45 protein-coding genes and 1 pseudogene (1 of these 46 only partly in view) are annotated in these 57,671 nt (G+C 73.1%); 23 read left to right on the top strand and 23 right to left on the bottom strand.

What is annotated here, in order from left to right; all coding sequences use genetic code 11:
- Window positions 1-115: 115 nt before the first annotated feature.
- The 7 genes from ilvD to ACIQIB_RS02165 form a co-directional block, all read right to left on the bottom strand.
- Window positions 116-1,960, bottom strand: a complete 1,845-nt coding sequence (gene ilvD, locus ACIQIB_RS02135; protein WP_363606007.1) for a dihydroxy-acid dehydratase — start codon at window positions 1,958-1,960, stop codon at window positions 116-118.
- Between the two features lie 116 nt (window positions 1,961-2,076).
- Window positions 2,077-2,856 carry a class I SAM-dependent methyltransferase gene (locus tag ACIQIB_RS02140; RefSeq protein ID WP_400654336.1) on the bottom strand — a complete coding sequence of 260 codons (780 nt, stop codon included), beginning with the start codon at window positions 2,854-2,856 and terminating at the stop codon, window positions 2,077-2,079.
- 30 nt (window positions 2,857-2,886) lie between these two features.
- The gene (locus tag ACIQIB_RS02145) at window positions 2,887-3,690 is read right to left on the bottom strand and encodes a sugar phosphate isomerase/epimerase (protein ID WP_363606063.1); all 804 of its coding nucleotides are present in this window, start codon (window positions 3,688-3,690) and stop codon (window positions 2,887-2,889) included.
- 566 nt (window positions 3,691-4,256) lie between these two features.
- Window positions 4,257-5,216 carry a Ppx/GppA phosphatase family protein gene (locus ACIQIB_RS02150; RefSeq protein WP_363606009.1) on the bottom strand — a complete coding sequence of 320 codons (960 nt, stop codon included), beginning with the start codon at window positions 5,214-5,216 and terminating at the stop codon, window positions 4,257-4,259.
- Window positions 5,217-5,380: 164 nt separating this feature from the next.
- Entirely contained in the window at window positions 5,381-6,688 is a 1,308-nt protein-coding gene (locus ACIQIB_RS02155) for an SUKH-4 family immunity protein (RefSeq protein WP_400756240.1), read from the bottom strand.
- Window positions 6,685-9,714 carry a toxin glutamine deamidase domain-containing protein gene (locus tag ACIQIB_RS02160; protein ID WP_400756242.1) on the bottom strand — a complete coding sequence of 1,010 codons (3,030 nt, stop codon included), beginning with the start codon at window positions 9,712-9,714 and terminating at the stop codon, window positions 6,685-6,687. The genes ACIQIB_RS02155 and ACIQIB_RS02160 overlap by 4 nt, the downstream gene beginning before the upstream one ends.
- A 120-nt stretch (window positions 9,715-9,834) precedes the next feature.
- On the bottom strand, window positions 9,835-10,206 hold the full coding sequence (locus ACIQIB_RS02165; protein WP_400756244.1) for a hypothetical protein: 372 nt from the start codon (window positions 10,204-10,206) through the stop codon (window positions 9,835-9,837).
- A 283-nt stretch (window positions 10,207-10,489) separates the two neighbouring features.
- Between ACIQIB_RS02165 and ACIQIB_RS02170 the strand changes: the two genes are divergently transcribed.
- Window positions 10,490-11,296: a hypothetical protein gene (locus ACIQIB_RS02170; RefSeq protein ID WP_400756314.1), complete on the top strand. Its 807-nt coding sequence runs from the start codon at window positions 10,490-10,492 to the stop codon at window positions 11,294-11,296.
- A 71-nt stretch (window positions 11,297-11,367) separates the two neighbouring features.
- On the opposite strand, the gene ACIQIB_RS02175 is transcribed toward ACIQIB_RS02170, so the two are convergent.
- Both ACIQIB_RS02175 and ACIQIB_RS02180 read right to left on the bottom strand, forming a co-directional pair.
- Window positions 11,368-12,537, bottom strand: coding sequence for an NADH-quinone oxidoreductase subunit D (locus ACIQIB_RS02175; RefSeq protein ID WP_363606014.1), 1,170 nt, complete (start codon window positions 12,535-12,537; stop codon window positions 11,368-11,370).
- Window positions 12,534-13,571, bottom strand: a complete 1,038-nt coding sequence (locus tag ACIQIB_RS02180) for an SAM-dependent methyltransferase (RefSeq protein WP_400756246.1) — start codon at window positions 13,569-13,571, stop codon at window positions 12,534-12,536. Before ACIQIB_RS02180 ends, ACIQIB_RS02175 begins: the two co-directional genes overlap by 4 nt.
- Before the next feature lie 129 nt (window positions 13,572-13,700).
- On the opposite strand from ACIQIB_RS02180, the gene ACIQIB_RS02185 reads away from it, so the two are divergent.
- The 16 genes and pseudogenes from ACIQIB_RS02185 to ACIQIB_RS02260 all read left to right on the top strand — a co-directional run bounded on the left by ACIQIB_RS02185 (window position 13,701) and on the right by ACIQIB_RS02260 (window position 31,730).
- Complete coding sequence (locus ACIQIB_RS02185) at window positions 13,701-14,927, top strand: sensor histidine kinase (protein WP_400756248.1); 1,227 nt, start codon at window positions 13,701-13,703, stop codon at window positions 14,925-14,927.
- A 29-nt stretch (window positions 14,928-14,956) separates the two neighbouring features.
- Window positions 14,957-15,646, top strand: coding sequence for a response regulator transcription factor (locus ACIQIB_RS02190; protein WP_363606019.1), 690 nt, complete (start codon window positions 14,957-14,959; stop codon window positions 15,644-15,646).
- Between the two features lie 96 nt (window positions 15,647-15,742).
- On the top strand, window positions 15,743-16,708 hold the full coding sequence (locus tag ACIQIB_RS02195) for a Rossmann-like and DUF2520 domain-containing protein (protein WP_400654324.1): 966 nt from the start codon (window positions 15,743-15,745) through the stop codon (window positions 16,706-16,708).
- Window positions 16,708-17,613, top strand: coding sequence for a pantoate--beta-alanine ligase (gene panC, locus ACIQIB_RS02200; protein WP_400756250.1), 906 nt, complete (start codon window positions 16,708-16,710; stop codon window positions 17,611-17,613). The genes ACIQIB_RS02195 and panC overlap by 1 nt, the downstream gene beginning before the upstream one ends.
- 45 nt (window positions 17,614-17,658) lie before the next feature.
- The gene (gene panD, locus ACIQIB_RS02205; RefSeq protein WP_363606021.1) at window positions 17,659-18,135 is read left to right on the top strand and encodes an aspartate 1-decarboxylase; all 477 of its coding nucleotides are present in this window, start codon (window positions 17,659-17,661) and stop codon (window positions 18,133-18,135) included.
- A 17-nt stretch (window positions 18,136-18,152) separates the two neighbouring features.
- The gene (locus ACIQIB_RS02210) at window positions 18,153-19,826 is read left to right on the top strand and encodes an L-aspartate oxidase (protein WP_363606022.1); all 1,674 of its coding nucleotides are present in this window, start codon (window positions 18,153-18,155) and stop codon (window positions 19,824-19,826) included.
- A 4-nt stretch (window positions 19,827-19,830) separates the two neighbouring features.
- Window positions 19,831-20,802, top strand: coding sequence for a carboxylating nicotinate-nucleotide diphosphorylase (gene nadC, locus ACIQIB_RS02215; protein WP_400756252.1), 972 nt, complete (start codon window positions 19,831-19,833; stop codon window positions 20,800-20,802).
- A 51-nt stretch (window positions 20,803-20,853) separates the two neighbouring features.
- Window positions 20,854-21,639 carry a type III pantothenate kinase gene (locus ACIQIB_RS02220; protein ID WP_363606025.1) on the top strand — a complete coding sequence of 262 codons (786 nt, stop codon included), beginning with the start codon at window positions 20,854-20,856 and terminating at the stop codon, window positions 21,637-21,639.
- Window positions 21,640-21,823: 184 nt separating this feature from the next.
- Window positions 21,824-22,552: a hypothetical protein gene (locus tag ACIQIB_RS02225; RefSeq protein WP_400756253.1), complete on the top strand. Its 729-nt coding sequence runs from the start codon at window positions 21,824-21,826 to the stop codon at window positions 22,550-22,552.
- Window positions 22,553-22,678: 126 nt separating this feature from the next.
- A pseudogene (gene lysX / locus ACIQIB_RS02230) lies at window positions 22,679-24,223 on the top strand (bifunctional lysylphosphatidylglycerol synthetase/lysine--tRNA ligase LysX); the annotation flags it as partial.
- A 4-nt stretch (window positions 24,224-24,227) separates the two neighbouring features.
- Window positions 24,228-24,350 (top strand): hypothetical protein, encoded by a 123-nt coding sequence (locus ACIQIB_RS02235; protein WP_030304873.1) that lies wholly within the window; start codon window positions 24,228-24,230, stop codon window positions 24,348-24,350.
- A 118-nt stretch (window positions 24,351-24,468) separates the two neighbouring features.
- Window positions 24,469-24,885: a BlaI/MecI/CopY family transcriptional regulator gene (locus ACIQIB_RS02240; protein ID WP_363606030.1), complete on the top strand. Its 417-nt coding sequence runs from the start codon at window positions 24,469-24,471 to the stop codon at window positions 24,883-24,885.
- A 9-nt stretch (window positions 24,886-24,894) separates the two neighbouring features.
- On the top strand, window positions 24,895-25,431 hold the full coding sequence (locus ACIQIB_RS02245) for an amino-acid N-acetyltransferase (protein WP_363606031.1): 537 nt from the start codon (window positions 24,895-24,897) through the stop codon (window positions 25,429-25,431).
- 92 nt (window positions 25,432-25,523) lie between these two features.
- Window positions 25,524-25,874 carry an Lsr2 family protein gene (locus tag ACIQIB_RS02250; RefSeq protein WP_363606033.1) on the top strand — a complete coding sequence of 117 codons (351 nt, stop codon included), beginning with the start codon at window positions 25,524-25,526 and terminating at the stop codon, window positions 25,872-25,874.
- Between the two features lie 635 nt (window positions 25,875-26,509).
- Window positions 26,510-29,029 carry an ATP-dependent Clp protease ATP-binding subunit gene (locus ACIQIB_RS02255; protein ID WP_363606034.1) on the top strand — a complete coding sequence of 840 codons (2,520 nt, stop codon included), beginning with the start codon at window positions 26,510-26,512 and terminating at the stop codon, window positions 29,027-29,029.
- Between the two features lie 352 nt (window positions 29,030-29,381).
- Window positions 29,382-31,730 carry an immune inhibitor A domain-containing protein gene (locus ACIQIB_RS02260; RefSeq protein ID WP_400756255.1) on the top strand — a complete coding sequence of 783 codons (2,349 nt, stop codon included), beginning with the start codon at window positions 29,382-29,384 and terminating at the stop codon, window positions 31,728-31,730.
- Between the two features lie 97 nt (window positions 31,731-31,827).
- Here the strand turns inward: ACIQIB_RS02260 and ACIQIB_RS02265 are convergent, their stop codons facing one another.
- Entirely contained in the window at window positions 31,828-32,997 is a 1,170-nt protein-coding gene (locus tag ACIQIB_RS02265) for a beta-eliminating lyase-related protein (protein WP_363606038.1), read from the bottom strand.
- A 348-nt stretch (window positions 32,998-33,345) separates the two neighbouring features.
- Between ACIQIB_RS02265 and ACIQIB_RS02270 the strand changes: the two genes are divergently transcribed.
- On the top strand, window positions 33,346-34,278 hold the full coding sequence (locus tag ACIQIB_RS02270; protein WP_400756256.1) for a M23 family metallopeptidase: 933 nt from the start codon (window positions 33,346-33,348) through the stop codon (window positions 34,276-34,278).
- 168 nt (window positions 34,279-34,446) lie between these two features.
- Here the strand turns inward: ACIQIB_RS02270 and ACIQIB_RS02275 are convergent, their stop codons facing one another.
- Entirely contained in the window at window positions 34,447-35,076 is a 630-nt protein-coding gene (locus ACIQIB_RS02275) for a helix-turn-helix domain-containing protein (protein ID WP_363606041.1), read from the bottom strand.
- 232 nt (window positions 35,077-35,308) lie between these two features.
- On the opposite strand from ACIQIB_RS02275, the gene ACIQIB_RS02280 reads away from it, so the two are divergent.
- Window positions 35,309-36,925, top strand: coding sequence for an MDR family MFS transporter (locus ACIQIB_RS02280; protein ID WP_400756257.1), 1,617 nt, complete (start codon window positions 35,309-35,311; stop codon window positions 36,923-36,925).
- 75 nt (window positions 36,926-37,000) lie between these two features.
- Here the strand turns inward: ACIQIB_RS02280 and ACIQIB_RS02285 are convergent, their stop codons facing one another.
- Entirely contained in the window at window positions 37,001-37,933 is a 933-nt protein-coding gene (locus ACIQIB_RS02285) for an A/G-specific adenine glycosylase (RefSeq protein ID WP_400756259.1), read from the bottom strand.
- 196 nt (window positions 37,934-38,129) lie between these two features.
- Between ACIQIB_RS02285 and ACIQIB_RS02290 the strand changes: the two genes are divergently transcribed.
- Together ACIQIB_RS02290 and ACIQIB_RS02295 are read left to right on the top strand one after the other, a co-directional pair.
- Window positions 38,130-39,002 (top strand): hypothetical protein, encoded by an 873-nt coding sequence (locus ACIQIB_RS02290; protein ID WP_363606044.1) that lies wholly within the window; start codon window positions 38,130-38,132, stop codon window positions 39,000-39,002.
- A 500-nt stretch (window positions 39,003-39,502) separates the two neighbouring features.
- The gene (locus ACIQIB_RS02295) at window positions 39,503-40,717 is read left to right on the top strand and encodes a S8 family serine peptidase (RefSeq protein ID WP_363606046.1); all 1,215 of its coding nucleotides are present in this window, start codon (window positions 39,503-39,505) and stop codon (window positions 40,715-40,717) included.
- Between the two features lie 96 nt (window positions 40,718-40,813).
- Here ACIQIB_RS02295 and disA read toward each other — a convergent pair whose 3' ends face one another.
- Both disA and radA read right to left on the bottom strand, forming a co-directional pair.
- Window positions 40,814-41,920: a DNA integrity scanning diadenylate cyclase DisA gene (gene disA, locus ACIQIB_RS02300; protein WP_363614417.1), complete on the bottom strand. Its 1,107-nt coding sequence runs from the start codon at window positions 41,918-41,920 to the stop codon at window positions 40,814-40,816.
- A 138-nt stretch (window positions 41,921-42,058) separates the two neighbouring features.
- Entirely contained in the window at window positions 42,059-43,603 is a 1,545-nt protein-coding gene (gene radA / locus ACIQIB_RS02305; protein ID WP_400756260.1) for a DNA repair protein RadA, read from the bottom strand.
- Between the two features lie 174 nt (window positions 43,604-43,777).
- Here radA and ACIQIB_RS02310 point away from each other — a divergent pair, with 174 nt between their 5' ends.
- Entirely contained in the window at window positions 43,778-45,640 is a 1,863-nt protein-coding gene (locus ACIQIB_RS02310) for a sigma-70 family RNA polymerase sigma factor (protein ID WP_400756261.1), read from the top strand.
- Window positions 45,641-45,757: 117 nt separating this feature from the next.
- On the opposite strand, the gene ACIQIB_RS02315 is transcribed toward ACIQIB_RS02310, so the two are convergent.
- The 5 genes from ACIQIB_RS02315 to ACIQIB_RS02335 form a co-directional block, all read right to left on the bottom strand.
- Complete coding sequence (locus ACIQIB_RS02315) at window positions 45,758-46,429, bottom strand: GAP family protein (protein WP_363614423.1); 672 nt, start codon at window positions 46,427-46,429, stop codon at window positions 45,758-45,760.
- Window positions 46,430-46,547: 118 nt separating this feature from the next.
- Window positions 46,548-47,882: a DUF1254 domain-containing protein gene (locus tag ACIQIB_RS02320; protein ID WP_363614425.1), complete on the bottom strand. Its 1,335-nt coding sequence runs from the start codon at window positions 47,880-47,882 to the stop codon at window positions 46,548-46,550.
- A gap of 103 nt (window positions 47,883-47,985) precedes the next feature.
- On the bottom strand, window positions 47,986-49,311 hold the full coding sequence (locus tag ACIQIB_RS02325) for a DUF1254 domain-containing protein (protein WP_400654294.1): 1,326 nt from the start codon (window positions 49,309-49,311) through the stop codon (window positions 47,986-47,988).
- A gap of 903 nt (window positions 49,312-50,214) precedes the next feature.
- Window positions 50,215-51,264 (bottom strand): family 2 encapsulin nanocompartment cargo protein polyprenyl transferase, encoded by a 1,050-nt coding sequence (locus ACIQIB_RS02330; protein ID WP_363614429.1) that lies wholly within the window; start codon window positions 51,262-51,264, stop codon window positions 50,215-50,217.
- Between the two features lie 83 nt (window positions 51,265-51,347).
- Complete coding sequence (locus ACIQIB_RS02335) at window positions 51,348-52,775, bottom strand: family 2B encapsulin nanocompartment shell protein (protein WP_400756263.1); 1,428 nt, start codon at window positions 52,773-52,775, stop codon at window positions 51,348-51,350.
- A 373-nt stretch (window positions 52,776-53,148) separates the two neighbouring features.
- Here ACIQIB_RS02335 and ACIQIB_RS02340 point away from each other — a divergent pair, with 373 nt between their 5' ends.
- Window positions 53,149-54,213: an ATP-grasp domain-containing protein gene (locus ACIQIB_RS02340; protein WP_363614433.1), complete on the top strand. Its 1,065-nt coding sequence runs from the start codon at window positions 53,149-53,151 to the stop codon at window positions 54,211-54,213.
- Between the two features lie 45 nt (window positions 54,214-54,258).
- Here the strand turns inward: ACIQIB_RS02340 and ACIQIB_RS02345 are convergent, their stop codons facing one another.
- The 4 genes from ACIQIB_RS02345 to ACIQIB_RS02360 all read right to left on the bottom strand — a co-directional run.
- Complete coding sequence (locus ACIQIB_RS02345; RefSeq protein ID WP_400659833.1) at window positions 54,259-54,804, bottom strand: methylated-DNA--[protein]-cysteine S-methyltransferase; 546 nt, start codon at window positions 54,802-54,804, stop codon at window positions 54,259-54,261.
- Window positions 54,805-54,926: 122 nt separating this feature from the next.
- Window positions 54,927-55,160 carry a hypothetical protein gene (locus ACIQIB_RS02350; RefSeq protein WP_363614437.1) on the bottom strand — a complete coding sequence of 78 codons (234 nt, stop codon included), beginning with the start codon at window positions 55,158-55,160 and terminating at the stop codon, window positions 54,927-54,929.
- Between the two features lie 139 nt (window positions 55,161-55,299).
- The gene (locus tag ACIQIB_RS02355) at window positions 55,300-56,895 is read right to left on the bottom strand and encodes an oleate hydratase (RefSeq protein ID WP_400756264.1); all 1,596 of its coding nucleotides are present in this window, start codon (window positions 56,893-56,895) and stop codon (window positions 55,300-55,302) included.
- A gap of 90 nt (window positions 56,896-56,985) precedes the next feature.
- Window positions 56,986-57,671, bottom strand: the 3' portion of a protein-coding gene (locus ACIQIB_RS02360; RefSeq protein WP_400756265.1) for an MFS transporter. The gene runs 649 nt beyond the window's last position; only the last 686 of its 1,335 coding nucleotides appear in the window; the start codon falls outside the window, past its right edge; it ends in the stop codon at window positions 56,986-56,988.

The raw sequence follows: 57,671 nt of genomic DNA on the forward strand, positions 1-57,671 counted from the left end.
GGGGGGGGGGGGGGGGGGGGGGCCGGGGGCGGGGGGTCGTGGGGCCCCCGGGGGGGGGGGCCGGGGGGGGGGGGCGCCCCGCGGGGGGGCCCCACCCCTCCTCCGTGCTGCGGGCTCAGCCGAGCCTGGTCACGTCGCGGACGGCGCCCTTGTCGGCGGAGGTGGCCATCGCGGCGTAGGCGCGCAGGGCCTGGCTGACCTGGCGGTCGCGGTTCTTCGGCCGGTAGCCGCCCTCGGCCTCCAGCTTCAGCCGGCGCTCGTGCAGTTCCTCGAAGGAGACCTCCAGGGAGATCTTCCGGCCGGGGATGTCGATGGCGATGAGGTCGCCGTCCTCGACCAGCGCGATCGCGCCGCCGGACGCGGCCTCCGGGGAGGCGTGGCCGATCGAGAGGCCCGAGGTGCCGCCGGAGAAACGGCCGTCGGTGACCAGGGCGCAGGCCTTGCCGAGGCCGCGGCCCTTCAGGAAGGACGTCGGGTAGAGCATCTCCTGCATGCCCGGGCCGCCCTTGGGGCCCTCGTAGCGGATGACGACGACGTCGCCCTCCTTGACCCGCTTGGCGAGGATCGCCTCGACGGCGTCCTCCTGGGACTCCACCACGACGGCCGGGCCGCTGAACGTCCAGATCGACTCGTCGACGCCGGCGGTCTTCACGATGCAGCCGTCCTCGGCGAGGTTGCCGTACAGCACGGCGAGGCCGCCCTCGACGGAGTAGGCGTGCTCGACGCCGCGGATGCAGCCCCTGGCGGCGTCGGTGTCCAGCGAGTCCCAGCGCTCGGACTGGGAGAAGGCCTCGGCGGAGCGGACGCAGCCGGGGGCCGCGTACCAGAGTTCGACGGCCTCGGCGGACGGGGAGCCGCCGCGGATGTCCCAGGTCTTGAGCCACTCGTCGAGCGAGCCGGAGTGGACGGTGTGCACGTCCTCGTTGAGCAGTCCGCCGCGGTACAGCTCGCCGAGCAGGGCGGGGATGCCGCCGGCCCGGTGGACGTCCTCCATGTAGTACGAGCCGTTGGGCGCGACCTTGGAGAGGCAGGGCACCTTGCGGGAGATCGCGTCGATGGCCCGCATGTCGAAGTCCAGCTCGGCCTCCTGGGCGGCGGCGAGCAGGTGCAGGATGGTGTTGGTCGAGCCGCCCATCGCGATGTCCAGCGCCATGGCGTTCTCGAACGCGGCGCGGGAGGCGACGGAGCGCGGCAGGACGGAGTGGTCGTCCTGCTGGTAGTGCCGGTTGGTGATCTCGACGACCGTCCGGCCGGCGTTCTCGTAGAGGGCCCTGCGGGCGGTGTGGGTGGCGAGGAGCGAGCCGTTGCCGGGCAGCGAGAGGCCGATCGCCTCGGTGAGGCAGTTCATCGAGTTGGCGGTGAACATGCCGGAGCACGAGCCGCAGGTGGGGCAGGCGTTCTCCTCGATGATCGCGATGTCCTCGTCGGAGACGTTCTCGTTGACCGCCTGGGCGATCGCGTCGACCAGGTCGAGCTTGCGCACGGTGCCGTCGACCAGGGTGGCCTTGCCGGCCTCCATCGGGCCGCCGGAGACGAAGACGGTCGGGATGTTGAGGCGCAGCGCGGCCATCAGCATGCCGGGGGTGATCTTGTCGCAGTTGGAGATGCAGATCAGCGCGTCGGCACAGTGGGCGTTGACCATGTACTCGACCGAGTCGGCGATCAGGTCGCGCGAGGGCAGCGAGTAGAGCATGCCGCTGTGGCCCATCGCGATGCCGTCGTCGACGGCGATGGTGTTGAACTCGCGCGGGATGCCGCCCGCCTGCTTGATCGCCTCGGAGACGATCCGGCCCACCGGCTGGAGGTGGGTGTGGCCGGGGACGAACTCGGTGAAGGAGTTGGCGACCGCGATGATCGGCTTGCCGAAGTCCTCGCGGGCTACGCCGGCGGCCCGGAGAAGCGCCCGGGCGCCTGCCATGTTGCGACCGTGGGTGACCGTACGGGACCTCAGCTCGGGCACTGTGCTCCACTCCTTCGGGGCTGCTGGCGGCCCCGCGGGTAGGAGGGTGCGGCGCCGCTGTGGCTATCGAGCCTACGCCCGCCGTCCGGGCGGTGGACGGCGCGTCCGCGATGCGGTCAGGCGTCGCCGCCCGGGGTGATCGCCACCGTGAGGTCCAGCAGGTACGACTCGGTCACCCAGCCGTCGGGGAATTCGGCGAGCAGCGCCTCGCGTTCGACGGCCAGCAGCGGCTCGCGCTCCTCGGGGGCGAGGGCGGCGATGTAGGAATGCGAGGTGAGGTCGGTGATGACGCCCTCGACGGTGATCCGGCGCTCCCAGCGCAGCACGGCGGTGCGGGTCCGCAGGCCGAAGGGGAGCAGCTGATCGGTGACCTCGTTGAGCCGGCCGTACCAGCGGTAGGGCCCGGGCAGCGCGACGGAGAGCCGCTCGCCCATCGCCCGCACCCAGCCGACGCCGCCGTCCCTGACATTCCACCAAGTGGCGAGGGCGCCGCCGGGGCGCAGCACCCGGATCGCCTCGGGGACGGAGCGCTCGGCCACCGTCCAGTGAAAGGCCTGGGCGTAGGTGATCAGGTCGGCGGAGCGGTCGTGGAAGGGCAGCTCGTCACCGGTGCCCTTGACCAGGGGGATCTCCGGGGAGACCGCGTGCAGTCGGGCGGCCATGCCCGGGCTGGGCTCGACGGCCACGACATCGGCACCGCGGGCGGCCAGCAGGCGGGTGGAGATGCCGGTACCGGCGCCGACGTCCAGCACCCGGGCACCCTTGAGGCTGCGGCCGGCCAGGCGCTCCAGCTCGTCGAAGAGCTCGTCGGGGTAGGAGGGCCGGGCGCGGTCGTACTCGGCGGCTACCGAGTCGAAGGACTTGGCGAGGCCCCGATAGTCCTGTTCGCCCGTCATATCCCCTCCAGGGAAACCTGGTTCGTTCGGTCAGCGTACGCGGGAGGGGGTCGCGAGGTGCAAGCGGGTGAAGGCGAGCGCCTCGGCGAGGTCGGCCTCGCGTTCGGCGGGGGAGGCGGAGCGCCGGGTGTTGACCTCCAGCACCACATGGCCGTCGAAGCCGGTCCTGGCCAGGTGTTCCAGCAGTTCGGCGCAGGGCTGCTTGCCGCGGCCGGGGATCAGGTGCTCGTCCTTGCCGGAGCCGCTGCCGTCGGCGAGGTGGATGTGGGCGAGGCGGTCACCCATCCGCTCGACCATGGTGAGGGCGTCGATCCGGGAGGTGGCGGCGTGCGAGAGGTCGATGGTGAAGTGCCGGTACTCCTCCTCGGTGACGTCCCAGCCGGGGGCGTAGGCCAGCATCTCGCGGTCGCGGTAGCGCCAGGGGTACATGTTCTCGACGGCGAAGCGGACGTCGGTCTCGCCCGCCATCCGGTCGATGCCCTCGACGAACTCGCGGGCGTACTGGCGCTGCCAGCGGAACGGCGGGTGGACGACGACGGCGTCGGCGCCGAGCTTCTCGGCCGCCGCCCGGGCCCGGACCAGTTTGGTCCACGGGTCGGTGGTCCAGACCCGCTGGGTGATCAGCAGACAGGGCGCGTGGACGGCCAGGATCGGCATCCGGTGGGCGTCGGAGAGCCGGCGCAGCGCCTCGATGTCCTGGCTGACCGGGTCGTTCCAGACCATCACCTCGACACCGTCGTAGCCCAGCTTCGCGGCCAGTTCGAAGGCGATGGCGGTGCCGGCCGGGTACACCGAGGCGGTGGAGAGGGCGATCCTGGTGTCGGGGATGTGCAGGGCGGGGTGTGGGGGCAGCACCAGGCGGTCGGTGGTGCGCAGCAGCGGGGCGGGGCGGGCCGCGGCCTGCCGGGCGGCCTTGACGGACTTCACCGACTGCACGGCGGCCTTGGCGGCGCCGGCGGCCCGGGCCGTCCGGGTGTCGCGGGGGCTCTTGGCGGCACGGGCGGCGGCCCGTCCGGTGCCGCGGCCGCGTTCCGGGCCGCGTTCGGCGCCGGGGGTCTTCTGGACGGCTTTCTTCGCCGCCGTCTTCGCCGCCGTCTTCACCGCCTGCACGGTCTTCGCGGTCTTGGCGGTCTTCGTCGCCCCGGCCGCCTTGGCGGCCTTGGCCGTCTTGACGCCCTTCACGGCCTTGCCGAGCTTGCGGGCACGGCCGGTGGTCCCGGGTTCGGCGCCGCCCTCGTCCGGGCGGGTGCGGCGCGGGCCGTCCGGCCGCGGCTGCCCGGTTCCGGCAGCGCGGCCCCCCTGCGTCCCGTCCTCGTCCGCTGGTTGCGCCACGGGAGACAGCGTAAGCGGACCGCGCCCGGAACGGAGCCAGGTCCCCCCGCCGGTGCGGGCCGAAGGCCTCAGCCGGCGAGGGCGGGGTGCCGGTCGGTCGGGCTGTCCATGGCGTCCAGGCGGCGCAGGATGATGCCCTCGCGCAGCGCCCACGGACAGATGTCGAGCTCGTCCAGGCCGAAGAGGTCCATCGCGGCGTCGGCGACCAGGGCGCCGGCCAGCAACTGCTTGGCCCGGCCCTCGGAGACGCCGGGGATCTGCGCCCGCTCGGCGACGGTCATCGCGGAGAGCCGGGGCACCCAGGCGGCCAGGCCGCTGCGGGTGAGCCGGCGGTCGGTGTACGGGCCGGCCTCGGCGGGGGCGGCGCCGCTCATCCGGGCGAGCTGCTTGAAGGTCTTGGAGGTGGCGACGGCGTGGTGGGGGGCGCCGAGCCGGGAGATCTCGCCGACCACGCTGGCGATCTCGGCCCGGATGTGGCGTCTGAGCTCGCGCAGGCCGTCCGGGTCGGCGACGTCGCCGGGCAGCCAGCGGGCGGTGAGCCGGCCGGCGCCGAGCGGCAGCGAGCAGGCGATGTCGGGCTGCTCGTCCTGACCGCAGGCGATCTCCAGCGAGCCGCCGCCGATGTCGAGGTTGAGCAGCCGGCCGGAGGACCAGCCGAACCAGCGGCGGACGGCGAGGAAGGTGAGCCGCGCCTCGTCCTGTCCGGAGAGCACCCGCAGTTCGACGCCGGTCTCCTCGGCGACCCGGCGCAGCACCTCCTCGCCGTTGGCCGCCTCGCGGACGGCGGAGGTGGCGAAGGGCAGGATGTCGACGACGCCCTTGTCCTCGGCGACCCGGATGGACGAGGCGACCATGCCGACCAGCCGCTCCACCCCGGCCTCGCTTATCGCCCCCTGCTCGTCGAGGAGTTCGGCGAGCCGCAGCTCGGCCTTGTGGGAGTACGCGGCCAGCGGGGCGGCACCGGGATGGGCGTCCACCACGAGGAAGTGGACCGTGTTGGAACCTACGTCGAGAACACCGAGTCGCATAACTCTCCACGCTACGCGATACGGTGCCGCGCCCACCCGGCCGCGGCGGTATTCGCGCTGGTCCGGGTGGGTCGGTACGGACCCGGCACGGACCCCGGCCGGTCACCGCGCGCGACGGGCCGACGCGGGCGCCGGTGCGGGCGCCGACGGGCCGGCGGCGGGGCTCACAACAGGCCGTCCCAGAGCTGCTCGACGATGACGGCCCACCAGTTCTCCGGATCGTCGAAGACCGTCGGGTCGATCGCCGCCAGGCCCCGCTGGAGGTCGGCGACGGCGGTCCCGGCGGCCCGTCGGTCCGGGCCGCGCAGGCCGGGGAGCCGCCCGGCGAACAGCTCCAGGCAGCGGACGAAGGCCGCCGGGCCGTCGTTGCAGTGCCGGGCGGTGGCGTAGTCGGGGTCGACCGCCCGGACGGCGCCGCGGGCGGTGTCCACGGTGATCAGCGCCCAGCCGTCGGTGCCGAGCAGCAGCTGCGGGGCCAGCGCCCGGCGCTCCCGATCGGCGATCCTGGTGCCGCGTCCGGCGTCCGCCAGGTGGGCGGCGAGCGGCGGCAGCACCGGGCCGGGCCGGGTGCCGTCCGCGATGGCCTCGGGCCGGGGGTGGTGCAGCGCGAAGAAGCCCTCGACGGCCACCGGCACGCCGACCGTGAGCAGCAGTCCGGCGCAGTCCTCCGGCAGATCGGCCCGGGCGACGTCGTCCGGGCCGAAGCGCTGGACGCCGCCCGCCCCGAACCGCCGCACCAGCCGGGCCGCCAGTGCCCCGGCCGGCTCGGCGGCGGCCCGCTCGACGGCGGCCGACGGCGCGGTGCGCGGGAACGGCACCCGGTTGGGGGCCGGTTCGCCGGGCACGGCCGGCAGCGCCCGGACGGCCGCCGCCCGGTGGTCGAAGCGCGGCCCGTACGGCAGGTCGAAGCCCACCCGGGCCCCGGGCAGCTCGGCGGCCAGCGCGTGCGCCCAGTAGCCGCCGGGCAGCGCGCCCAGCCGCAGGTCGGTGTGGACGGCCAGCACGTCCTCGGCCCGGACGCCCAGTTCGCGCAGCCGCCACCAGCCGCGCAGCGCCGGATGCGGCAGCCCGGGCGCCGAGCGCAGCGCCATGGTGCGGACCTCGCCGAAGCCGTTCCGGTAGGTGAGTTCGGCCCGGGTGCCCCGGCCGGTGGCCGGTGGCAGGGCCGGGTCGTACCCGCCCGCGCCGAGGAAGTCCCGGTACAGCGCGACCACCTCGTCCACCGGCACGGACGGCCAGACGGTGAACCGCCCGGTCTCCCGGTCCACCACGGCGCAGGCCGCGCCGATCTCCTCGGGGGCCCGCCGCTCGCCCGTCCTCGGGTCGACCCGGACCGGCGGTGGCTCGGCCCAGAGCACCCAGCCGAGGTCGAACTCGTGCGAGCGCACCGGGCGGCTCCCGGCCGAGGCCCCGGGCAGTTCGCCGTTGATCCAGCGGTGGGCGGCCTCGATCGCCTGCGCGCGAGTGGTCACGGGGTGGTGCTCCTTGCGGCGGCCCGGCCGGAACCGGAAGGGACGGACGGCACGGTCGTCGAGGCCGCACCCGGCGCGGGCGCGGCTTCGACGGCCTCGGCAGCTTCGACGGCCTCGACGGCCTCGAACCGGCGGACGGCGAGATCGAGCGGGCGACCCTCGGGGTCGAGGGCGATCGCCCAGAGGCCGTGGCGGCCGTCGTGCAGCGGGGCCGGGCCCTGGCGGCCGACCTGGTGGTCGAGATAGGTCACGGTGTCCCGGTGGTTGACGGCGTTCCAGGCGTGCGGGCGGCCGAAGCCGTCCAGGGTGAGCAGGAGCGCCTGGGAGCCGTGGCCGGCCCGGCGCAGTTCGCCGGCCAGCCGGCCGAAGGCCGGGCCGCCGTCGCCGAGGTCCCGGAACGGCGCGCCGAGTTCGCGCTCCGCGCGGTCGCGTCCGCCGCGCTCGCCCGCGTCGCCCTCGGTGGGGACGCGCGGTGCGGCGCAGGTCGGCCGGCCGGTGAAGGTGTCCACGGCCGAGAGCGCGATCTCCAGGCTGTTGTTGGCCCGGCCCGGTTCGCGGGGGCCGCCGTCGTTGACGGCCTCGGCCCAGCCGCCGGCCGCCGGGGCCGGGTGACGGACGGGCAGGCCGTCGCCGTCCCGGGGCGCGCGGCGTTCGACCTCGCGCTGGTGCTCGGGGTCGACCTGGGCGAGCCCGCCGGGCCGGCCGTACGGGCGGCTGTCGGCGATGGTCCGCAGGCGGACCACCGGACCGCCGGGGGCGGTGCCGGTGCGCGGGGCGCGCAGGGCGAGCTGGAGGGCCATCGCGTGGGCGGTGGCGACCGGGACGGCTCCCCAGCCGGTCCCCGGCTGGCCCTCGGCCGGTGATCCGTCCGGACGGCGGCGGGTGTCGCCCGGGTGGGGCTCGGGGCGTCCGCCGCCCGGCCCGGCCGGCGGCGGGACGGGCAGCGGTGGGGCGACCGGCGGCGGGGGGACGGGCAGCGGGCCGGGGGTGGTGACCGGGTGCGGGGCACCGGTGGCCGCGCGAGGTCCGCCCGGGCCCGCTCCGACGGCGCCCGGACGCGGTTCGGTGGGCGCGGGCTGTCCGGGGGCGGCCGGGCCTGATCCGGGCTGCCCGGGCACCGGGGCGCCCGCGCCGGGGAGGGCGACCGGTACGGCCGGGGCACCCGCGCCGATTCCGCTGCCGAACGGCGCCGGGCCGTGCCCGGCCGCACCGGGGCCTCCGCCGTAACCACCCGCGCCGCCCGCGCCGCCCGCACTGCCCGCACTGCTCGCACTGCTCGCGAGCGGGCCGGGGCCGACCGCTCCCGCGCCCACCGGCCCGCCGTAGCCGCCCCCGTACGAACCCCCGTACGCACCTGGGTAGGAGCCGCCGCCCGGGCCGCCGGTGGCCGCGTCCGGACCGGGGTGGTACGGCGCGGACCAGGAGGGTGGCGCCGCGGACGCGGGCGGCGCGAGCACCGAGTCCGTCCGCACGGTGACCGGCACTCCGCCGCCACCAGCTCCTCCTCCACCACCGCCGGAGTGCGAGGACGCGGGCGCCAGGGTGTAGTCGCCGCCGTCCGAGCCGCCGCCACTCTGGTGTGCCGGGGCCGCCGGGGCCCGGACCGGGCTCTCGGCCTGGGCGGGGGCCCGGTCGGCAGCGCCCACCGGCCCGGTCCGCACCTGTCGGCCGTCACCGGAGCCGCCCGCCGCAACGCCGGGGTCACCCGCCAGGCCGACGGACCCGCCGGAGCCGGACTCCTGGCCGGCCGCCCGCACCACGGCGTCCGGCCCGGCGCCCGGCACCACCGGACCGGGCTCCCCCGGCGGTGTGCCGTCCGGGGAGTCGCCGAGGACACCGTCCGGCCCGACACCCGCGCGGTGGGCCCGGCCCGGCCCGGCGTCGCCCGCCGCGAGGCCGGTCAGCGGCACGCCGAGGACCTCCGTGCCGTCCTTGTCGGTCAGCACCGGCCGGCCGTCCCTGCCGAGCAGCGGCCGCCCGTGCTCGTCCAGCCGCACGGTCAGGTCCTCGACCCCGACCACCGGTCTGCCGTCCGGGCCCTGGACGACGAGCAGCCCGCTCGCGTCCGCCACCGGTGTGCCGTCCGCCCGGACGATGACCGGGTTGCCCGCCTCGTCCAGCACCGGCCGGCCGGCCTCGTCGAGCCTGACGCTCAGACCGGGCACCCCGACCACCGGCTGCCCGTCCGCACCGGCCACCGGCTTTCCGTCCGCGCCGATCACCACCGCCAGGCCCGCACCGCCCGCGCCCAGCACGCCCGGCTCGGCGAGCGCGGCCGGCAGCCCGGCGGCCAGCGGGTCGAAGGCCCCGCCGGGGCCGGTGGCGCAGGAGGCCGTCCGCACCCCGGCCGCGCCGGGCGTGCTGGGCCCGAGGCGCAGCAGGGCGACCACCGCGGGCTCCTTGAGCGCCGTGGCCAGCCCGTCCTTCATGGCCCGGCCGAGTTCGTCCAGCAGCCCGCCGATCCTCAGCCGGGCGGCCTCGACGGCGACCGCCGCCATCGCCTCGGCGACCTGCCCGGTGGCCGTGTTCCGCACCCCGGCCGCCAGCCCGCCGAAGACCCCGCCGGGAGCGGCGCCGCTCCCGTTCCGGGCGGACTCGGCGGCCTCGGCGGCCTTGACGGCGGCCGCCCTGGCCCTGGCCGCCTGTTCCTCGGCCTGCTTCAGCTCGGCGGCCAGCTCGGTGAGGGCCGCGACGACATCGGCCTTGCAGCCGTCCACGGCCCGGGCGGCCCGGTCGAAGGCGCCGGCCACCAGCCCGGCGGCGGAGTGGGCGTCGTCCAGGTGGCCCTTGCCACCGCCGCTGAACGCCCGCCAGTACTCGCCGAAGGCCTCCACCGCCCGGCCGGAGTTCTCCCCGGTGACGCGCCTGGCGGAGTCGCCGCCGCGCCTGCCGAGGCGCTCCGCCTCGGCGCCGAGTTCGCGCCAGAGCCCGGCCGCCTTGCGCAGCCCGTCCTCGTCGGCCTGCGGCCACCGGTGGCCGGTCCTGGCCAGCAACGGTGCGAGCTCCTCGGGCAGCTTCCGGGACACGCGCGTTCCCCTTTCGGGAGGCGGATCACCGCCGGGCGGCGGCACGGGCGGGCGGGGAGGGCCGGTGTCAGGCCGGCCTGTCCTCGGGGACGGTCCCCACGGCCGCCGGGGTTGCGGACGTCACCGGGGCCGTCGAAGGTGCCGGGGCCGCCTGCCGTCCGGCCCGGTGCCGGCCGTCGCGCCGAAGCCCGCCGCGGCCGAGGTGTCGGCGTCCGTGGTCCGCTCGGCCATGGTGTGCAGCCCGGCCCCGACCTGGCCGAGCCGCCCGGCCAACCCGCGCAGGCCGCCGAGCAGTTCGCCGTGCGCCTCGCGGTAGACGGTGGCGAAGCCGCTGCCCGGCCGGTCCGGTCCCCAGGGGCTGCCGAGCGCGGCGAGGCCCTGTTCCAGGGCGGCCGCGGCCTTCCCGAGGTCCGCCGAGATCTTCTCGAACTCCCGCCCCTCGCCGTGCAGTTCCCAGGGCTTGATGACGAACTTGCCGCTGCCGCCGGCCATCCCCGTACCTCCCGTCGTGGACCGGCCGCCCATCCTAGAGCTGAAGTCCTGGAGCCGGATCCCGCCCCGGCCGCAGGACGCCGGTGACCTCTTCGCCCCGTCTCCACCTCCCCCCGAGGCCCCCGCCGCGGGCCCGCGGGCGGTGGACCGCCGGTGAAATCACCGCAAATGCCCCGGCCATGGGCGGTTCGCACCTCCGCGAAGGCTCTACCCTTGCCGGGTGGCAGCAGCAGACACGTCCAAGAAGAAGCCCAGGGCCGGAACGACCGCGATCGATCTCGCCATGCCGACCCTGCGCGCCGAGGTCCCGCTCGACTTCCCGCGCGCCTGGGTCGAGTTCACCGACCCCGACGACGAGGAGCAGGTCTTCCGCTGCGACCTCACCTGGCTGACCTCCCGCTGGACGTGCATCTTCGGCCGCGGCTGCCAGGGCATCCGCGAGGGCCGGGGCGAGTCGGACGGCTGCTGCACGCTCGGCGCCCACTACTCGGACGAGGACGACGAGCAGCGGGTGGCCGGTCACGCGGCCCGGCTGACGCCGGAGATCTGGGAGAACTTCGAGCACGGCACCGACGACAGGGGCCGGATCAGGCTCGACGGCGGCATCACCATGCTGGACGAGGACGGCGACCGGCAGACCCGCCGGGTCAACGGCGCCTGCCTCTTCCTCAACAGCCCGGGCTTCCCCGGCGGCGCCGGCTGCGCGCTGCACACCCTCGCCCTCAAGGAGGGCAAGGAGCCGCTGGAGACCAAGCCGGACGTCTGCTGGCAGCTCCCGGTGCGCCGCACCTACGACTGGATCGACCGCCCGGACGACACCCGCTACCTCCAGGTCACCATCGGCGAGTACGACCGCCGGGGCTGGGGCCCGGGCGGCCACGACCTGCACTGGTGGTGCACCGGCAGCCCGGACGCGCACACCGGCCCGGACCCGGTGTACGTCAGCTACCGCCCCGAGCTCACCGAGCTGATGGGCAAGGCCGCGTACCAGGAGCTGGCCGGCCTCTGCGAGCAGCGGATCGCCACCAAGGGCGACCGCAAGGTGGCCCCGCACCCGGCCGACCCGGCGAAGCCGAAGAAGAAGGCGTAGCCGCGGCGCGCGGTGGCCGCCGTACCCGGCCGGCCCGCCGCGCGCCGGGGTCGCGGACGGCTACCCGCCGGTCACTTGTCGATGTCCCCGACGACGAAGAACATCGAGCCCAGGATCGCCACCATGTCGGCGACCAGGGTGCCGGGCAGCAACTCGGTCAGCGCCTGGATGTTGTTGAAGGACGCCGAGCGGAGCTTGAGCCGCCACGGCGTCTTGTCACCGCGCGAGACCAGGTAGTAGCCGTTGACGCCGAGCGGGTTCTCCGTCCAGGCGTAGGTGCTGCCCTCGGGTGCCTTGAGCACCTTGGGCAGCCGCAGGTTGACCGGCCCGGGCGCCAGCGTGGCCAGCTTGTCCAGGCAGGCGTCCGCCAGGTCGAGGGAGTTGACCGTCTGCTCCAGCAGGCACTCGAAGCGGGCCAGGCAGTCGCCCTCCTCGCGGGTGACCACGGTCAGCACCCGGCGCAGCTCCTCGGAGCCGTACGCCAGGTAGGGCTCGTCCCGGCGCAGGTCGAAGTCGAGGCCGCTGGCCCGCGCGATCGGGCCGCTCACCCCGTACGCCTCGGCCTGTGCCCTGGTGAGCACGCCGACGCCGGCGGTGCGGACCCGGAAGATCTCGTTGCCGAGCACCAGCTCCTCGAAGACCGGCAGCTGGGAGCGGACGGTGGCGACCGCCGCCCGGACCCGGCCGAGCCAGCCGGCCGGCAGGTCCTCCTTGAGGCCGCCGACCCGGTTGAACATGTAGTGCATCCGCCCGCCGGAGGCCTCCTCCAGCACGTGCTGGAGGTCCTCACGGCCGGTGAAGGCGTGGAAGATCGGGGTGATGCCGCCCAGTTCCAGCGGGTAGGAGCCGAGGAACATCAGGTGGTTGAGCACCCGGTTCAGTTCGGCGAGCAGGGTGCGGATCCACACCGCGCGCTCGGGCACCTCCATGCCGAGCATCCGCTCGACGCCCAGCACCACGCCCAGTTCGTTGGCGAAGGCGGAGAGCCAGTCGTGCCGGTTGGCCAGCATGATGATCTGCCGGTAGTCGCGGGCCTCGAAGAGCTTCTCCGCGCCCCGGTGCATATAGCCGATCACCGGCTCGGCGGTGACGATCCGCTCGCCGTCCAGCACCAGCTTCAGCCGCAGGACGCCGTGCGTCGCGGGGTGCTGCGGGCCGATGTTGAGCACCATGTCGGTGCTGCCGGCCTCGCCCGTGAAGCTCTCGGCTCCCGCTCCGATGCCGACCGTGGTCTCCCTCATGGGGTCAGAGTCTGCCATCCCTCCGGCCGCTCCAGCCCCTGTGCCCCCTTCAGGATTTCGGGCAGCGGCATCCGGACGGCCTGCGCCAGCCAGCCGAAACCGCCGAGGCCGGCCGGGTCGGTCAGCTCCGCGCCCTCGCCCGCGCCACCGAGCGCGCGCAGGTAGGCCACCGGGTCGGAGGAGGCCAGCGCGAGCGGTGGCCTGGTCCCGCTCACCCCGAGCGCCCGCAGCGCCTCCCGCTGCGTCGTCCACAGGCTGTGGACGGCGGGCACGGCCACGGCGTCCAGCGCGACGTGCGCGGTGAGGTCGCAGGAGCCGTCCGGCACCGGGGGCACCTCGCGGCCGGCCCGGAAGCCGGTCAGGGTGGTCAGCGGCGGGCGGGCGGCGGCCGTGTGCCCGTAGTCCACCGCGACCGCCAGCCCGCGCTCCAGGGCGCCGACGGCCGAGGCCCAGGCGGCGTCCCGGGGGCCGCCCAGCTCCACCACGTCCCCCGGACGGCCGCCCGGCCACCAGCGGGCGGCCCAGGCGGCGTCCGCCTCGGTCACCGGCTCGCCCGGGCGCTCCGCGCCCGTCGCGGTGTCCACCTCGACATAGCGCAGCCGCCCGTCCTCGCCCACCTCGGCCAGGTCCAGCGGCACGTTGTCCAGCCACTCGTTGGCGAACAGCAGGCCGGTGACACCGCGCGGCACCACGGTCGTCCACAGGGCTGTGGACGGCAGTCCCGCCGGGCGCGGCGCCCCGATCTCCACGCCGTACGGCCGCAGCCGGGAGCGCACCGCGTCCGGCAGCTCGGCCAGCACCCCCGTCAGCAGTTCGCCGCGCCCCGCCCCGACGTCCACGAAGGCCAGCTCCGCCGGACGGCCGAGGGCCGCGTCGACCTCCAGCAGCAGCCGGGCCACCGCCCGGGCGAACAGCGGGGAGGCGTGCACCGAGGTGCGGAAGTGCCCGGCCGGGCCCTCCGGCCGGCGGTAGAAACCGCCCTCCGGGGCGTACAGGGCCTCTTCCATGGCGGGCCGCCACCGCATCCAGCTCATGCGGCGGGACGCTACCGGGACCGGCCACGACCCGCCCAACCGGAACCGGGGCTTCTCCGACCTAGGGAGTAGGCGGGATCGCCCTCCCGGTGGACCTGAACACGCCAGGTGGCTGCCTACCCTTGAGGCGTGCATCGACTCAACGCCTGGCTCCGCCGTCACCCCATGGTGGTCGACGCCGCCTGGGCGTCGATCGTGCTCTTCCTCGGCGTACTGCCGGACAACGGCAGCAACCACGGCTGGCGGTACGGCGTCCAGCTCGCCATCGCGGTGGTCCTCCCGCTGCTGATGGTCGTCCGGCGCCGGTGGCCCGACGCCACCGTGGCCACCGCCGCCGCGATCGGCGTCGGCCAGGTCGCGCTGGACGTCGATCCCGCCATCTCCAGCATCGCGTACCTGGTCTTCGCCTACACCGGTGCCGCGTTCGCCTCCACCTGGGTGTCCCGGCTGGCGCTGGCGGCCGGGCTGTCGGCCGGACCGCTGGTCTTCTGGCGGCTCCACCCGACCAAGACACAGCTCGACGGCGAGGGCAACATCCTGCAGCAGCCGTACCACCTGGGCGAGTCGGTCGTCATCACGCTCCTGATGAGCACCCCGTTCATCCTCTGCTGGGCGTGGGGCCGGCTCACCCGGGTCCGCCGGGCCTACCTGGTCGAGCTGGAGGACCGCGCCGCCCGGCTGGAGCGCGAGCGCGACGCCCAGTCCAAGGTGGCGGTCGCCGCCGAGCGCGCCCGGATCGCCCGCGAGCTGCACGACGTGGTCGCGCACAACGTCTCCGTCATGATCGTCCAGGCCGACGGCGCCGCGTACGTCCTGGACAACTCGCCCCAGCAGGCCAAGCAGGCGCTCAGCACGATCGCCTCCACCGGCCGCCAGGCCCTGGTCGAGATGCGCCGCCTGCTGGGCGTGCTGCGCACCGCCGACACCGCCGACGAGTACATGCCGCAGCCCGGCGTCGAGGAGCTGCCCGAGCTGCTGGACCAGGTCCGCACGGCCGGCCTCCAGGTGGACTTCGCCACCTCCGGCGACCCGCGCGAACTGCCGCGCGGCGTCGAGCTGACGGTCTACCGGATCGTCCAGGAGGCGCTGACCAACGTCCGCAAGCACGGCGGCCCCGACGTGCACGCCCGGGTCGCGGTCGACTTCGGCGAGCGCGAGCTGGCCGTCCTGATCGAGGACGACGGCCGCGGCACCACCGACGAGCAGCTGTCCTCCGGTGGCACCGACGGCCAGGGCCACGGCCTGATCGGCATGCGGGAGCGGGTCGGTATGGTCAGCGGCAGCCTGGACATCGGCCCCCGCCCCGGCGGCGGCTTCCGGATCCGCGCCGTACTGCCGCTCAAGGCAGCCCACTGACCCCGCCGCCGCGCCCCCTAGGAGCCACCTTGACCATCCGCGTGATGCTCGTCGACGACCAGGAGCTGCTGCGCACCGGGTTCCGGATGATCCTCCAGTCGCAGGGCGACATCGAGATCGTCGCCGAGGCCGGCGACGGCGCGCAGGCCGTGGAGAAGCTGCGGCACACGGAGGTGGACGTGATCCTGATGGACGTCCGGATGCCCCGCCTGGACGGGGTGCAGGCCACCCGCCGGATCTGCCTCGCCGAGGACGGCAGCCCGCTGCCGGACGCCCCGCACGTGCTCATCCTCACCACCTTCGACCTCGACGAGTACGCCTTCGCCGCGCTCAAGGCCGGCGCCAGCGGCTTCCTGCTCAAGGACGTGCCGCCGACCGAGCTGGTGGCCGCGATCCGGGCGGTGCACGGCGGGGACGCGGTGGTCGCCCCGACCACCACCCGCCGCATGATCGACCGCTTCGCCGAGGTGCTGCCCACCCCGCACAACGCGCCGGGCCCGAACACCCTCGGCCCGCTCACCGAGCGCGAGCGCGAGGTCTTCCTGCTGGTCGCCCAGGGCCTGTCGAACGGCGAGATCGCCGCCCGGCTGGTCCTCTCCGAGGCCACCGTGAAGACCCACGTCGGCCGGATCCTGGCCAAGCTCGGCCTGCGCGACCGGGTCCAGGCCGTGGTCCTCGCCTACGAGGCGGGCCTGATCCGGGCCGGGGCCTCGGACTGATCCCGGCCCGGGGCCGCCGGGCCCGGCCGTAGAATGGGCCGGTACGTCCGGTACCCGAGGAGGACCGGAACGGAGAGTGAGGACGAGGGCCTGGCCGTGAGCACGTCCGACAGTGCCGACTTCCCCGCGTTCGGCGACCCCGCCCCGTTCCCCGACGGCTTCGGCGACCCCACCGACCCCGGCAACCGCCCGGCCCGGCTCTCCGTCGGCGTGGTCGGCACCGGCCGGGTGGGCCCCGCCCTCGGCGCCGCCCTCCAGCTCGCCGGGCACCGCGTGGTCGCCGCCTCCGGGGTCTCCGCCACCTCCCGCCGCCGCGCCGAGGCGCTGCTGCCCGGCGTCCGGATCGTCACCCCGCCGCAGGTGCTCGCCGCCGCCGACCTGGTGCTGCTCACCGTCCCCGACGACGCCCTCGCCGACCTGGTCGCCGGCCTCGCCTCGACCGGCGCCGTCCGCCCCGGCCAGCTGGTGGTGCACACCTCCGGCGCGCACGGCGTCGCCGTCCTGGAGCCCGCCACCCGGGCCGGCGCGCTGCCGCTCGCGCTGCACCCCGCGATGACCTTCACCGGTACCTCCGTCGACCTCGCCCGGCTGGCCGGCTGCCCGTTCGGCGTGACCGCCCCCGAGGAGCTGCGCCCGGTCGCCGAGGCGCTGGTGGTCGAGATGGGCGGCGAGCCCGAGTGGGTGCCGGAGGGCGTCCGCCCGCTCTACCACACGGCCCTCGCGCACGGCGCCAACCACCTGGTCACGCTGGTCGCGCAGGCGCTGGAGCTGCTGCGCACGGCCGGCGTCGCCGAGCCCGGACGGCTGCTCGGCCCGCTGCTCGGCGCCGCCCTGGACAACAGCCTGCGCTCCGGCGACGCGGCCCTCACCGGCCCGGTCGCCCGGGGCGACGCGGGCACCGTACGGCGCCACCTGGCGCAGCTCAGTACGGTGTCCCCGGACATCCCGGCGGCCTACCGGGCGATGGCCAGGGCCACCGCCCAGCGGGCGCTCGCCAACGGGACGATCGACGAAGCGTCGGCGGCGGCGCTGCTGGACGTACTGAACGAGGAGAAGCACTGATGGCACGCGGCAAGCAGCCCGGCAAGGCGCAGCGGGCACCCAAGGTCCACCGGGCCGTCGTCACCCACACCGTCGCCGACTTCGAGGCCGCCTTCTGGCCGGACGAGCAGCCGGTCGACAACGCGGTCGTGATGACCATGGGCGCGCTGCACGAGGGCCACGCCGCGCTGATCCGGGCCGCCCGCAAGCAGGTCGGCCACGAGGGCCGGGTGGCCGTCACGGTCTTCGTCAACCCCCTGCAGTTCGGCGCCGGCGAGGACCTGGAGCGCTACCCGCGCAGCCTGGACGAGGACGTCCGGCTGGCCGAGGAGCACGGCGCCGACGTGGTCTTCGCGCCGTCCGTCGAGGAGGTCTACCCGAACGGCGAGCCGCAGGTGCGCCTGGCGGCCGGCCCGATGGGCGAGCGCTACGAGGGTGCCACCCGGCCCGGCCACTTCGACGGGGTGCTGACCGTGGTCGCCAAGCTGCTGCACATCACCGACCCCGACTACGCCTTCTTCGGCGAGAAGGACGCCCAGCAGCTGGCGATCGTCCAGCGGATGACCGCCGACCTGGACTTCGACGTCGAGATCGTCGGCGTGCCGACCGTCCGCGAGGAGGACGGGCTGGCGCGGTCCTCCCGCAACCGGTACCTCTCCGCCGAGGACCGCGAGCACGCGCTCGCCCTCTCCAAGGCGCTGTTCGCCGGCCGCGACGTGGCCGCGCAGGGCCCGAAGGCCGTGCGCGAGGCGGCCGCGACCGTCCTCGACGCCGCCGGGGGCGTCACCCTCGACTACCTCGCCCTGGTCGACCCGCACGACTTCACCGAGGCGGCGGACGGCTTCCAGGGCGAGGCGGTGCTGGCCGTGGCCGCGAAGGTGGGCACCACCCGCCTGATCGACAACGTCCGCATGATCGTCCGATAACGCAGCAGCACCCCTCAGGCATGCACTCACAGGAGGCGTGACCCCATGCTCCGCACCATGCTCAAGTCCAAGATCCACCGGGCCACGGTGACCCAGGCCGACCTGCACTACGTCGGCTCGGTCACGGTGGACGAGGACCTGCTCGACGCCGCCGACCTGCTCCCCGGCGAGCTGGTCCACATCGTCGACATCAACAACGGCGCCCGGCTGGAGACCTACACCATCGCCGGCCCGCGCGGCTCCGGCGTGATCGGCATCAACGGCGCCGCCGCCCGCCTGGTCCACCCCGGCGATCTGGTCATCCTGATCGCCTACGGGCAGATGGACACCGCCGAGGCCAAGGGCTACCTGCCCAGGGTCGTCTTCGTGGACGACCGCAACCGGATCACCGGCCTGGGCGGCGACCCGGCCGAGGCCGGGGAGGGCACCGGGCTGGTCCGCGGCGACCTGGGGGCACCCCCCGGCCGCCGGGCCGGGGGCGCGTACGGTGACCGCAACGGCGCGACCCCGACCGCGCGCTGAAGGAGCCACTGAACGCCATGTCCGTCACGCACCGCCTCACCGCCCCCGCCCCCGGCTGGACGGCCACCACCGACGTCGTGGTGGTCGGCTCCGGGGTGGCCGGCCTCACCGTCGCCCTCAACGTCCGCAAGGCCGGCCTGCGGGCCACGGTGGTCACCAAGGCGATGCTGGACGACGGGTCCACCCGGTGGGCCCAGGGCGGCATCGCCGCCGCCCTGGGCGAGGGCGACACCCCCGAGCAGCACCTGGACGACACCCTGGTGGCCGGCGCCGGTGTCTGCGACGAGGAGGCCGTCCGGGTCCTCGTCACCGAGGGCCCGGAGGCCGTCCGCCATCTGATCGCCACCGGCGCGGCGTTCGACCGCGACGCCGAGGGCGAGATCCTGCTCACCCGCGAGGGCGGTCACCACCGGAGCCGGATCGCGCACGCCGGCGGGGACGCCACCGGTGCCGAGATATCGCGTGCCCTGGTCTCCGCCGTGCGGTCCGACCCGGACCTCGAACTGATCGAGCACGCGCTCGTCCTCGACCTGCTGACCGACGCCGACGGCCACGCGGCCGGCCTCACCCTGCACGTGATGGGCGAGGGCCAGCGCGACGGCGTCGGCGCCATCCGGGCCCGCGCGGTGGTGCTCGCCACCGGCGGCATGGGCCAGGTCTTCTCCGCCACCACCAACCCGGCGGTCTCCACCGGCGACGGCGTGGCGCTCGCCCTGCGGGCCGGCGCCGCCGCCGCCGACCTGGAGTTCGTCCAGTTCCACCCGACCGTGCTCTGGCTCGGACCGGACGCCGAGGGCCAGCAGCCGCTGGTCTCCGAGGCGGTCCGCGGCGAGGGCGCCCACCTCGTCGACGCCGACGGGACGCGCTTCATGGTCGGGCAGCACGAGCTGGCCGAACTGGCCCCGCGCGACATCGTCGCCAAGGCCATCACCCGGCGGATACAGCTCCAGGGCACCGATCACATGTACCTGGACGGGCGGCACTTCGGCGCCGACATGTGGGAGCGGCGGTTCCCGACCATCCTCGCCTCCTGCCGCGCGCACGGCATCGACCCGGTCACCGAGCCGATCCCGGTCGCCCCGGCCGCCCACTACGCCTCCGGCGGCGTCCACACCGACCTGCGGGGCCGCACCACCGTGCCCGGCCTGTACGCCTGCGGCGAGGTGGCCTGCACCGGGGTGCACGGCGCCAACCGGCTGGCCTCCAACTCGCTGCTGGAGGGCCTGGTCTTCGCCGAGCGGATCGCCGCCGACCTGATCGCCCGCCACCGGGCCGGCGAGCTGCCCGAGCGGTCGGTGGACGTGGCCGCGGCGCGCGCCGCGCACCCGGTGCCGCTGCCCGCTCCCGAGGCACGCGCCGAGATCCAGCGGCTGATGTCGCGCGGCGCGGGCGTGCTGCGCTCGGCCACCTCGATGGCCGACTCCGCGGCCGGGCTGGCGCTGCTCGCCGAGCAGGCGTACGCGGACGCCGCCGAGGCGAAGCCGGCCGACCCCCGGGTGGAGACCTGGGAGGCCGCCAACCTGCTGCTGGTCGCCACCGCCCTGGTCACGGCCGCCGCGCAGCGCGCGGAGACCCGTGGCTGCCACTGGCGCGAGGACTTCCCCGAGCGGGACGACGCCCACTGGCGGCGCCACCTGATCACCACCCTCACCGCCTCCGGCGATCTTGTCAGCACCCCTGAGGAGCAGTAGAACCATGACCCACTCCCACGAGGAACTCCCCCTGGCCGACTCCCAGGGCGGTTGCGGCGACGGCTGCGCCTGCGGGGACGGCGAGGGCTACGAGACCGGCCTGGACCCGCAGCTCGCCGAGCTGCTGGAGGAGGCCGGGCTGGACCCGGTCGAGGTCGAGGACATCGCCACCCTGGCGCTGGCCGAGGACCTGGCCGGCGGCGAGGACGTCACCTCGGTCGCCACCGTGCCCGCCGACGCCGTCGCCACCGCCGACTTCACCGCCCGCGAGGCGGGCGTGGTGGCCGGCCTGCGGATCGCCGAGGCCGTCGTCTCGCTGGTCTGCGAGGAGGAGTTCGAGGTCGAGCGGCACGTCCGGGACGGCGACCGGGTCGAGGCCGGCCAGGTGCTGCTCTCGGTCCGCAGCCGTACCCGCGACCTGCTGACCGCCGAGCGCAGCGCGCTCAACCTGCTCTGCCACCTCTCCGGCATCGCCACCGCCACCCGCGCCTGGGCGGACGCCCTGGAGGGCACCGGCGCGGTGGTCCGCGACACCCGCAAGACCACCCCGGGCCTGCGCGCGCTGCAGAAGTACGCGGTGCGCTGCGGCGGCGGCGCCAACCACCGGATGGCGCTCTCCGACGCCGCCCTGGTCAAGGACAACCACGTGGTGGCGGCCGGCGGTGTGGCCGAGGCCTTCCGGGCCGTCCGGGCCGCCTACCCGGAGCTGCCGGTCGAGGTCGAGGTGGACACCCTGGAGCAGATCCCGCCGGTCCTGGAGGCCGGGGCCGACCTGATCCTGCTGGACAACTTCACCGTCCCGCGGCTGAAGGAGGCCGTCGACCTGGTGGCCGGCCGGGCCCGGCTGGAGGCGTCCGGCGGTCTGACCCTGGCCACCGCGCGCGAGGTCGCCCAGACTGGTGTCGACTACCTGGCCGTGGGCGCGCTCACGCACTCCTCGCCGATCCTGGACATCGGCCTGGACCTGCGCGCCTAGGGCTTGTCGGTCAGCTCGACCCCGCCCGCTCCGACCCGCAGAAAGCACCCCATGCTGCTCACGATCGACGTCGGCAACACCCAGACCACGCTCGGCCTGTTCGACGGCGAGGAGGTGGTCGAGCACTGGCGGATCTCCACCGATCCACGCCGTACGGCCGACGAGCTGGCGGTGCTTCTGCAGGGCCTGATGGGCGCCCACACCGCGGTCGCCGAGGCCGCGGTGGAGGGCCTGGCGATCTGCTCCTCGGTCCCCGCCGTGCTCCACGAGCTCCGTGAGATGGCCCGCCGCTACTACGGCGACGTCCCCACGGTGATCGTGGAGCCGGGGGTCAAGACCGGCGTGCACGTCCTGATGGACAACCCCAAGGAGGTCGGCGCCGACCGGATCGTCAACGCGCTGGCCGCCAACCACCTGTACGGCGGCCCGTGCATCGTGGTCGACTTCGGGACCGCCACCACCTTCGACGCGGTGAGCGCCCGCGGCGACTACGTCGGCGGGGCGATCGCCCCCGGCATCGAGATCTCGGTGGAGGCGCTCGGTGTCCGCGGCGCCCAGCTGCGCAAGATCGAGCTCGCCCGGCCGCGGAACGTGATCGGCAAGAACACCGTCGAGGGCATGCAGTCCGGCATCCTCTACGGCTTCGCCGGCCAGGTCGACGGCCTGGTCGACCGGATGGCCCGCGAGCTCGCCAAGGACCCGGACGACGTCCAGGTCATCGCCACCGGCGGGCTCGCCCCGCTGGTCCTCGGCGAGGCGACCACCATCGACGTCCACGAGCCCTGGCTGACCCTGATCGGCCTGCGCCTGGTGTACGAGCGCAACCGCCCCAGCTGAGGCCCTCCCGCCGCTTCACCCGATGGCGTGTCCCCCCGCGGACACGCCATCGGCGTGTGGCGGGCGCCACATCCCGGCGAACGGGGCACCTCACCCGCGGCCCGGACCCCCGGCACCGGGCCGAACGTGCGGATTCGGCGCGACGCTACCGACAAATCGGATATTCCTCACGTAGTGTCAGCCCATGCCTACGCCACACGGATCGCGCGGCGGCATGGCCTTCAGCGCCGACGAAGTCCGCGTGCTGCGCCGCGCCCTCGCCCAAGCCCTGCACCCCGCCGTACCCGTCCACCTCCAAGGACCGCTGCCGTTCGTCGGCGCGGGCGCCGAACTGTGGGCGGAGGACGTCCAGGACGCACTGCGCCTGACCGAGGCGATCGACGAAGCCGTCCAGGAAGGCGGCCGGCTCCGCGCCTTCCTCCTCGCCGACCTCGGCCGGTACCGGTCGGCGCTGCCCGGCAGCGCCAGCGGCTACCTGGAACGTCTGGAGGAGGCCGTGGCCGACGGCTACCTGCCCGGGCCCGAGGACCTCACCGCGCTGCGCGGCCTGACCCGTCAGCCGTGCGGCCACGGCGAGCGGGTCCGCCGTTCCCGGCTCGCCGGGCGCTGCCACGCGCTGGCCGAGGCCGCCGTCCGCGAGCGGCTCGCCCTCACCACCGGCCAGCGCCACCTCATGGCCGTACCGAGTCCTGCCGCACCCCTGCGCAGTCTCCCCACCCCTGTTGGAGGACGGATTCCGATGAGCAGCACCGACTCCCCCGCCGAGCAGCCCGCCGCTCCCCCGACCGAGCCCCGCCCCCACCGGATGCCCACCCCCGCCGAGCTCTTCGGCCGCCGCCCCAAGCCCCCGGTCCGCCCGGCTCCGCCGACCGACGGCCCGGAGGAACTGGAGCTCGCCACCGGCACCGGCTGACCGTCCGCCGCACCCGCCGAAGGGGGAGACCGCACCCGCGGTCTCCCCCTTCGGCGTGCGACGCGGATATCCCGTGGCGGAGCACCGGCGGGGGCTGGCTACCCTTGTGGGGTGAGCGATCAGAGCCCCATCCCCGCGACCGACGACCTTCCCGAGCAGATGCGCGTCCGGCGCGAGAAGCTCGACCGGCTCCGGGCGGCCGGCGTCGACCCGTACCCGGTCGGCTTCCCCCGCACCAGCACCATCGCGGATCTCCGCGCCAAGCACCCCGACCTGGCCCCGGACACCGCGACCGGCGAGCGGGTCGGCATCACCGGCCGGGTGATCCTCTCCCGCACCGGCGGCAAGCTCTGCTTCGCCACGCTGCGCGACGGGACCGGCGACCTCCAGGTGATGTTCTCCCTGGACAAGCTGGGCGAGGAGCGGCTGGCGGCCTGGAAGTCGGACATCGACCTGGGCGACCAGGTCGGCGTCGAGGGCGAGGTGATCACCTCCCGCCGCGGCGAGCTGTCGGTGATGGTGGACCGCTGGGCGCTCACCGCCAAGTGCCTGCGCCCGCTGCCGGACAAGCACAAGGGCCTGACCGACCCGGAGGCCCGGGTCCGCCAGCGGTACGTCGACCTGATCGTCAACCCCGAGGCCCGCGAGATCCTGCACCTGCGCAGCAAGGTGGTCCGCTCGATCCGCCGCACCTACGAGGAGCGCGGCTACATCGAGGTCGAGACCCCGATGCTGCAGCCGGTGCACGGCGGCGCCAACGCCCGCCCGTTCAAGACCCACATCAACGCGTACGACATCGACCTCTTCATGCGGATCGCCCCGGAGCTGTACCTCAAGCGGCTGGTGGTCGGCGGCGCGGAGAAGGTCTTCGAGATCAACCGCAACTTCCGCAACGAGGGCGCGGACTCCACCCACAACCCCGAGTTCACCTCGCTGGAGTCGTACGAGGCCTACGGCGACTACGACACCCAGGCCGAGCTGATCCGGGCGACGATCGTCAACGCCGCCCGGGACGCGCTGGGCACCACGGTGATCCGCGGCCTCGACCCGCACGGCGTCGAGCACGAGATCGACCTGGCCGAGCCGTGGGACGAGGTCGGCGTCTACCCGGGCATCTCCGCCCGCCTGGACACCGAGGTCACCCCGGAGACCTCGGTGGAGGAGCTGCGCGAGCTGGCCGCCGAGCACGGCATCCCGTTCGAGAAGGACTGGGGCCACGGTCAGATCGTGCTGGAGATGGTCGAGCGCCTGCTGGAGGAGAACGCCGTCCGGCCGACCTTCATCAAGGACTACCCGACCGAGGTCTCCCCGCTGACCCGCCAGCACCGCTCGGTCCCGGGCGTGGCCGAGAAGTGGGACCTGGTGATCTTCGGCACCGAGATCGGCACCGCCTACTCCGAGCTGGTCGACCCGGTCGAGCAGCGGGCCCGCCTCACCGCGCAGTCCCTGCTGGCGGCCGGCGGCGACGTCGAGGCGATGCAGGTCGACGAGGACTTCCTGCGGGCCCTGGAGTACGCGATGCCGCCCACCGGCGGCCTCGGCCTCGGGGTGGACCGCCTGATCATGCTGCTCACCGGCAAGAACATCCGGGAGACCGTGCTCTTCCCGCTGGTGAAGCCGGAACCCAAGGCGTCCGCCGCCACCGCGGCGGAGAAGACCGAGGAGGAGTGACCTGATGGACTACGTCAGCGCGATCGTCCCGCCGCTGGTCATGGCGATCGGCTTCGGCTTCCTGGTGCGGGCCATCATCCGCAGCCAGGGCGGAGCCCAGAAGGCCAAGGAGGATCTGGCCGACTGACCTGTCGGCCGTCCGCGAACACCACCGCGCCGCCATTCCCGATTCCGGGGGTGGCGGCGCGCCGGTTTGGCGGTACTTCACAAGATTTGCCCCATTCACTCCCTATCCTGGCCGCACTATGGTCCGGCAACTCGGCGAACTTGAGAACGCCATCATGACCCGGGTGTGGCAGTGGAACCGACCGGTGACGGTTCGCGAGGTTCTCGTGGATCTGCAGTCGGAACGCGATATCGCGTACACCACCGTGATGACCGTCCTCGACAAGCTCCACAGAAAGGGCTGGCTGCGCCGCGAGCGCGCCGGACGGGCCTATCGATATGAGCCGGTCTCGTCCCGCGAGGCCTACACGGCGGCCCTGATGAACGATGCCTGGGCCACCAGTGACAATCCCGCGGCGGCCCTGGTGCACTTCTTCGGCCTGATGTCCCCCGAGCAACGGGAGGCACTCCGCGACGCGTTGCGGGTGGCCGCTCTGTTCCCGCCCGATCCGGATAGCCCGGATACCGAGGAGACCGCGCCGGGCCCGACGCGATAGCGTCCCGCCATGGAGGTCACCATCCGCCGGGCGCGGACCACGGACGTGCGGGCCGTACGCGGGCTCATCGACGCCTACTCACGCGACGGCATTCTGCTCGACAAGCCCACCGTCACCCTGTTCGAATCCGTCCAGGAGTTCTGGGTCGCGGAACGCGACGACAACGGGGCCGTGGTGGCCTGCGGCGCGCTGCACGTGATGTGGGAAGACCTCGCCGAGGTGCGCACACTCGCGGTGGATCCGTCCTGCCGCGGACACGGGGTGGGACACCTCCTTCTGGAGAAGCTGCTGCAGACCGCGCGCTGGCTCGGCGTCCGTCGGATTTTCTGCTTGACGTTCGAGGTGCCCTTCTTCGCGAAACACGGTTTCGTCGAGATCGATGAGCTCCAGGAAACCGATGATGGTACGACAGACCCGGCGGCGGTCGCTACGGATGTCTATGAAGAACTTCTCCGCTCGTACGATGAAGGTGTCGCGGAGTTCCTGGACCTGGAGCGGGTGAAGCCCAACACACTGGGCAACTCACGCATGCTGCTGCACCTCTGAGCGGCTCCCGGCGCGGTCAGGGGTTTGTGTTTTCCGGGGAAAGGCGCTTTCCTTTCCTTAGGCAATGGGTCGTTTAACGGAAAGGGAAGCCCGTGGCACAGAGGGTGCAGGTCATTCTTGAAGACGATCTCGACGGTGGTTCGGCGGACGAGACGGTGACGTTCGCGCTCGACGGCGTTGCCTACGAGATCGACCTGAAGAGCGCCAACGCGGACAAGCTGCGCGGTCTGCTGGCGCCGTATGTGGAGAAGGGCCGCAAGCAGAGCGGCCGGCTGGCCGGCGCCCGGCGCCCCGGCCGCGGCACGGCACCGCGCCCGTCCGGCAGCGCTCCGGACACCGCCAAGATCCGCGCGTGGGCCAAGGAGCAGGGCCTGGAGGTCAACGACCGCGGCCGGGTGCCGAGCACCGTCCGCGAGGCCTACGACAAGGCCAACGCGTCCTGATTCCGGCGCCGTCCGACCGCCGGAGCGGATGCGGGGCTCCGGCGGCCGCGTGAGACGTCACACGGCACACGTGCGGGGCGCGGGGGGAATCTCCTCCGCGCCCCGCGGTGCGCCCCCGGTGCCCGCCGCCGGCCCGGGCGTCCGGGGCACCGGCTCGGGCGGCGGAACAATCACGAGCCGTGCAACGCTGTAAGGGCGAAGCGGTAACGCGGACACCACCGGGACGGTGCGACGGCCGCGGCTGAACCACCGTCACCGCCGGCCGACTTCTCGCCAGGCGAACACCATCGCCACGGAAACTGCGCGAGAACCACCCCGATACCGGGTATGAATGCCGGTGGACGGGGTCGTGTACCCCGCCCGGGGCAGTACGCGTGACCGGCCGGGGGCCGTCCGGCTGCGCCGAGGCAGGTGTTGTTCGCCGATGGCGTAGCGGTATCCGGTGCATCCGGCCCACCTGTGGGAACACCGTCTCCCAGCATCAGGTTGGGATTGGTGTCGGCTGGTCGCGCAGCATCTCGCTCCCGTAGCGGGGAGTGAATCCGTGGGCCGCGCCGCTGAGCGGGACTAGCATGCGGAAGGACAGGGCGGGGACCGACCCCGAACTGCCCGACCGCTCTGAGGAGCGATAAACGATGTTCGAGAGGTTCACCGACCGCGCGCGGCGGGTTGTCGTCCTGGCTCAGGAAGAAGCCCGGATGCTCAACCACAACTACATCGGCACCGAGCACATCCTCCTGGGTCTGATCCACGAGGGTGAGGGTGTCGCCGCTAAGGCCCTGGAGAGCCTCGGGATTTCTCTTGAGGCCGTTCGCCAGCAGGTCGAGGAGATCATCGGCCAGGGCCAGCAGGCCCCGTCCGGTCACATTCCCTTCACCCCCCGGGCGAAGAAGGTCCTGGAGCTGTCGCTCCGGGAGGCCCTGCAGCTCGGTCACAACTACATCGGCACCGAGCACATCCTGCTCGGCCTCATCCGCGAGGGCGAGGGCGTCGCCGCCCAGGTCCTGGTGAAGCTCGGCGCCGACCTCAACCGGGTGCGCCAGCAGGTCATCCAGCTGCTCTCCGGCTACCAGACCGGGGGCGGCAAGGAGTCGGCCACGGCCGGCGGGCCCGCCGAGGGCACCCCGTCGACCTCGCTGGTCCTGGACCAGTTCGGCCGCAACCTCACCCAGGCCGCCCGCGAGGCCAAGCTCGACCCGGTGATCGGGCGCGAGAAGGAAATCGAGCGGGTCATGCAGGTGCTGTCCCGCCGCACCAAGAACAACCCCGTGCTGATCGGTGAGCCCGGCGTCGGCAAGACGGCCGTGGTGGAGGGCCTGGCCCAGGCGATCGTCAAGGGCGAGGTCCCGGAGACGCTCAAGGACAAGCAGCTCTACACGCTGGACCTGGGCGCCCTGGTGGCCGGCTCCCGCTACCGCGGTGACTTCGAGGAGCGCCTGAAGAAGGTCCTCAAGGAGATCCGCACCCGCGGCGACATCATCCTGTTCATCGACGAGCTGCACACCCTGGTCGGCGCGGGCGCCGCCGAGGGCGCCATCGACGCCGCCAGCATCCTCAAGCCGATGCTGGCCCGCGGCGAGCTGCAGACCATCGGTGCCACCACCCTGGACGAGTACCGCAAGCACCTGGAGAAGGACGCCGCGCTGGAGCGCCGCTTCCAGCCGATCCAGGTCGCCGAGCCCTCGCTGCCGCACACCATCGAGATCCTCAAGGGTCTGCGCGACCGCTACGAGGCCCATCACCGGGTCTCCATCACGGACGCCGCCCTGGTCGCCGCCGCCACCCTGGCCGACCGGTACATCTCGGACCGCTTCCTGCCGGACAAGGCCATCGACCTGATCGACGAGGCCGGTTCGCGCATGCGCATCCGCCGGATGACCGCGCCGCCGGACCTGCGCGAGTTCGACGAGAAGATCGCCGACGTGCGCCGCGAGAAGGAGAGCGCGATCGACGCGCAGGACTTCGAGAAGGCCGCGTCCCTGCGCGACGACGAGAAGCAGCTCCTGCAGGCCAAGACCAAGCGCGAGAAGGAGTGGAAGGCCGGCGACATGGACGTCGTCGCGGAGGTGGACGAGGAGCTCATCGCCGAGGTCCTGGCCACCGCCACCGGCATCCCGGTCTTCAAGCTCACCGAGGAGGAGTCCTCGCGGCTGCTGCGCATGGAGGACGAGCTGCACAAGCGCGTCATCGGCCAGAAGGACGCCATCAAGGCGCTCTCCCAGGCCATCCGGCGCACCCGCGCGGGCCTCAAGGACCCGAAGCGCCCCGGCGGCTCGTTCATCTTCGCCGGCCCGTCCGGTGTCGGTAAGACCGAGCTGTCCAAGACGCTCGCCGAGTTCCTCTTCGGCGACGAGGACGCACTGATCTCGCTCGACATGTCCGAGTTCTCGGAGAAGCACACCGTCTCCCGGCTCTTCGGTTCGCCCCCCGGCTACGTGGGCTACGAGGAGGGCGGCCAGCTGACCGAGAAGGTGCGCCGCAAGCCGTTCTCCGTCGTCCTCTTCGACGAGGTGGAGAAGGCCCACCCGGACATCTTCAACTCGCTGCTGCAGATCCTGGAGGACGGTCGGCTGACCGACTCCCAGGGCCGCGTGGTCGACTTCAAGAACACCGTCATCATCATGACGACCAACCTCGGCACCCGGGACATCTCCAAGGGGTTCAACCTGGGCTTCGCGGCCACGGGCGACTCCACCACCGGGTACGAGCGGATGAAGGCGAAGGTCGGCGAGGAGCTCAAGCAGCACTTCCGCCCCGAGTTCCTGAACCGTGTCGACGACATCGTGGTCTTCCACCAGCTGTCCGAGGAAGACATCATCCAGATCGTCGACCTGATGATCGACAAGGTGGACGGTCGGCTCAGGGACCGTGACATGGGCCTGGAGCTCAGCATCGAGGCCAAGAAGCTGCTGGCCAAGCGCGGCTACGACCCGCTGCTCGGTGCCCGTCCGCTGCGCCGCACCATCCAGCGCGAGATCGAGGACCACCTCTCCGAGAAGATCCTCTTCGGCGAGCTGCGGGCCGGCCACATCGTGGTCGTCGGGGTCGAGGGCGAGGGCAAGGAAGCGAAGTTCACCTTCCGGGGCGAGGAGAAGTCCGCGGTCGCGGACACTCCGGCCGCGGTCGCCTCGTCGGGTCCGGACCTGACGAAGTAGCAACAGTTAACAGATAACAGCACACGGTCTGGGCCCCTGGCGTTCGCGCCAGGGGCCCGGGCCGTTTTGCGTGGCATCGCGGAAGCCGTGACGCGTCCCACGAAGTCGCAGCTGGCGGGCCCGGCCGGGGGCTGGTGTGCGTGCGACCGGATTTCAAGGCAACTTTAACGCTACGGATATTGACAGATCGTCAGCTGATAGGGAGTCGCGGAGCATAGCGCTGTGGCCATGTCACGGTCAAGGTCTATCTTTTCCGCCCCCGCTTGGATCAAATACGTCCCACCTGTCTTTCATTGGTTCACCGGAAGGCCAAGAGCCGGACCGGTTTGGGGAGGACGTCACAACGTTGAAGATGACCAGGAAAGCCGCTGCGGCCGCCACGGCCGGGGCGGTCATAGCCGCGCTCGGCGCGGGGCTGTTCCCGAGCATGGCCGTCGCGGCCGGCTCTGCCCCCGTCCCGAACGACCCGGCCGACGCCGTTCAGATCAGCACTGATCACAACATTCCGGGCCCGCTGACCGAGAAGGTCGAGGCCGAGCAGAAGCTCGCCACCGAGCAGCTGCTCGCCGGCACCGCCAAGATCGAGCAGCACGGCGGCGGCAGCAGCATCAAGCTCGGCAAGGACAAGTACGTCGAGCTCGCCCGTGAGCGCACGGACAAGATCTTCACCATCCTGGTCGACTTCAGCGACCAGGTGGACAACACCACCAAGACCGCCGATGGCAAGATCAAGTACGGCGGCACCCCCGGCCCGCAGCGCAACCAGATCGAGAAGCCGGACCCGGCCACCAACAACTCGACGCTGTGGCAGGCCGACTACAACCAGCAGCACTACCAGGACCTGTACTTCAGCAAGAACCAGGACTCGCTGAAGACCTACTACGAGAAGCAGTCCTCGGGCCGCTACTCGGTGGACGGTCAGGTCACCGACTGGGTGCGGGTGCCGTGGAACGAGGCCCGTTACGGCTCGGACTTCTGTGGCCAGCACGTCTGCAACAACGCGCAGGACCTGATCCGCGACGGCATCAACGCCTGGGTCGCCGACCAGAAGGCCAAGGGCCAGACGGACGCTCAGATCAAGGCCACGATCTCGCAGTACGACCAGTGGGACCGGTACGACTACAACCACAACGGCAACTTCAACGAGCCGGACGGTTACATCGACCACTTCCAGATCGTGCACGCCGGTGAGGACCAGTCGGCCGGCGGTGGCAAGCAGGGCACCGACGCGCTCTGGGCCCACCGCTCGTACGTCTACAGCACCCAGGCCGGCTCCACCGGCCCGTCCGACAACAAGCTGGGTGGCACCCCGGTCGGCGACACCGGCATCTGGATCGGCGACTACACCATGCAGCCCGAGAACGGCGGCCTCGGTGTCTTCGCCCACGAGTACGGTCACGACCTCGGCCTCCCGGACCTGTACGACACCACGGGCAGCGGAATCGACAACTCGGTCGGCTTCTGGTCGCTGATGTCCTCCGGCTCCTGGCTCGGCGAGGGCAAGAACTCGATCGGCGACATGCCGAACGACCTCGACGCCTGGAGCAAGCTCAAGCTCGGCTGGCTGAAGTTCGACAAGGCCAAGGCCAGCACCGAGTCGACCCACCACATCGGCCCGGTCGAGTTCAACACCAAGCTGCCGCAGGCACTGGTCGTCGACCTCCCGAAGAAGCCCGTCACCACCGTGATCAACACCCCGTACGCGGGTGCCAACGAGTGGTGGAGCGGCAGCGCCGACGACCTGAACGTCACGCTGACCCGCGACGTCGACCTGACCGGCAAGACCACCGCCTCGCTCACCGCGAAGGCCTGGTACGAGCTGGAGCAGGACTTCGACTACGCCTACGGCGAGGTCTCCACCGACGGTGGCGCCACCTGGAAGGCCCTGGACGGCACCTTCAACGGCGTCGCCCTCCCGCACGACCCGGCCGACAACGCCGCCCTGAGCGGCACCTCGGGCAACAAGTGGGGCGACCTGGTCTTCCCGCTGGACGCCTACGCCGGCAAGGCCATCAAGGTCCGCTTCCACAACACCACGGACGGCGGCCTGCACCTCAAGGGCCTGGCCCTGGACGACATCGCCGTCACCGCCAACGGTGCCACCGTCTTCTCCGACGGTGCCGAGAACGGTGACAACGGCTGGACCGCCAACGGCTTCTCGCGGACCACCGGCAAGTTCACCCAGGACTACGCCCAGTACTACATCGCCGAGAACCGTCAGCCGATCTCGTACGACCGGACCCTGAAGACCGGCCCGTACAACTTCGGCTTCGCCGACAGGCCGAACTGGGTGGAGCACTACCCCTACCAGGCCGGTCTGCTGATCTGGCTGTGGGACACCTCCCAGAGCGACAACAACGTCACCAACCACAAGGGTTCGGGCCTGCTCCTCCCGATCGACTCGCACCCGACCCCGCTGAAGTGGAACGACGGCACCCTGATGCGCCCGCGCATCCAGGGCTACGACTCCACCTTCGGCTCGCGCAAGGTCGACAGCCTGACCCTGCACAAGAACGGCGTCGAGACGGTCGTCCCGAAGGCCAAGGGCATCGACTCGTTCAGCGACCTGAAGTCGTACTGGTCGGCGGACAACCCGTACAGCAGCGTCATCGTCCCCAAGACCGGCACCAGCATCGAGGTCGAGAACGAGTCCTCGAACTACCTCGAGACCTGGATCCGCGTCCGCCCCGTCGACAACTGATCGAACCGAGCAGTGACGATCAGCCTGTGACCAGGCAGCACTGATACACCCTGTCCGGCCCGTCCCCGCACCGCGCGGGGGCGGGCCGGACGTCTGTTCAGGCCGACCGGCGCGGCAGCAGGGCGAGGAAGGCCGCCGCGGCCTCGGCGACGTCCGCGGCCGTCCACTCCAGGGCGTCGGCGGCCACCGTGACCTCCGTCATCGACAGACCCGGCAGGCCGTTCTCGCGCCAGCCGCCGAACAGCGCGGTCCGCGACTCCTCCGCCAGCCGCAGACCCGCCTCCTCCAGCTCCCCGGGAGCGTGGGGAAGCCAGAGCTGGAACTGGTGGGTGTGCGGCGGGGCCGGGTGGACCCGGGCCCCCGGCACGGCCGCGAACGCCTCGGCCAGGGCCGCCGCGACGGTCCTCGCATGCGTCACATACCCCTCCAGGAGCGGCAGTTCACGATCCAGCCCGGCGAGCGCGGCCAGCGCGGCCGGCCACTGCTGGAAGAGCTGGCCACCGTACCGGTGCCGCCAGGTCCTGGCGGTCCGGACGAAGCCGGCCCCGCCGGCCAGCGCGGCGCCGCTGAGCCCGCCGAGGGTCTTGTAGAAGGAGACGTAGACCGAGTCGGTCAGCGCGACGATCTCCGGCAGCGGGCGGCCGAGATGGACCACCGACTCCCAGATCCGGGCGCCGTCGAGGTGCAGCGCCGCGCCGTGCTCCGCCCGGACGACCTCGGCGACGGCCGCCAGTTCCTCCCAGTCCGGCAGGACGAACCCGGCCTCGCGCAACGGCAGCTCCAGGATCATGGCGGCGTACGGCTCGTCGAAGCCGCGGAGCTCGGCCACCGTGGGCAGACGCGGCGCGATGGTGGGCCAGACGCTGCGCAGCCCGCTGAGGGCGCTGAGCGCGTGCCGCTCGTGCTGCTCGGTGTGGCCGAGCGGATGCGCCGCGACGGTCCGCAGCCCGGCGGCCTCGGCGTGGATCCGCAGCGCGATCTGCTGCGCCATGGTGCCGGTGGGGAAGAAGGCCGCGTCCTCGGTGCCGAGCAGCCCGGCGATCCGGCACTCCAGGGTCCGGACCACGCCGTCGCCGTACATGTCCGGCCGGCGGTCCAGGTCGTACACGCTCGCGCCCTCCTCGGCCAGGGCGGCGAGGCGGTCGCGCAGGCTCTGCGGCCGGGCGCCGGAGAGCAGCCGCTCACAGCCGCGCAGTGCGGCGAAGCGGCGGTCCTGGATGCTCTGCCGGTCGCCGCCTTCGGTCTCTTTGCTCCTATTGGCATACATGCGTTGATGGTCCCGCAGCGGGACCGTCCGGTCAGCGGTGCGGACACGGGCGGACGGCCAAACCCCGGCGGCGGGTGGCACTGGTCACAGCGCCGCGCTCCGATACGAGCGGCGGTAGTAGAGCGGTGCGGTGGCCGGCCGGGGCGACGAAAGCCGTGAACTGACGATCGGATCACATGATCGTTACTCCGTCGGCTTGAATCTCCGACGCAACGCTGACTACACGCCGTAGTAGGTCACACCGTTTGGGACTCCGCTCGGTGACGGTTAAACCTGAGTGGTCCCCCGCTCAGCACGCCCGAACGGGCCCCTGTGCTGCCCCCGTACGTTCGTGAGGTTGAGCTACCGATGTCCTCTGTCCCGCCCATGGGGCCGGCTCTGCGCCGCCTCGCCGCCCGCACGGCGGCCCAGGCGGCGGCCTGGCAGCCCAGGCTCGGCCGCGCCGTCCGCACCCATACCGCACCGCTGCGCGCACTCGCGGCGCCCGCTCCCGCCCTGCCCGGCACCCGGCTCTGGGACGACCGGCACCGCACCGTCACCGCGGTCGGCGCCACCGCGGTGATACTGTCCGGCGCCCTGCTGGTCGCTTCCCCGGGCAGCGCCTCGGCCCAGACGGTCATACCCACCACCCCCGGCAGCTCGGCCTTCACCGCCCCGCAGGGCGCGGCCCCCGCCCCAGGCCTGGTCCAGGTGTCGGGGCCGAGCCCGTACAAGCTGCCGCACGAGCAGGACTCGGCACAGGAGTACGTGACGGTCGCCGCGAATCTCCTGCCCGTCGAGCCACCCGTCGAGGTGCCCGCCGAGCCGGCCCCCGCCGAGGACCAGGCGCCCGCGCCCGAACCGGCCCCGGAGCCGGCGCCCGCCCCCGCGCCGGAGTGGTCCGCCCCGGTGCCCGGCGCGCCCACCAGCAACCCGTACGGCGTGGCCAACCCGGAGTACGCGGCCGGCTATCACACCGGGGTGGACTTCGCGGTCGCCCCGGGCACCCCGCTGCTCGCGGTCGGGAACGCCACCGTGGTCTCGGCCGGCTGGGACGGCGCCTACGGCAAGGAGGTCGTCCTGCGGCTGGCGGACGGGCGCTTCGCGCAGTACGCGCACCTGTCGTCGGTCTCGGTGTCGACGGGCGACCGGGTGGCGGCGGCCGAGGAGATCGGCCGGTCCGGGAACACCGGCAACTCGACCGGGCCCCACCTGCACTTCGAGATCCGTGCCAGCAACCACTACGGCGCGGTGATCAACCCGATCGCGTACCTCTCCGGGCACGGGGTCACCGGGTTCTGACGACCGCGCCGGTGGCCGGGCGGCCCGGTCACCGGCGCTTTCGCCGGTCGGGCCGCCCTTCGGTGTGCTCCGCCGCGGGGCGGCCCGGGCGGCCACGAGCCGGCTGCGGGTCGGACGTGTGGACCGGGCGTGTGGACCGGGCGTGTGGACCGGACGGGCGCGGGCGGGTCAGACGTGCGCGGCCGGGTGGCCGATCAGGCCGCCGATCTCCAGCGCGACCTGCTGCGCGGCCGTCATGGCCTCCCCCAGGGTGGCCACCTTCGCCTCGCCGTCCTGCGGGTGGTCCGCCGCCTGGCATTCGGAGATGTCCTGCTTGAGCATGAACAGCGCCGAGTTGATGGTGAACAGCGACATCGCGGCGCGCAGCCGGTTCTGGAAGCTCGCGTCCGGGCCGTGCACCAGCCGGATCATCGCGACCATGCGCTCCTTGAACTCCAGCCCGGCCGGCGACTCGCGCAGCGCGGGCTGGTTCTCGTGGAAGAACCGCAGCAGCGGCGCCCGCTCGGACATTCCGGCCGCGAACCGCCGGATCAGCTCGTCCCGGAGCTCCGGCGTCCACGGCTGCTCGCGGCCCCACGCGATGGTGTCGTCGATCGGCGCGGCCATGCTCTGCACGATGCCGTGGACGATGTCGTCCTTGGTCTTGAAGTGGTAGTAGAGCGCGGCCTTGGTGACACCGAGCCGGTCGGCGATCTCACGCAGCGAGGTCTGCTCGTAGCCGTGCTCGGCGAAGAGCTCCAGTGCGACCGCGATGATGCGGGCCCGGGTGTCGCTACGGGGGCTGTGCGTGGTGCCCATGGCCTGCCTCATGACTGCGTCGGTGACTGCTGCTGCGCTCGGCGGGCGCCGGTCGGAGCGCCCGCCTCGGGCTCATTCTCCCTGGCCCGGAGATCCGTGGGAAAACTGGCTTGACGCCCGGCTGGTAAACAACCTACCGTGCCGACGGTCAGGAAACTAGCCGGGCGACAAGTAAGTAAGCCGTTGCAGGCCCGACGGTCGTCCAACATCCAGTCCGGGAGACACGGAACCCATGTCACAACCGAAGGCCGACAACCCGGCACCGGAGAAGAGGACGGCCGAGGAGGAGGTGCCGCGGTCACCCCGCGAGATCCGCCTGGTCATGGTCGGCCTGGTGGTCACCATGCTGCTGGCCATGCTCGACAACCTGATCGTCGGCACCGCGATGCCGACGATCGTCGGCGACCTGGGCGGTGCCGAGCACCTGTCCTGGGTGGTCACCTCGTACACCCTGGCCACCGCCGCCTCCACCCCGATCTGGGGCAAGATCGGCGACCTCTACGGCCGCAAGGGCACCTTCCTCACCTCGATCGTGATCTTCCTGGCGGGCTCGGCCCTCTCCGGGCTCTCGCAGAACATGAACGAGCTGATCGGCTTCCGCGCCCTCCAGGGCCTCGGCGCCGGCGGTCTGATGGTCGGCGTGATGTCGATCATGGGCGCGCTGGTCCCGCCGCGCGACCGCGGCAAGTACCAGGGCATGTTCGCCGCGGTGATGGCGCTCGCGACCATCGGCGGCCCGCTGGTCGGCGGCTTCATCACCGACCACCTGAGCTGGCACTGGACCTTCTACATCAACCTGCCGCTCGGCGTCGTCGCCCTCGCCGTCGTGATGGTCACCCTGAAGCTGCCGAAGGTCCGCAGCAAGGCCCGGATCGACTACCTCGGCGCCGTCCTGCTCACCACCGGCATCACCTCCCTCACCCTGATCACCACCTGGGGCGGCCAGGAGTACGCCTGGGGCTCCAAGCAGATCCTGGGCCTGGCCGCGCTCGCCGCCGCCACCCTGATCGCCTTCTGCTACGTCGAGCAGCGGGTCCAGGAGCCGATGCTCCCGCTCGACCTGTTCAAGAACCTGAACTTCACCCTGGTCTCGCTGATCGGCTTCATCGTCGGCTTCGTGATGTTCGGCTCGACCGTCTTCCTGCCGCTCTACCAGCAGACCGTGCAGGGTGCCTCGGCCACCAACTCCGGCCTGCTGCTGATGCCGATGATGTTCGGCATGCTGGTGGTCTCGCTGGTGGTCGGCCAGGCGGTGACCAAGACCGGCAAGTACCGGATCTTCCCGATCATCGGCACGATCGTGATGACCGTCGGCATGGCGCTGCTCTCCACCCTCTCCACCGAGACCAGCAGCTTCACCTCCGCCTGCTGGATGGTGGTACTGGGCGCCGGCATGGGCTTCCTGATGCAGATCACCATGCTGGTCGCGCAGAACAGCGTCGAGCTCAAGGACATGGGCGTGGCCAGCTCCACCGCCACCCTGTTCCGCACCATCGGCGGCTCCTTCGGTGTGGCGCTGTTCGGCGCGCTGTTCAACAACCGGGTCACCGCGACCATGAAGGAGCGGCTCGGCGACGCGGCCTCGGGCGGCGGCGCGCAGGCCGACCCGGGCCAGATGAGCCCGGCCGCGCTCCGGGCGCTGCCCGCCCCGGTCCAGGACGCCTACCACCACGCGGTGGCCAACGGCATGCACACCGTCTTCCTCTGGGGCGCGGGGGTCGCGGTGATCGCGATCGCCGCCGCGGTCTTCATGCGCGAGGTGCCGCTGCGCGGCGCCGGGACGCCGCCGGAGGACGGGAAGGACGGCGGGAAGTCCGCCGAGCTCAACGCCGAGGCAGTGGCGATCTGACCTTACGCAAATCCCCCCTCTCACCCGAGAGGGGGGATTTCTTTTTCTCCGGGCTCCGCCCCGGAGTTCGTCACGTCATTGCGGCAGGCGGTAGACACCCTGCTCGACCGGCTCGACCAGGCCGTCGGCCACCAGCCCGTCCAGCGCCCGGGCCCGCTGCACCGCGTCCGGCCAGACGGCGTCCAGCCGGGCCTGCTCCACCGAGCCGTGCGCGTCCCGCAGCACCGCCAGCAGCTTGCCGCGCACCTGCCGGTCGGTGCCCTCGTACGACTGGCCGCGCCGGGCCGGGCCCTCGTAGGGCGGGCAGCCGGCCCGCTGCCAGGCGCAGTGGCTGAACAGCGGGCAGCCGCCGCACTCGGGGCTGCGCGCGGTGCAGACCAGCGCGCCCAGTTCCATCACACCGACCGCCCAGGTCGCCGCCGTCTCGGCCGCGTCCGGCAGCAGCGCGGTCGCCGTCCGCCGCTCGGCCGCCGTGGTGGCCTGCGCGGGGTACTCCACGCCCGTCACGGCGCGGGCGAAGACCCGGCGGACGTTGGTGTCCAGCACCACATGCCGCTGGCGGAAGGCGAACGAGGCCACCGCCGCCGCCGTGTACTCCCCCACCCCGGGCAGCGAGAGCAGCGTCGCGTGGTCGTCCGGCACCTGGCCGTCGTGCCCCTCGGTGATCGCCACCGCCGCCGCGTGCAGCCGCAGCGCCCGCCGGGGGTAACCCAGTCGCCCCCACATCCGGACGGCCTCGCCGGGCGCGTCCGCCGCCAGGTCCGCGGGGGTGGGCCAGCGCTCCAGCCACGCCCGGTACGCGGGCAGCACCCGCTTCACCGGGGTCTGCTGGAGCATGAACTCGCTCACCATCACCGCCCAGGGCGAGGCCTCCGGCGTCCGCCACGGAAGATCGCGCGCGTTGGCCTCGTACCAGCCGAGGACGGTCGAGTGCAGCACCGGCAGCGGCAGCGCCGACGGGGCGGCGGCGGGTGCGGGGACGGCGGGGGTGACGGTGATGGCAGCCATGGCCCTTCGATCCTCCCACGACCGCGCTCACGCCCGCGCCCCCGGCCGAATCGGAGCGCGCTGCTCCGGATGGTCTACGGAAAAACCCTCGTTTCGGTCTCCCCCGAACGGCGCAAATGGCGGATCATGTGAAGGAAGGGGCGACTGTGCGGTGTTGGTACGTCAAGGGACACACACTGTCTCGTAGAGTTTGGGCGTGCCTTCTCTGCGTCAACCCGTGGGACCACTGCCGGCCTCGATCTACTGGCGCCGGCGCATCGTCGTGCTCGCCGCCGCCGTCGTGGTCATCGCCCTGATTCTCTGGCTGATGTCCGATCAGGGCGGCGGTGGCGACGACTCCCAGGGCAAGGCCGCCCAGGCCGTGCCGTCCCAGTCCCAGTCCCAGTCACCCGCCCAGGCGATCACGCCCGGCGCCTCCCCGAGCGGCCCCGTGAGCGGCGCACGCCCCGGCGGCGGTGCCGCTCCGAGCGGCGGCGCGGTCGCCGGCTCCGGCGGCGGCGATGTCAGCCTCAGCACCGGCGGCACCGGCGGGGGCAGTGCGCCCAGCCCGGCCCCCGGCGGCGCGGGCGGTGGTACGGGCGGCGCGGGCGGCAGCGGCGGCTCGACCGGCGGCAACGGTGGCGGCACGCCGCCGGTGAACACCACCGAGGTGATGGCCCTGCCGGTCTGCGCCTCGTCGCAGGTGACGCTGGAGCTGGCCAGCGCGCAGAACTCCTACCAGCCCAAGGACAAGCCCCGGCTGGCGCTGACCATCCACAACGCCGCCGGCAGCAACTGCCGGGTGGACCTGGGCCGGACGACCTCCGCCATCACCGTGACGGCCGCCAACGGCGACCGGATCTGGTCCTCCGGCGACTGCCCGGCGGACCGTGGCAGCAGCTGGGTGCAGGTCCCGGCGAACGGCGGCATGACCGAGACCTTCACCTGGGACCGCAGCCGCAGCAAGCAGCAGTGCGCCACGGCCGACCCGGCGCCCGCCACGGCCGGCACCTACCTGGTGGTCGCCGACCTCGCCGGCCTCTCCGGCGGCCAGGTCTCGGCGCGCTCCTCGATCCGGCTGGAGAACTGACCTCCACTCAGCCGTCCCGTCCGAAGCCCCGGCCACCGCGCCGGGGCTTCGGCGTTTCCGGCCCTTCCCGGCGCTCCCAGCGCCTCCCCGCACTTCCTGTGCCTCCCGCACTTCCCGGGCACCCCTGACACCCCTGACACCCCTGACACCCCCGGGCACGCCGCCCGGACGGCGTTCCGCGGCGCCGTCCGACGCGTTCCGGCCGCCTCGACGGGGCACCGCGCGACCACGGCGTTGAGGAACGGTATCGGCCGGTGACGCCCGGATGGCCCCGGGTGGCACCGAGGCCGGGCCGACGCCCGCCGGATGCCCGTTTCATCCGCTTTGGCCGCGGCTCCGCGTGTCCCCGGAGTGTCTCCGCAATGTCCCCGGCATAGCGGCCCCATGACGACCCGAAACCCTTCTTGTCGCGTTCCTGCCATCGGCCGAATCCTGATGACCCCGGGCCGTGACACCGCCCGGACCCCGCTCCGCACCACCGACGAGGAGGAACACCTCTCATGGCAGTGCAGCGCATCACCCGCCGCCGGACCGCGGCCGCCCTCACCACCGCGATCGCCACCGCCGTCCTCTGCGGCGCCGCCACCCTGCCGGCCGGCGCGGCAGAGCTCCCGGAAGGCGTCGTCCAGCAGGCCGACTCGCCGACCGCCGTCCCGGGCAGCTACATCGTCATCCTCAAGGCGGCCTCGGGCATCAAGGCCGGCTCCGCGCAGGGCCGGCAGGTGGTGGCCCGGCACGGCGGCCAGGTCCGGCAGACCTGGGACCGGGCGGTGAACGGCTACGAGGCCGCCCTGACGGCCGAACAGGCCCGCCGGCTGGCCGCCGATCCGGCCGTCGCGGCGGTCGAGGCCAACCAGACCTTCACCGTCGCCGCGACCCAGGTCAACCCGCCGTCCTGGGGCCTGGACCGGATCGACCAGCCGGCTCTCCCGCTCGACTCCCGCTACACCTACCCCGACGCGGCCGGCGCCGGGGTGACCGCGTACGTCATCGACACCGGCGTACGGGTCTCGCACACCGACTTCGGCGGCCGGGCCTCCGACGGCTACGACTTCGTCGACAACGACGCCGTGGCCCAGGACGGCAACGGCCACGGCACGCACGTCGCCGCGACCATCGCGGGCAGCGCCTACGGCGTGGCCAAGAGCGCCAAGGTGGTCGGCGTCCGGGTGCTCGACAACAACGGCTCCGGCACCACGGCCGGCGTGATCGCCGGCGTCAACTGGGTCACCCAGAACGCGAAGAAGCCCGCCGTCGCCAACCTCAGCCTCGGCGGCTCGCCCAGCACCACGCTGGACAGCGCCGTGGCCAACTCGATCGCCTCCGGCGTCACCTACGCCATCGCGGCCGGCAACTCCGCCGCCCCGGCGCAGAACTACTCCCCGGCGAGGGTCCCGACCGCGATCACCGTCGGCGCGACCACCGACACGGACGCCAAGGCCAGTTACTCCAACTACGGCAGCCGGGTGGACATCTTCGCCCCCGGCACGAACATCACCTCGGCCTGGAACACCAGTGACACGGCCACCAACACCATCTCCGGTACGTCGATGGCCAGTCCGCACGTGGCCGGCGCCGCCGCGATCTACCTCTCGTACCACCCGGGGGACACCCCGGCGAGCGTCACCAGCGCCCTCACCGCGGCCGCCACCAGCGGCGTGCTCACCTCGATCGGCAGCGGCAGCCCCAACCTGCTGCTGCGCGTCACCCAGTAGGACGGCCGGAACGACGGCAGTACGGCCGGAACGACGGACGGCCCCCGGGGAGTGGAATCCCCGGGGGCCGTCCCGTGCGTGCGGGTGCGCCGACCGTCAGACGTAGCGCTCCAGGATGGACGACTCGGCCAGCCGGGACAGACCCTCGCGGACCGAGCGGGCCCTGGTCTCGCCGACGCCCTCGACCGTCTGCAGATCGTCGATGCTGGCGGCGAGCAGCTTCTGCAGCCCGCCGAAGTGCTCGACCAGCCGCTCTATGACGGTGTTGGGCAGCCGCGGGATCTTGGCCAGCAGCCGGTAACCCCGCGGCGAGACCGCCGAGTCCAGCGACTCCGGCGAGCCCGAGTAGCCGAGCGCCTTGGCGACGGTCTGCAGGTCGAGCAGTTCGGCGTGGGTCAGCGCCTCCAGGTCGGCGAGCACCTCGGCGACCGTCCGGCCCTTCTTCGCGGCCCGCTCCGGGAAGTAGTCCCGGGCGACCAGCTCGCGCTCCGGCTCCACACCGGCGATCAGTTCGTCCAGCTGGAGCGAGAGCAGCCGGCCGTCGGTACCGAGCTCCAGCACGTAGCCGGCGATCTCGGTGGCGATCAGCCGGACCATCTCCAGCCGCTGGGCGACGGCGGTGACGTCCCGGACCGTCACCAGGTCCTCGATCTCCAGCGCGGAGAGCGTGCCGGCCACCTCGTCCAGGCGGAGCTTGTACCGCTCCAGGGTGGCGAGCGCCTGGTTGGCGCGGGAGAGGACGGTGGTCGAGTCCTCCAGCACCCGGCGGGTGCCGTTGACGTACATCGCGATCAGCCGCATCGAGTGCGAGACCGCGACCACCGGGAACCCGGTCTGCCGGTTGACCCGTTCCGCGGTGCGGTGCCGGGTACCGGTCTCGTCGGTGGGGATGGTGGAGTCCGGCATCAGGTGCACCCCGGCCCGGACGATCTTGGTGATGTCCTTGTCCAGCACCACCGCGCCGTCGAGCTTGCACAGCTCGCGCAGCCGGGTGGCGGTGAACTCGACGTCCAGGACGAACCCGCCGGTACAGATCGACTCGACCGTCTTGTCGAAGCCGAGCACGATCAAACCGCCGGTGTTGGCCCGCAGCACCCGCTCCAGGCCGTCACGCAGCCCCGTGCCGGGCGCGATGGCGCTGAGGGAGGCCCGCAGCAGGGCCTCCTCGCGGGAGGACTTGTCCGCCCGGTCGCTGGCTGCCACGTGACTCCTCCGGTCGACCCGTACCGCGCGCCTCGCGCGTGCGCCGGCCTACGGTCTGTTGCTCTGTCGCTTATTACTGCCTTATCGGCAATTAGACAGGGGAAAGTCTAACTGCGTGCGGCATCGACAGGGCTTGGGTCAGCGCAGTTCGTCGGAGTCGACCGGCTCCCACCCCTCCATGAGCTCCTCCGGGTAGGCCGCGACCGGGGTTTCGCGCCGCCCCGCGCGAGGGGCCGGCGGCGTCTCGCGCGGGGCCTCCGAAGCCCTGCGGCGGGTCGACGGTGCCTCACCACGCGGCTTGGCGGCGGCCCGACGGCGGCCGGGAATGGCCCGCAGCGCCTCGCCGATGTCCGCGACCTCGACCACCGTCATGCCCGCCGGCACCTTGCCCGGGTCCGGCGGGACCAGCGCGTGGGTGAAGCCCAGCCGGTGCGCCTCGGCGAGCCGCCGCTGCACACCCGTCACCCGGCGGACCTCGCCCGCGAGACCGACCTCGCCGATCGCCACCAGGTTGCTCGGCAGCGGGGTGTCGGAGGAGGAGCTGGCCACCGCGAGCGCGATCGCGAGGTCCGCGGACGGCTCGGTCAGCTTCACCCCGCCGACCGTCGCGGTGTAGATGTCCTGCTTGCCGAGCTTCACCCCGCCGTGCCGCTCGACCACGGCCAGGATCATCGCGATCCGGGGCGACTCCAGACCGGAGGTCGTCCGGCGCGGGGACGGGATCTGCGAATCCACCATCAGCGCCTGCACCTCCGCCACCAGCGGGCGGCGGCCCTCCAGGGTGACGGTCAGGCAGGTACCGGGAACGGGCTTGTCGCGCCTGGTCAGGAAGAGGCCGGAGGGGTCGGCCAGGCCCGTGATGCCCTCGTCGTGCAGTTCGAAGCAGCCGACCTCGTCGGTGGCGCCGTACCGGTTCTTGATACCGCGGATGATGCGCAGCCGGGCGTGGCGGTCCCCCTCGAAGCTCAGCACCACGTCCACCAGGTGCTCCAGCAGGCGGGGGCCGGCGATCTGGCCGTCCTTGGTGACGTGGCCGACCAGCAGGGTCGCCATGCCGCGGTCCTTGGACGCCCGGATCAGCGCGCCCGCCACCTCGCGGACCTGGGCCGGGCCGCCGGGGGCGCCGTCCAGCTCGGCGGAGGCGATGGTCTGCACCGAGTCCAGGATCAGCAGGCCCGGGCTGACCGCCTCGATGTGGCCGAGCACCGCGCCGAGATCGGACTCGGCGGCGAGGTAGAGGTGTTCGGAGAGCGCGTTGATCCGGTCGGCGCGCAGCCGGACCTGACCGGCCGACTCCTCACCGGTGACGTACAGGGTGCGGTGCCGGGCGCCGGCGGCCTTGGCCGCGACGTCCAGCAGCAGGGTCGACTTGCCGACGCCGGGCTCGCCGGCCAGCAGGACCACGGCGCCGGGGACGATGCCGCCGCCGAGCACCCGGTCGAGCTCGGGGACGCCGGTGGAGCGGGCCGTCGCCACCTGGCCGTCGACCTGGGCGATCGGCCGGGCGGGCGCGCTGACCGGGCCGGCGGCGGTGGTCCTGATCGGCACCGCGCCGTACTCCTCCACCGTGCCCCAGGCGTTGCACTCCGGGCACCGGCCGACCCACTTGGGCAGCTGGTTGCCGCACTCGGTGCAGCGGTACGCCGGGCGCGGCTTGGCGGTGGTCTTGGTACGGGCAGCCATGCGGCCCACCGTAGCGCCTGGGTCCGACAGCCCGGGTACGACGGCGACGACGGTGGTCGGCGCTCCGGTCGTGGACCGGGGTGGGTCCACAGATGGGCGATGTTGTTACCCGAAAGAAGTACAACAGCAGGGAATGGCCCGGGTGCGGCCCCCGGGCTCTCTACCGTCGGACAGGTGACGACGAGTGCTGAAGAGCCGCGCGACGCCGTGCTCGCGGCGTACGACCGGCAGGTGGACGGCCTGTTCACCTACTGTCTCTCGGTGCTGTGCGAGCACGACGCGGCGGCCGACGCCCTGCGGGAGGTACGGGAGCTGGCGCTGCGGCACGGGGCCCGGCTGGCCGAGCCCGGGCTGCTGCGGGCCTGGCTGTACTCGTTGGCTCGGTACTGCTGTCTGCGCCGGTTGCAGAACGGGCCGGGGACCTGGTCCGGTGCGGGCCACGGGGCCGGTGCGGCGCACGGGCCGCGGCCGGGGCTCCCGGCCGTCGAGGCCGCCCGGCGGCGGCGCGAGCTGGCCTCGCTGGCCTGGCCCGCGGCGGCGGGCACCGACCCCGAGCAGCGCGAGGCGCTGGAGCTGTCGGTACGGCATCGGCTGAGCCCGATCGAGGTGGCGGCCGTGCTGGGCGTGCCGTTCGACACCGCCCGGACGCTGCTCGCCTCGGCACAGGCGGAGGTCGACCGGACCGGGGCGGCGCTGCTGGTGCCCGGCGTCCGCGGCTGCCCCGGGCTGGACCGGCTCGGCGGGGCCGGGGCGGAGAGCCGACGGAACCGGGTGCTCGGCCCGGCGCCGCGCCGGGAGCTGGTGCGGCACGTGATGGACTGCCCGACCTGCCGGGGTACGGCGGAACGGGTGGCCGGAGGGGCGGCCGAGAGTGCGGCGGGGCTGTCCGGGCTGCCGGTGCTGTCCGCGCCCGCCGCCCGGCCCGGGCGGAGCGGCGGTGTGGTGTTCCTGCCGCAGGCGGCCCGGACGGTGGGGCGTGCGGGGTCGGCGGGACGGGTAGCGGTGGTCGAGCCGGGGCTGCGGTTCGACCAGAGCGGTTTCCCGCGTCACCGCGCGCCGGACGCGGGTCGTGGGTCGGCGGTGCGCCGGCGGGTCGTGACCACCGGGGTGCTGGCGGCTGTGCTGTTCGCTCCGGTGGCCGCGCTCTGGGCCGGCCACCGGAGCGGTGGCACCGCACGGGCCGCCGCTTCGGTCTCGTCGGTCCGGGTGGACGCGCACGGGCGGCCCGCCGGGTACCGGCCGGAGGGCCCCGGGTCGGCCGTGGACCGGCCGGATCCGGTGGGCCGGATGGGCCAGGACGGTGCCGCACCGGCGACGGCCGGGCTGGAACTCGCCGGTACCGGGGTGGTCAGTGCAGAAACGTTGCCCCCGGGGGCCCCGGGCCCCGCAATCGCCGTACCGAGCCGTGGCGCGACCCCGCTCGGCAGCCCCCTGCCGGTCACCGCGTCGGCCCCCGGCGGCGGCCTCCCGGCCGGGCCCACAGCCGGCGGACAGCCGGCGCCGCCCGCTCCGGCCGGACAGTTGACCGTCGAGGCGGGCGAGTACGGCAACCGGACCGTACTCACCCTGACCAACTCCGGCAGCACCGAGATCCGCTGGCACGCCGCCGTGGACGCGGCCTGGCTCCGGCTCGGCCGGGACGCCGGGACGCTCGCCCCGGGCCAGCGGATCACGGTGATCGTCACCGTGGACGAGGAGCTCGCCCCGGCCGTGCACTGGTCCGCCCGGATCGCGCTGCCGCCCTCGCAGGCCGTGGTCACCCTGGAGAGCGGCCCGCACAACCGGGGCGGTGGCACCTCCGCCTCGACCGACCCGACCACGAGCCCCGCCGACCCGGACCGGCCGTCCCAGGGCGGCACGCCGGGTGGCACGCCGTCCGCGACTCCGACGGGTCCGGGGCCCACGGCGGTCCCCTCCTCCCCGGCGCCGACCGCCTCACCGACGGCCGCCCCCAGCACGTCCTCACCCTCGCCTTCGCCCCCGGCCCCGACCGCCACCGCGTCCACACCCGCTCCGGTCTCTCCCTCGTCGCGCTGAGCCGAGACGCGGGCGAGGCCCGAACCGGGCGGATGCCGAGCCGGGCGGATGCCGGACCGGGCTGGGTGCCGGACCGGGCTGGGTGCCGGGTCGTCGGGCCACCAGATGGCCGGTTCGTCAGATGGTCAGCCTGGAGATCGCGTCGCCGACGTACGTCGCGCCGAGGACGACCAGGGACACCAGCACGATCGCCGGGTTGTGGGCGGCCGTCCACGCCTTCCACTCCCCCAGCGTCCTGGCCGCCCCGTCGCCGCCGAACAGGTGGACCGCCGACGGCAGCAGTGTGCAGAGCGAGCCGACCAGCACCAGCAGCGCGGCCGCCACCGCCTTGCCGCTGCCGGACGCCGTGCTGGTGGCGATCGAGAGGGCGCCGCCGACCGCCAGCACCAGGTTCTTCGGGTCGGCCGTCAACAGGACGGCGGCCAGGCCGACCACTCTGCCGGGGGTGGACCGGTGGACCGTCCGCATCCATGTCGGCGGGCCGTGCACATGCCCCTCGCGCGGGCGGTCCTTCCACCGCGTGAGGCCCAGGAGGAGAAGGAACACGCCGATCGCCAGCTTCAGCCACCACGCCCAGACCGGTTTCGAGGAACCGGTGGTCAGCCCCGAACCGGCCAGCACCACCACGGTGACCACCGCCGCCAGCGCCACCGCCCAGCCGGCCGCGAACGCCGCTCCGTTGACCCGGCCCTTCGGCGTGGCCAGCATCAGGATCACCGCGATCAGCGGCAGCGGGCTGATCGCGATACCCACGGCCGAGGCCAGCATCTGGCCGACGGCGTCGCCCATGCTCCTGCCTCTCGTCGGTACGACGCCTCGGGGCTCCGCGAACCGGGCGCGGTGACCCTCGGGCGGCTACTCGGGGTCAGTTGCTCGGGGTCAGCTGCTCGGACTCGGAGAGCCGGGTTCAGTGCCGCTGGATCGGTGGCACCCGGTAGGTGCCGTCCAGGGCGGCCCGTTTCGGCTGGTAGAGCCGGATGATCGGCCGGAACCCGCCCTCCGGGGTGGGCAGCCAGTTCGCCACCGCGGCGGGGTGGGAGGGCGGTTCGTGCTGGAGCAGCAGGGTCAGCGAACCGTCCTCGCCGTACACCAGGCCGGGGGTGCGGTCGCCGATCGAGTAGCGCGCGATCGGGTTCGCCACCAGGTGGTACTCCGGCAGCCCGTACATGGTGACGGACCAGAAGGCGTCCGCCGGCGGGGGTTCGTCGAAGCGCAGCGTGTACGCGTGCGCGCCGCTGAGCGGCCGGCCGTCGGCGTCGTCGTACGTCGTCGCGTAGACCGCCTCGTACGCGTGGTTGCCCCAGAGGCCGGCGCGGGCGGCGGCGGCCCGGCTGAGGTAGGCGGCGCGGCGGTCGGGGATGCGCCACTCGGAGTCGTCGATGGTGCCGGGGCCGAGGAAGTCGACGTTGTAGTCGAAGAGGTGCAGCCCCGCCCGCCACTCGCCGGCCGGGTGGTCCTCCGGTGGCCGGGTGGCGGCCTCGACCCGTTCGCGGCCCGCCGCCATGCCCTTGAGCAGGGCCAGCGTCCATTCCGGCGCGGGGGCGCGGTAGGGGGAGGGGCCGACGTCGAGCAGGCCGAGCGGGGCGAACCGCTGCTGGTACTCGATGTCGGCCGCGGCGGGCGGGAAGGCCGCCATCCAGATCCGCAGCCGTTCGAAGAAGGCCAGCCGCTCGGGCACCTCGAAGTCGGGTTCGGGCAGTCCGGCGACCAGGCCGCCCGGCTCCAGCGGTTCGAGCGTCAGCCCTTCCTGGAGCGCCCGGACCCGTGGCAGGTCGTCGGGGCCCGTGCAGGCGAAGCGGCCGACGATGCAGGCCACCGTGGTCGGCGCGACGATCACCCGCTGGGGGTCGGCCGGGGTGCCGTGCCAGTCGGGCGGGACGATCAGCCAGGTCTGCCCGCCGGTGCCGGTGGCCCGCGAGCCGAGGTAGGCGAAGTTGTCGGTCCACGCGTCGACGAACTGCAGCACGTAGTACGCCCCACCGGTGTCCGGCACGCTCAGCACCTGCGGGCCCTCGGAGAGGTCGAGCTGGGCGACCGAGTAGACGGTGTCGTTGTTGACCGAGGCGAAGGGGTCGTCCGGCCCGGCCAGCCGGGTGGCGTGGCTGAAGTGGTTGAACGGCGCCGCCGGCAGGATCCCCACGCCGCCCTGGGTGAAGCGCTCGACCATGGTGAGGTCGGAGACGAGCGGGTAGCCGTAGACGTAGGCGTCGGCGGCCAGGGCCTCCAGCTCGGGCTGGGTCATCGGGAGTCCTTCTCGGGTCCGGGGGAACGGGCGGTGCGGCTCGGGGTCGGGGTCGGGGAACGGGCGACGGCGCGGGTTCGGTGCGGGGGGGTCGGAGCGGAGGTCAGAGCGGGGTCAGTGGCGGGAGTCGCCAACGGCCGTCGAGGACGGACTGGTCCGGACCGTAGAGCCGGACGACGATCGTGAACGGTCCGTCGGGCGCGGGCAGCCAGTTGGCCGAGTGCTGGGTGTTGGCGGGCCGCTTGTGCTGGATGTGGAGGGTGAGGCCGCCGTCCGGCTCGCGGACCAGCCCGGGGGTGCGGTCGCCGATCGCATAGCGGTCCAGGGTGTTGTCGACGAGCCGGCGCTCCGGGAGCGCGTACATGGTGGCCGACCAGAAGAAGCGGGCGGGCGGCAGGTCGTCCGGGCCGAACCGGACGACGTAGTCGCGGTCGCTGGCGTTCGGCGGCTGGTTGCCCGCGCTGTCGGCGGCCCAGCCGCCGTACCAGGTCTCGTCGGCGGGCAGCCCGTACAGATCCACGGCGGCGGCGACCGCCTGCTTGAGGTACTCGGTGCCGATCTGCTCGCGGGTGCCGAAGAGACCGGTCGAGGTGGTGGTCCGGTCGGCGGCGCTTCGCAGTTCGGCCTGACCGTCGGCGATGCCGCGTTCGATCTCGGCGCGCACCACGATCGGCAGCGCGGCGGGCTCGAAGTCGCCGCGGCCGTCGATGCCGAGGTCGGTCAGGCGGGTACGGAGATCGGCCTCGGCGGGGAGCACCGGGAAGAAGCCGAGCAGGAAGTCGAGGAAGCTGAAGAACTCGATGCCGTCCATGACCTCCTCGCGCCAGACCGGCCAGACCGGGTGGGGGGCGGGCGGGGGCGCCGGCGTGCCCGCGTACTCGTGCAGCGGGCGCAGCCGGTAGCCCTGCTGGACCAGCTTCAGCTCCTCGACCGCCTCGGGTGCGGGCCCGGCGAGGTGGGTGCGGCCGAGGATGCCGACCAGCTGGGTGGCGGTGCGGATGACGCCCTTGATGCCCGTGGGGACCTCGCCCTGCCAGCCCGGGCCGGCCACCAGGTAGTCGCCGGCCTCCTGGCCGGTGGCCCGGGCGCCGATGAACCCGGCGTACACGGTGTCGAGTTCGTGCAGCGGGAGGACGTAGTAGCGGTCCTCGGCGGGGACGGAGACCACCCAGGGCTCGGTGCGCAGATCGAGCCAGGCCCGGGAGCGGGAGGTGTCGTTGTCGGGGGTGTCGGCATCGGTGTCGGCCGGGGTGAAGGGCTGCGGATAGTGCCGGAAGACGCCGAAACCGCCGACGTACCCCGGGTCCGCGTCGTCCACGGCCTGCGCGTACAGGGTGCGGTAGTTCCGCAGGATCGGGTAGCCGCGGATCCACGCTTCGGCGGCGGTCGCACGGATGGTGGCCGGGTCCACGAGTGCCGGGTTGCCCATTGCTGTCGCTCTCCCCAGTGGTCGCTCGCCCCGGTGCCGGAGCACCGCTCCTATACGGACATATCGGTACAAAGGGGATGCTATGCGGGTCGGATTCGATCAGCACCTCGGCCGGGGGCGCCGACGGCCGGTCCCCGCCGCACCCGACTGCCCTGCTCCCCGGGCTCCCCTGAATCCCCTGCGCCTCCGCTCAGCGCGAACGGGGGCATGCGGGCGAGGGGGACAGAAGAGCTTTCCGGTATGAAGATCCTCCTGCTTGGGGGTTCGTCCTTTCTGGGGCGCGCCTTCGCCTCCGAAGCCCTGGCCCGCGGCGATGAGGTGACCACCTTCAACCGAGGCCGTCCCGGCACCGACCTGCCCGGCGTCCAGGCCGTCCGGGGCGAGCGTGACTCCGCCGCCGACCTGGCGCGCCTGGTCGAGGGGTGGCACTGGGACGCCGTCGTGGACACCTCGGCCCAGCAGCCCGCCCAGGTGGCGCTCTCCGCCGGGCTGCTGCGCGAGCACGCCGGGCACTACACCTTCGTCTCCTCCGCGCACGCCTTCGCCGACTGGCCGACCCGAACGGTGGACGAGACCTCACCGCTGCACCCCTGCCCCGCCGACACCCCGCCCGGCCAGCCGTTCAGCAATGCGCTCAAGGCCGGTTGCGGGCGTGCGGCGCTGGAACGGACGGCCCAGCGCCGGCCCCGGGGGATCCGAACCGGACGATGCAATTGGAGAACACCGATGCCGAGGGCCGAAAGGGCCGCCCGGGTGGCACGATGCCCGGCATCACGCCGGCCAAGGGGCAGCGACTGCTGGCCGTCCTGCCCTAAGGCCTGCCTGAGCCATGCCGACCGCAGGGCCAGGAGTGGAACGTCGGCCGGTCCGACGCCCCACTCCCCTGCATCCACCCCGGACCGCTCAGTGGGTACGGCGCGTGACCAGCTCGGCGAGCGCGAGCAGCTCATCGGCGGCGGACGGCTCGGGAACCGCCGTAGCCAGCTGGGCAAGAGCGGCCGCCATCCGCTCGCAGGACTCGCCCTGCGCCCAGCCCCGCCCGCCGGCCCCTTCGACCGCGACCGCGCAGTGCGCCAACTCCTCGGTACTGAGCGGCCGTTCGAGTGCGTAGAGCTCCGCGAGCCGGGCGCCGTCGGTGGTGCCGGAACCCAGGGCCGCCACCACCGGCAGTGACTTCTTGCGTGCGACCAGGTCCGCACCGACCGGCTTACCGGTGACGGCCGGATCTCCCCAGATTCCGATCAGGTCGTCGATGAGCTGGAACGCCAGGCCGATCTCCCGGCCGAAGCCGTCCATCGCCTGCGCGACCTCCTCCGACGCGCCCGCGTACTGTGCGCCCATCGCACAGGCGGCACCGAGCAGCGCGCCCGTCTTCGCCTCCGCCATCGCCAGGCACTCGGCGAGCGAAACGTCACTGCGCTGTTCGAAGGCGCAGTCGATCTGCTGACCCTCGCAGAGTTCGACCACACAGTCCGCGAGCCGGCGGACGGCCCCCTGGGCGGCCGGGTGGGTGTCCTCGGCGAGGATCCGCAGCGCCAGCGAGTGCATGGCGTCCCCCGCCAGAATGGCCTCGGTGGTGCCGAACACCCGCCAGGCGGTGGGACGGTGGCGCCTGGTCTCGTCACGGTCGATGACATCGTCGTGGAGCAGGGTGAAGTTGTGGACCAGTTCGACGGCGGCGGCCGCAGCCGTGGCCGTGGCCGGCGTGCCGCCGAGGGCCTGGGTGGCGGCGAGGACCAGGGCCGGGCGGATGGCCTTGCCCGAGGGGGCGGCGACCGGCGAACCGTCGGCCTCCCACCAGCCGAAGTGGTAGCCGGCCACCCTGCGCATCGCGCCGGGCAGCGAGTCGACGGCGGTGCGCAGGACCGGATCGACCAGGGCACGGGCGCGGGCGAGCACGTCCTCCGCCTCGTGGCCCTCTCTGTGGTCCCGCTCCAACGTGAAGATTCCCATGGGTTCCTCCCCCTGGTGTTCGGTGGGCGCCACCGGGCCGGGGCGTGGCTGCGACCCGGCGGCGCGGTTCCGACCGGGCCCGGTCAGTCTCGGCGGTATGCGACGTCGACGTTCTCCAGCACACCGATCGCGTCGGGCACCAGAATGGCGGCGGAATAGTAGGCGCTGACGAGATAGGAAATAACGGCCTTCTCGTCGATCCCCATGAAACGCACCGAGAGGCTCGGCTGGTATTCGTCGGGAATTCCGGTCTGGTGGAGTCCGATAACGCCCTGGTTGTCCTCTCCGGTGCGCAGGGCGATGATCGAGCTGGTGCCCCCGCCCAGGACCGGGATCTTGTTGCACGGGAAGACCGGCACGCCGCGCCAGGCCGTGATGGCCCTGCCCTGGACATCGACGGTGCCCGGGTAGAGGCCCCGGCGGTTGCACTCCCGCCCGAAGGCCGCGATGGCCCTGGGGTGGGCGAGGAACATCTTGGTGCTGCGGCGGCGGCTGAGCAGCTCGTCCATGTCGTCCGGGGTGGGCGGGCCGGAGTGGGTCTGGATCCGCTGGTCGTACTCGGCGTTCCGCAGCAGCCCGAACTCCGGGTTGTTGATCAGCTCGTGCTCCTGGCGCTCGCGCAGCGCCTCGATGGTCAGCCGGAGCTGGTGCTCGGTCTGGTTCATCGGCTGGTTGTAGAGGTCGGCGACCCGGCTGTGCACCTTGAGCACCGTCTGCGCCACGCTCAGCTCGTACTCGCGCGGCTTCAGCTCGTAGTCCACGAAGGCCCCGGGCAGCTCGTACTCGCCCTGATGGCCGGCCGAGAGCCCGATCTGGGCCTCACCGTGCTTGTTCTGCGCCTGCTGGAACCCGGCCAGGTACTCCATGATCTGCAGCTGCAGCGCCTCGGAACGGTCCGCGAGCTCCTGGAAGTCGGGCCAGGAGAGCACCAGCGCGGTGCCGGCGGTGGCTGCCTTCACCGTGTACGGCCAGGCGCCGTCCTCCTGCCGCAGGGCCTCGTCGCCCAGGTGGTCGCCGTCCGCGAGGGAGCCGAGCACCGCCTCCTCGCCGTACTTGCCGGTGGCGAGCCGGTCGAGCTTGCCGTGCGCGATGATGAAGACCTCGGCGATCGGGGTGCCGGCCGTGACCAGCACCTCACCGACGGAGAAGTCACGCTGGACGAAGCGCCCGGCCAGCTCCTCCAGCACCGCGTCGTCGTCGAAGCCGCGCAGCACCGGCACCTCGCGCAGGCTGGGCGGGACGATCCGCACCTCGGCGCCCGTCTGGACGAAGCTCACCCGGCCCCGGCCGACCGAATAGCGCAGGCGGCGGTTGACCCGGTAGGTACCGGCGGACACCTGGACCCACGGCAGCATCCTGAGCAGCCAGCGCGGGCTGATGCCCTGCATCTGCGGCGCGGACTTGGTGGTCGTCGCGAGATTCCTCGCGCCCTCCGTGCCGAGACTCTGCTGCTGCCGGGTTGGCGACGGCCCACCCTGCGCAGGAATACCGACGTTGGTTTCGGTCGACATGGGGAGCCCTTCGCGTGCCCGATGAAGTGTCGCCTTGCAGCCCTCATGGTGGGCCCATTCGGGGGAGTATGGCAATCACTCTTTCGAGTGGTTGAAATAGCGGAACAAATAGTACGAATGGATCATTTGATCGATATTAGTTCGAGAATTATTCGAAAACTCCGGAACGAGTCCCTCCGCCTCTCCGGCACCGGCACCCCCGGCCCGCCTCCCGCGCGCGGCCCCGCGACCACCCGCCGAGCGGACCACCCGCCGTCCACGCCCGCGCAAGGGGCCGCTAAGGTGCCACCTCAAAGGGCCACGGGGCCAGTTGACGAGTGTGTGGCCGCACCGGATGCCCTCCCCTCGTTCACCCCTGCCCTGGGAGGCCTTCATGAGCGCCCCCGTACGTGTCTGGCTCAACCGCACCTACGCGGAGAACGTGTTCTTCGTCGAACAGCTGCGCGAGGCGCCGCGCCCCGTCGAGGTCTACGCCACCCACGCCGACCCCGACTCCCCCGTCCTCGCCGCAGCCGACCACGGCACCCTCGAACCGGCCGACCTGCCGCCCGACGCCTACGTCGCCTTCGCCCTCGACTACTGCGCCCGCCACTCCGTCGACGTCTTCCTGCCGCGGCTCAACCAGCTCGCGATATCCCTGCACCACAAGGAGTTCGAGGCCATCGGCACCGCACTCGCCTGCCCGCCGGCCACCGCGATCGCCGCCTTCCACAGCAAGGCGGACGGCTACGCGGCGATGGCCGACGCCGGGCTGCCCACCCCGCCGTGGTGGCAGGTCCGCACCGCGGAGGAGCTGCTCGCCGCCGTCGAGCGGATCGAGTCCGCCGGGCTCACCGCCTGCCTCAAGCCCGCCTCGGGCGCCGGCGGCGAGGGCTTCCGGCTGCTCACCCGCGAGCCGTTCGGCCTGCACCGGCTGGCCGGCTGGGACAGCCGCGTCCAGGTCGACCAGGTGGCCGCCGCGCTGGAGGCCGCCGACGAACCGGCCGACCTGCTGGTGATGCCCTACCTGGACGGCCCCGAAATCTCCGTGGACTGCCTGGCCGACCGGGACGGCACCCTCCTCACCGCCGTCGGCCGCAGCAAGCGGGGCCGCCGCCGCGGTTTCACCACCGACCCCCGGTACCTGGAGCCGGCCCGCCGACTGGTCGAGTCCACCGGGATGGCCTTCCTCTCCAATGTGCAGTTCCGCCACCTGGCCGGCGAACCGGTGGTGATCGACGTCAACACCCGCCCGTCCGGCGGCCTGCACCAGCTGCGCCTCTGCGGCCTCAACCTCCCCTGGAACGCCGTGCAGTTGGCGCTCGGCGAGCGGCCGGACACCGAGTGGAGCACGGACCCGGACCCGATCGAGTACACCCTGGTCTCCGGGATCCAGCCGGTGCCGCCGCGCCGGCTCCCGTTCGCCCGGAACCTCGCCCCGGCCGAACTCGTCCACTAGCTTCTACGGGCCAGGCCGGGCGGCCCGCGGAACCCATGACCGGCTCTACAGCGGGCCGTTCCAGTCCAGCGTCGGCTCCAGCACCCCCTCCAGGGTGAGCAGCCAGCGCTTCACGTCGATCCCGACCCGGCCGCCGCCGAAGCCGCCGATCCCGTCCGCCGCCACCACCCGGTGGCACGGCACCAGCAGCGCGACGGGGTTGGCGGCCATCATCTGCCCGACCGTCCGGGCCGCCAGCCCGGGCTCCGCCACGTCCTCGAACACCCCGCTGCGGGCGGCCAGTTCGCCATAGGTGATGGTCCGTCCGTACGGCACGTCGGACAGCAGCGTCCGCAGCACCGCCCGATGCGGACCGGTACTCAGGCTCCAGTCGATCGGCAGCCCCAACTCCCGCCGCCGGCCGGAGAGATACTCACCTATCCGGTCGGTCACCGCGGCGGTCTTCGACTCGTCCGTACAGCGCGGCGACTCCCCCGCGCGCTCCCCGTACCCGGCCGCCGCCACACCCAGCGGCGTGACCGCGATGTGCATCGGCCCGCTCGGCAGCGGCGTCGGAACCGTCAGCCAGGACATCGACCAGGACTGCGACACGCTCGGGCTCCCGCCCTCCACCGGACCGGCCGCCGGTTGCACCGGCACCCGGAAGGCGCGCGAGGACCACCCGCCCCGCGCGCCATCGTACGGCGGCTGCGACCGGTCCGGCGCGGCCGTCGTCAGAGCCGCCCCTTCAGCTGCGCGGCGATCCCCCGCGACCAGTGCGACAGCTCGGCCCGGTCGGGCGTCCGGCCCTCGCACAGGGCGCCGAGCTGCGTGTCGTTGAGCCGGTTCGGCCCCGGGATCTCCAGCAGATAGGCCAGTTCGTCCAGCACCGCGGCGAGCCGCTTGGCGTCCGAGTGGTCCAGGGTGACCGCCGCCTCGTGGTGGCTGATGGTGAGAGAACCGGGCATGGCCAACCTCCTCCGTTCGCCCCCGCACTCCCTCCACCGTACGACCGCCCCGGCCGCCGCGCCCGCCATGGTGCGGCGGGGGTACGGCGGCCGGGGCGGGGCGGGAGGGCCGTGGGCGGGGCGCGCTCGCCGTCCGGGCTCAGCCGAACGCGGTGCGCAGCGCGTCGAAGGCGACCTTGGGGTCCGAGAGCCCGTGGTAGATCCCCGGGATCTCCCGGTCGACGCCGAAGAGCTCGTACACGGCGTGCATCGCGCCGCGCACCGAGTACTCCACGGTGAACACCACGTCCTCCGGGACCTCGGTGTACTGCCCGAGGAAGGCGAAGTTCGCCGAACCGGCCGGCACCACCAGCGGGCGGTCGCCGATCGCGCGGCGCTCGAACTGGCTGGTGATGTACGGCATCATCACCGTGACCACCTGCGTGGTGCGGCGGATCTCCGCCAGGTCGTCCTGGAAGCCGAGGTGGCCGATCAGCTCGGTGAGGATCTCCTGCCCGGTGGCCTGCGACATCGGCTTGCCGATGTAGTCGCCGTCGTTGTCACCGAGCAGGCTGTAGCCCCAGAGCGTGAAGACGTCGTCCGGCTGGCCGTCGAAGTGCGGCTGGTGCGGCACCACGATCGACAGCAGCCAGCTGGAGTCCGCGAAGGTCATCAGTGCGCCGGTGCCGGGCGCGTTGCCGGAGAACTCCGTGATGCGGTGGAGCAGGAGCGGACTGCGCATGGTGAGGGTGAAGGACTCCCACTTGGTCTCCTCCACATTGCCGTTGAACGCGCCCGGCCGGCCGAAGTCGGGCGCCTTGCGGGCGATGTTCTCCCAGAGCGACCATCCGCCGTCGCGCTTGTCGCGGATCAGCTCCGGTACCGAGTCGTCGTATCCGTACGAGGCATCGGCCGTCATCGAGCCGATGGTGATGAACGCGTGGTCGTCATCGCCGAGTTCGATCGTGCCGGGCGTGCCGTCACGCTCGACGTGCAGCCGGGTGGCGCGCCGCTCGCCGTCGTTCCCGGCGAAGTCGACGTCGGTGACCTTCACCCCGTAGTCGGTGCGCACGCCCTGTTCGGCGAGCCAGCGCTGCACCGGACGGACGATGGAGTCGTACTGGTTGAGCCTGGTGCGGCGCACCCCCGAGAGGGTGTGGATCCGGGGGAACTCCTGGATGAAGCGCAGGAAGTAGCGCTTGAGCTCGATCGCGCTGTGCCAGTTCTGGAAGGCGAAGGTGCTGCGCCACATCGCCCAGAAGTTGGTCCGGAAGAAGTGCTCGGAGAAGAAGTCCTCGATCCGGCGGGTGCCGATGACCCGCTCGGGAAGGGCCAGCAGCCTGGTCATCTCGGCCCGGTCATGGGCGTTGAGGCCCAGGTCGGCGGCGTCGAGGACGGTGTGGTCGCGGTCGATCAGCCGGGCCTGGGCGTTGGTGTGCCAGACCTTGTTGAAGGCGACGATCTCCTCGCGGACCGTCGTCTCCGGGTCGGTGAGGGTGGGGATGCTCTCCAGCAGGTCCCAGAGGCAGACGTACGCCTCGTCCTCCAGCATCCGCCCGCCGCGGGAGACGTAACCGCGCTCGGGGACGGGCGCGGTGGCTCCGTCGAGCGCGCCGCCCGCGATCCGGCTCTCCTCCAGGATGTGCACGGAGGAGCCGGGAAGCCTGGCATCGCGCACCAGGAACACCGCGGCGGCCAGGGAGGCGATGCCTCCGCCGACCAGATAGGCCTGCGGCTGCGAGTCTGCTGAGGTCATGACGTCACCCTTCATCGAGAAGACGGGAGTCGGTTCCGGCCCGGTGGGCCGCAGCTCGGCACCCATCTTGGTCCATATGCGAAGGAATTTCTATTTGCCCGTTTTGTGACCCAGCCCACGTTCGCCCCGCACCCCCTCGACGGCCTGCTCCCACCGTCGCCGACGGACCACCGGAACGGCCAACACCACGCCACCGGCGACGAGTTGCCAGAGAGCACCGAACAACAGCACCCTCGCGGAACCGATCTGATCAGCCGCCGGACCGGCTGCGGCCAGCCCGACGGGCCCGAGCACAAAGGCCCCCAGCGCCCCGAACGAGGCCACCCTGGCGAGCACTTCGGGCGGCACCCAGCTCTGCATGGTGGTGCTGTACAAAGTGCCGCAGACCGCCGACCCGGCGCCCGCCAGCAGCGCCGCCGACACCACCCACGCCAGCGACGCACCGGCCGCGAGCGCCGCCGACGGCAGCACCCACCCGAACGTCGCCAGCGTCGCCACCGCGAGCGGCCGACCGGGCCTGCGACCCAGCATCAGCAGACCGCCCATCACCGCACCGACCCCGTACACGCCCATCACCAGCCCCCAGCCGCGCGCGCCGCCGAGACCCTGCCGCGCGGCGAGCGGCCCGAGCACCAGGAACGGCGCCCACACCAGCAGGTTGAACAGGCCCATGTGCGCCGTGGTGATCCAGAGCCACGGCCGCGAGCCGAACTCCCACCAGCCGGACCGCAGATCGCCGAGCATCGAGCCGGACCGGTCCGCGCCCCCTTCGGCAC

The sequence above is a fragment of the Kitasatospora sp. NPDC092286 genome, assembly GCF_044755565.1.
Taxonomy (GTDB): Bacteria; Actinomycetota; Actinomycetes; order Streptomycetales; family Streptomycetaceae; genus Kitasatospora.

Coding starts and splice junctions, on each gene's coding strand:
- ACIQIB_RS02275 (WP_363606041.1), bottom strand. CDS start 35,076: ATGGGCACCACGCACAGCCCCCGTAGCGACACCCGGGCCCGCATCATC.
- panC (WP_400756250.1), top strand. CDS start 16,708: ATGGCACGCGGCAAGCAGCCCGGCAAGGCGCAGCGGGCACCCAAGGTC.
- ACIQIB_RS02350 (WP_363614437.1), bottom strand. CDS start 55,160: ATGCCCGGTTCTCTCACCATCAGCCACCACGAGGCGGCGGTCACCCTG.
- ACIQIB_RS02255 (WP_363606034.1), top strand. CDS start 26,510: ATGTTCGAGAGGTTCACCGACCGCGCGCGGCGGGTTGTCGTCCTGGCT.
- ACIQIB_RS02340 (WP_363614433.1), top strand. CDS start 53,149: ATGAGCGCCCCCGTACGTGTCTGGCTCAACCGCACCTACGCGGAGAAC.
- ACIQIB_RS02170 (WP_400756314.1), top strand. CDS start 10,490: ATGCCGACCCTGCGCGCCGAGGTCCCGCTCGACTTCCCGCGCGCCTGG.
- ACIQIB_RS02225 (WP_400756253.1), top strand. CDS start 21,824: ATGCCTACGCCACACGGATCGCGCGGCGGCATGGCCTTCAGCGCCGAC.
- ACIQIB_RS02285 (WP_400756259.1), bottom strand. CDS start 37,933: ATGGCTGCCATCACCGTCACCCCCGCCGTCCCCGCACCCGCCGCCGCC.
- ACIQIB_RS02330 (WP_363614429.1), bottom strand. CDS start 51,264: ATGGGAATCTTCACGTTGGAGCGGGACCACAGAGAGGGCCACGAGGCG.
- ACIQIB_RS02315 (WP_363614423.1), bottom strand. CDS start 46,429: ATGGGCGACGCCGTCGGCCAGATGCTGGCCTCGGCCGTGGGTATCGCG.
- ACIQIB_RS02295 (WP_363606046.1), top strand. CDS start 39,503: ATGGCAGTGCAGCGCATCACCCGCCGCCGGACCGCGGCCGCCCTCACC.
- ACIQIB_RS02270 (WP_400756256.1), top strand. CDS start 33,346: ATGTCCTCTGTCCCGCCCATGGGGCCGGCTCTGCGCCGCCTCGCCGCC.
- ACIQIB_RS02240 (WP_363606030.1), top strand. CDS start 24,469: ATGGTCCGGCAACTCGGCGAACTTGAGAACGCCATCATGACCCGGGTG.
- nadC (WP_400756252.1), top strand. CDS start 19,831: ATGACCCACTCCCACGAGGAACTCCCCCTGGCCGACTCCCAGGGCGGT.
- panD (WP_363606021.1), top strand. CDS start 17,659: ATGCTCCGCACCATGCTCAAGTCCAAGATCCACCGGGCCACGGTGACC.
- ACIQIB_RS02175 (WP_363606014.1), bottom strand. CDS start 12,537: ATGAGGGAGACCACGGTCGGCATCGGAGCGGGAGCCGAGAGCTTCACG.
- ACIQIB_RS02280 (WP_400756257.1), top strand. CDS start 35,309: ATGTCACAACCGAAGGCCGACAACCCGGCACCGGAGAAGAGGACGGCC.
- ACIQIB_RS02165 (WP_400756244.1), bottom strand. CDS start 10,206: ATGGCCGGCGGCAGCGGCAAGTTCGTCATCAAGCCCTGGGAACTGCAC.
- ACIQIB_RS02260 (WP_400756255.1), top strand. CDS start 29,382: ATGACCAGGAAAGCCGCTGCGGCCGCCACGGCCGGGGCGGTCATAGCC.
- ACIQIB_RS02235 (WP_030304873.1), top strand. CDS start 24,228: ATGGACTACGTCAGCGCGATCGTCCCGCCGCTGGTCATGGCGATCGGC.
- ACIQIB_RS02245 (WP_363606031.1), top strand. CDS start 24,895: ATGGAGGTCACCATCCGCCGGGCGCGGACCACGGACGTGCGGGCCGTA.
- ACIQIB_RS02325 (WP_400654294.1), bottom strand. CDS start 49,311: ATGGGCAACCCGGCACTCGTGGACCCGGCCACCATCCGTGCGACCGCC.
- radA (WP_400756260.1), bottom strand. CDS start 43,603: ATGGCTGCCCGTACCAAGACCACCGCCAAGCCGCGCCCGGCGTACCGC.
- ACIQIB_RS02210 (WP_363606022.1), top strand. CDS start 18,153: ATGTCCGTCACGCACCGCCTCACCGCCCCCGCCCCCGGCTGGACGGCC.
- ACIQIB_RS02220 (WP_363606025.1), top strand. CDS start 20,854: ATGCTGCTCACGATCGACGTCGGCAACACCCAGACCACGCTCGGCCTG.
- ACIQIB_RS02265 (WP_363606038.1), bottom strand. CDS start 32,997: ATGTATGCCAATAGGAGCAAAGAGACCGAAGGCGGCGACCGGCAGAGC.
- ACIQIB_RS02335 (WP_400756263.1), bottom strand. CDS start 52,775: ATGTCGACCGAAACCAACGTCGGTATTCCTGCGCAGGGTGGGCCGTCG.
- ACIQIB_RS02180 (WP_400756246.1), bottom strand. CDS start 13,571: ATGAGCTGGATGCGGTGGCGGCCCGCCATGGAAGAGGCCCTGTACGCC.
- ACIQIB_RS02320 (WP_363614425.1), bottom strand. CDS start 47,882: ATGACCCAGCCCGAGCTGGAGGCCCTGGCCGCCGACGCCTACGTCTAC.
- ACIQIB_RS02355 (WP_400756264.1), bottom strand. CDS start 56,895: ATGACCTCAGCAGACTCGCAGCCGCAGGCCTATCTGGTCGGCGGAGGC.
- ACIQIB_RS02150 (WP_363606009.1), bottom strand. CDS start 5,216: ATGCGACTCGGTGTTCTCGACGTAGGTTCCAACACGGTCCACTTCCTC.
- ACIQIB_RS02140 (WP_400654336.1), bottom strand. CDS start 2,856: ATGACGGGCGAACAGGACTATCGGGGCCTCGCCAAGTCCTTCGACTCG.